The organism is Streptomyces tirandamycinicus (genome assembly GCF_003097515.1).
Taxonomy (GTDB): Bacteria; Actinomycetota; Actinomycetes; order Streptomycetales; family Streptomycetaceae; genus Streptomyces; species Streptomyces tirandamycinicus.
This window is the reverse complement of the sequence record NZ_CP029188.1, coordinates 2,231,510-2,289,180: the sequence shown is the minus strand read 5'-3', so window position 1 is coordinate 2,289,180 and position 57,671 is coordinate 2,231,510. Positions and strand designations below refer to the sequence as shown.

The 57,671-nt window shown below is 73.5% G+C and carries 41 protein-coding genes (2 of these 41 running past the window's edge); 28 read left to right on the top strand and 13 right to left on the bottom strand.

All coding sequences use genetic code 11. The features are described 5' to 3' along the window. Positions 1–209: the start of a DUF7847 domain-containing protein gene (locus DDW44_RS10100; protein WP_206307341.1), read on the bottom strand. It extends 1,024 nt beyond the left edge of the window; 209 of the gene's 1,233 nt are visible here — the first part of the coding sequence; its start codon is at positions 207–209; its stop codon lies beyond the left edge, outside the window. A gap of 182 nt (positions 210–391) precedes the next feature. Between DDW44_RS10100 and mtnA the strand changes: the two genes are divergently transcribed. From mtnA to DDW44_RS10065, 7 genes are all read left to right on the top strand, one after another. After that, positions 392–1,582, top strand: coding sequence for an S-methyl-5-thioribose-1-phosphate isomerase (gene mtnA / locus DDW44_RS10095; RefSeq protein ID WP_108906211.1), 1,191 nt, complete (start codon positions 392–394; stop codon positions 1,580–1,582). A 4-nt stretch (positions 1,583–1,586) separates the two neighbouring features. Continuing rightward, on the top strand, positions 1,587–2,276 hold the full coding sequence (gene mtrA / locus DDW44_RS10090; protein ID WP_199782129.1) for a two-component system response regulator MtrA: 690 nt from the start codon (positions 1,587–1,589) through the stop codon (positions 2,274–2,276). Between the two features lies 1 nt (position 2,277). After that, a complete protein-coding gene (gene mtrB / locus DDW44_RS10085; protein WP_206307342.1) occupies positions 2,278–4,320 on the top strand; it encodes an MtrAB system histidine kinase MtrB in 2,043 nt (680 codons plus the stop codon). Beyond that, positions 4,310–6,148, top strand: a complete 1,839-nt coding sequence (locus DDW44_RS10080; protein ID WP_108906209.1) for an LpqB family beta-propeller domain-containing protein — start codon at positions 4,310–4,312, stop codon at positions 6,146–6,148. The genes mtrB and DDW44_RS10080 overlap by 11 nt, the downstream gene beginning before the upstream one ends. A gap of 234 nt (positions 6,149–6,382) precedes the next feature. Next, positions 6,383–7,171: a ComF family protein gene (locus DDW44_RS10075; protein ID WP_212766362.1), complete on the top strand. Its 789-nt coding sequence runs from the start codon at positions 6,383–6,385 to the stop codon at positions 7,169–7,171. Between the two features lie 263 nt (positions 7,172–7,434). Next, the gene (gene hpf, locus DDW44_RS10070) at positions 7,435–8,124 is read left to right on the top strand and encodes a ribosome hibernation-promoting factor, HPF/YfiA family (protein WP_108906208.1); all 690 of its coding nucleotides are present in this window, start codon (positions 7,435–7,437) and stop codon (positions 8,122–8,124) included. A 184-nt stretch (positions 8,125–8,308) separates the two neighbouring features. Next, entirely contained in the window at positions 8,309–9,055 is a 747-nt protein-coding gene (locus tag DDW44_RS10065) for a response regulator (protein ID WP_017947916.1), read from the top strand. Positions 9,056–9,065: 10 nt separating this feature from the next. On the opposite strand, the gene DDW44_RS10060 is transcribed toward DDW44_RS10065, so the two are convergent. Both DDW44_RS10060 and DDW44_RS10055 read right to left on the bottom strand, forming a co-directional pair. Further along, on the bottom strand, positions 9,066–10,229 hold the full coding sequence (locus DDW44_RS10060; RefSeq protein WP_017947917.1) for a winged helix-turn-helix domain-containing protein: 1,164 nt from the start codon (positions 10,227–10,229) through the stop codon (positions 9,066–9,068). Between the two features lie 56 nt (positions 10,230–10,285). Next, entirely contained in the window at positions 10,286–10,978 is a 693-nt protein-coding gene (locus tag DDW44_RS10055; RefSeq protein ID WP_108906207.1) for a GNAT family N-acetyltransferase, read from the bottom strand. A gap of 237 nt (positions 10,979–11,215) precedes the next feature. On the opposite strand from DDW44_RS10055, the gene secA reads away from it, so the two are divergent. Continuing rightward, positions 11,216–14,032: a preprotein translocase subunit SecA gene (secA, locus tag DDW44_RS10050; protein ID WP_108906206.1), complete on the top strand. Its 2,817-nt coding sequence runs from the start codon at positions 11,216–11,218 to the stop codon at positions 14,030–14,032. A gap of 125 nt (positions 14,033–14,157) precedes the next feature. Here the strand turns inward: secA and DDW44_RS10045 are convergent, their stop codons facing one another. Next, positions 14,158–14,616, bottom strand: a complete 459-nt coding sequence (locus DDW44_RS10045; RefSeq protein WP_027734163.1) for an Rv3235 family protein — start codon at positions 14,614–14,616, stop codon at positions 14,158–14,160. 269 nt (positions 14,617–14,885) lie between these two features. On the opposite strand from DDW44_RS10045, the gene DDW44_RS10040 reads away from it, so the two are divergent. Next, complete coding sequence (locus tag DDW44_RS10040; RefSeq protein ID WP_108906205.1) at positions 14,886–15,392, top strand: DUF6912 family protein; 507 nt, start codon at positions 14,886–14,888, stop codon at positions 15,390–15,392. A 203-nt stretch (positions 15,393–15,595) separates the two neighbouring features. Further along, positions 15,596–16,258 carry an HAD family hydrolase gene (locus DDW44_RS10035; RefSeq protein ID WP_017947922.1) on the top strand — a complete coding sequence of 221 codons (663 nt, stop codon included), beginning with the start codon at positions 15,596–15,598 and terminating at the stop codon, positions 16,256–16,258. 320 nt (positions 16,259–16,578) lie between these two features. On the opposite strand, the gene DDW44_RS10030 is transcribed toward DDW44_RS10035, so the two are convergent. Then, complete coding sequence (locus tag DDW44_RS10030) at positions 16,579–17,145, bottom strand: DJ-1/PfpI family protein (RefSeq protein ID WP_108906204.1); 567 nt, start codon at positions 17,143–17,145, stop codon at positions 16,579–16,581. A 480-nt stretch (positions 17,146–17,625) separates the two neighbouring features. Between DDW44_RS10030 and DDW44_RS10025 the strand changes: the two genes are divergently transcribed. Next, positions 17,626–22,569: an NAD-glutamate dehydrogenase gene (locus DDW44_RS10025; RefSeq protein ID WP_108906203.1), complete on the top strand. Its 4,944-nt coding sequence runs from the start codon at positions 17,626–17,628 to the stop codon at positions 22,567–22,569. A gap of 110 nt (positions 22,570–22,679) precedes the next feature. Here the strand turns inward: DDW44_RS10025 and DDW44_RS10020 are convergent, their stop codons facing one another. Next, positions 22,680–23,882: a glycosyltransferase 87 family protein gene (locus DDW44_RS10020; protein ID WP_108906202.1), complete on the bottom strand. Its 1,203-nt coding sequence runs from the start codon at positions 23,880–23,882 to the stop codon at positions 22,680–22,682. Between the two features lie 277 nt (positions 23,883–24,159). On the opposite strand from DDW44_RS10020, the gene DDW44_RS10015 reads away from it, so the two are divergent. Continuing rightward, positions 24,160–24,543 (top strand): YciI family protein, encoded by a 384-nt coding sequence (locus DDW44_RS10015; RefSeq protein WP_108906201.1) that lies wholly within the window; start codon positions 24,160–24,162, stop codon positions 24,541–24,543. Positions 24,544–24,545: 2 nt separating this feature from the next. Further along, on the top strand, positions 24,546–25,769 hold the full coding sequence (locus tag DDW44_RS10010) for an RNA polymerase sigma factor (RefSeq protein ID WP_108906200.1): 1,224 nt from the start codon (positions 24,546–24,548) through the stop codon (positions 25,767–25,769). Between the two features lie 100 nt (positions 25,770–25,869). Here DDW44_RS10010 and DDW44_RS10005 read toward each other — a convergent pair whose 3' ends face one another. Continuing rightward, positions 25,870–26,619 carry an ABC transporter ATP-binding protein gene (locus DDW44_RS10005; RefSeq protein WP_108908787.1) on the bottom strand — a complete coding sequence of 250 codons (750 nt, stop codon included), beginning with the start codon at positions 26,617–26,619 and terminating at the stop codon, positions 25,870–25,872. Positions 26,620–26,725: 106 nt separating this feature from the next. After that, entirely contained in the window at positions 26,726–27,640 is a 915-nt protein-coding gene (locus DDW44_RS10000; RefSeq protein ID WP_108908788.1) for an ABC transporter permease, read from the bottom strand. Between the two features lie 273 nt (positions 27,641–27,913). Here DDW44_RS10000 and DDW44_RS09995 point away from each other — a divergent pair, with 273 nt between their 5' ends. Both DDW44_RS09995 and DDW44_RS09990 read left to right on the top strand, forming a co-directional pair. Further along, complete coding sequence (locus DDW44_RS09995) at positions 27,914–28,519, top strand: TetR/AcrR family transcriptional regulator (RefSeq protein WP_244223995.1); 606 nt, start codon at positions 27,914–27,916, stop codon at positions 28,517–28,519. Between the two features lie 279 nt (positions 28,520–28,798). Continuing rightward, positions 28,799–30,421 carry a glycosyltransferase family 2 protein gene (locus DDW44_RS09990; RefSeq protein ID WP_244223994.1) on the top strand — a complete coding sequence of 541 codons (1,623 nt, stop codon included), beginning with the start codon at positions 28,799–28,801 and terminating at the stop codon, positions 30,419–30,421. A 162-nt stretch (positions 30,422–30,583) separates the two neighbouring features. Here DDW44_RS09990 and DDW44_RS09985 read toward each other — a convergent pair whose 3' ends face one another. From DDW44_RS09985 to DDW44_RS09965, 5 genes are all read right to left on the bottom strand, one after another. Continuing rightward, positions 30,584–31,561, bottom strand: a complete 978-nt coding sequence (locus tag DDW44_RS09985; protein WP_212766360.1) for a class I SAM-dependent methyltransferase — start codon at positions 31,559–31,561, stop codon at positions 30,584–30,586. 221 nt (positions 31,562–31,782) lie between these two features. After that, entirely contained in the window at positions 31,783–32,715 is a 933-nt protein-coding gene (locus tag DDW44_RS09980) for a carbohydrate ABC transporter permease (protein WP_108906198.1), read from the bottom strand. Next, a complete protein-coding gene (locus DDW44_RS09975; RefSeq protein WP_108906197.1) occupies positions 32,712–34,076 on the bottom strand; it encodes a carbohydrate ABC transporter permease in 1,365 nt (454 codons plus the stop codon). The genes DDW44_RS09980 and DDW44_RS09975 overlap by 4 nt, the downstream gene beginning before the upstream one ends. A gap of 7 nt (positions 34,077–34,083) precedes the next feature. Then, the gene (locus DDW44_RS09970) at positions 34,084–35,421 is read right to left on the bottom strand and encodes an ABC transporter substrate-binding protein (RefSeq protein ID WP_108906196.1); all 1,338 of its coding nucleotides are present in this window, start codon (positions 35,419–35,421) and stop codon (positions 34,084–34,086) included. A 364-nt stretch (positions 35,422–35,785) separates the two neighbouring features. Next, positions 35,786–39,634 (bottom strand): FHA domain-containing protein, encoded by a 3,849-nt coding sequence (locus DDW44_RS09965; RefSeq protein WP_108906195.1) that lies wholly within the window; start codon positions 39,632–39,634, stop codon positions 35,786–35,788. A 424-nt stretch (positions 39,635–40,058) separates the two neighbouring features. On the opposite strand from DDW44_RS09965, the gene DDW44_RS09960 reads away from it, so the two are divergent. The 13 genes from DDW44_RS09960 to DDW44_RS09900 all read left to right on the top strand — a co-directional run. Continuing rightward, a complete protein-coding gene (locus tag DDW44_RS09960) occupies positions 40,059–41,798 on the top strand; it encodes a serine/threonine-protein kinase (protein WP_108906194.1) in 1,740 nt (579 codons plus the stop codon). 160 nt (positions 41,799–41,958) lie between these two features. Further along, positions 41,959–43,194, top strand: a complete 1,236-nt coding sequence (locus tag DDW44_RS09955; RefSeq protein WP_108906193.1) for a serine/threonine-protein kinase — start codon at positions 41,959–41,961, stop codon at positions 43,192–43,194. 286 nt (positions 43,195–43,480) lie between these two features. Further along, a complete protein-coding gene (gene prfB, locus DDW44_RS09950) occupies positions 43,481–44,587 on the top strand; it encodes a peptide chain release factor 2 (protein ID WP_026165299.1) in 1,107 nt (368 codons plus the stop codon). 1,237 nt (positions 44,588–45,824) lie between these two features. Further along, the gene (locus DDW44_RS09945; RefSeq protein ID WP_244223993.1) at positions 45,825–47,321 is read left to right on the top strand and encodes a helix-turn-helix transcriptional regulator; all 1,497 of its coding nucleotides are present in this window, start codon (positions 45,825–45,827) and stop codon (positions 47,319–47,321) included. A gap of 395 nt (positions 47,322–47,716) precedes the next feature. Next, on the top strand, positions 47,717–49,081 hold the full coding sequence (locus DDW44_RS09940; protein ID WP_108906192.1) for a YcaO-like family protein: 1,365 nt from the start codon (positions 47,717–47,719) through the stop codon (positions 49,079–49,081). A 12-nt stretch (positions 49,082–49,093) separates the two neighbouring features. Beyond that, complete coding sequence (locus DDW44_RS09935; protein ID WP_108906191.1) at positions 49,094–49,753, top strand: TOMM precursor leader peptide-binding protein; 660 nt, start codon at positions 49,094–49,096, stop codon at positions 49,751–49,753. Continuing rightward, on the top strand, positions 49,750–51,510 hold the full coding sequence (locus DDW44_RS09930) for a nitroreductase family protein (protein ID WP_108906190.1): 1,761 nt from the start codon (positions 49,750–49,752) through the stop codon (positions 51,508–51,510). Before DDW44_RS09935 ends, DDW44_RS09930 begins: the two co-directional genes overlap by 4 nt. Further along, entirely contained in the window at positions 51,501–52,295 is a 795-nt protein-coding gene (locus DDW44_RS09925; RefSeq protein ID WP_108906189.1) for a nitroreductase family protein, read from the top strand. Before DDW44_RS09930 ends, DDW44_RS09925 begins: the two co-directional genes overlap by 10 nt. After that, positions 52,295–53,434: a PqqD family protein gene (locus tag DDW44_RS09920; RefSeq protein WP_018891560.1), complete on the top strand. Its 1,140-nt coding sequence runs from the start codon at positions 52,295–52,297 to the stop codon at positions 53,432–53,434. Before DDW44_RS09925 ends, DDW44_RS09920 begins: the two co-directional genes overlap by 1 nt. After that, positions 53,434–56,094: a hypothetical protein gene (locus tag DDW44_RS09915; RefSeq protein ID WP_146207002.1), complete on the top strand. Its 2,661-nt coding sequence runs from the start codon at positions 53,434–53,436 to the stop codon at positions 56,092–56,094. The genes DDW44_RS09920 and DDW44_RS09915 overlap by 1 nt, the downstream gene beginning before the upstream one ends. A gap of 1 nt (position 56,095) precedes the next feature. After that, positions 56,096–57,175 carry a lantibiotic dehydratase C-terminal domain-containing protein gene (locus DDW44_RS09910; protein ID WP_108906187.1) on the top strand — a complete coding sequence of 360 codons (1,080 nt, stop codon included), beginning with the start codon at positions 56,096–56,098 and terminating at the stop codon, positions 57,173–57,175. An 86-nt stretch (positions 57,176–57,261) separates the two neighbouring features. Then, entirely contained in the window at positions 57,262–57,426 is a 165-nt protein-coding gene (locus DDW44_RS09905; protein WP_018891563.1) for a thiocillin family RiPP, read from the top strand. A 100-nt stretch (positions 57,427–57,526) separates the two neighbouring features. After that, positions 57,527–57,671: the 5' portion of a thiocillin family RiPP gene (locus DDW44_RS09900; RefSeq protein ID WP_017947951.1), read on the top strand. Its footprint extends 14 nt past the window's final position; only the first 145 of its 159 coding nucleotides appear in the window; its start codon is at positions 57,527–57,529; its stop codon lies off the right edge, out of view.

The window sequence follows — 57,671 nt, the reverse complement described above, 5'->3', positions numbered from 1 at the left end:
CCGGGGCCACCACCCCAGCCCGGTCCGCCGCCCTGCGGGGGCACGGGGCTGCCGCCCGGGCCGGTCGGCGGCGCCCACCGGCCGGCGGGCGGCTGCTCCTTGGACCACTTCGAGGGGGTCTCGGGAGTGCCTGCGGGACCGGGAGTTCCGGCATCCCGGTCGTCGGACGGGGAGGATCCGGGCGAAGCCCAGCCCGGAGTGTCGTTCACGGTCGTCCACCTCGTGGATGTGTCGCGTGGCCGGCTCGGCGAGCCGGCTGGATCAGGGTGCCTGTCCGCACGTCGGGGCGGGCGGCTGGCTGCCATCGTGCCACGCGCTGGCCGGCGGTGGGCCGGGCGGTGGATCTCGTTCTCACCTTCATTGTGCGGGCGCCGACGGGCAGACTGGGCGGATGGCTGATCAGTACGCACGAACTCCAGACGGCGAACAGCCCTCCCGGCCCGGCCCGCTCCGCTGGGACGAGCCTCCGGAAGGTCCGGTGGTGGTCCTGCTGGACCAGCGCAGACTGCCCGCCGAAGAGGCCGAGCTGGTGTGCACCGACGTTCCGGCACTGGTCGAAGCGATCCGGTCGCTCGCCGTGCGCGGTGCGCCGGTGCTCGGGATCGCCGGGGCCTACGGGGTCGCGCTGGCCGCGGCGCGGGGATACGACGTCGCCGAGGCGGCGTCGCTGCTGGAGGGAGCGCGGCCCACCGCCGTGAATCTCGGTTACGGGGTGCGGCGGGCCGCGGAGGCGTACAAGTCGGCGGTCGTCAAGGGCGCGGACGTGCGGCAGGCGGCCGCCGCCGTGCTGGCCGAGGCACGCCGGCTGCACCGCGAGGACGCCGAGGCGAGCGAGCGGATGGCACGGCACGGGCTCGCGCTGCTCGACGAGCTGCTGCCCGGCGGCAGTCACCGGATCCTCACCCACTGCAACACCGGGCGGCTGATCTCGGGCGGGGAGGGTACGGCGTTCGCCGTGGCGCTCGCCGCCCACCGGGTGGGCCGGCTCCGCCATCTGTGGGTGGACGAGACCCGGCCGCTGCTGCAGGGCGCGCGGCTGACCGCGTACGAGGCGGCCCGCAACGGGATGGCGCACACCCTGCTCACCGACAACGCGGCCGGATCGCTGTTCGCGGCGGGAGAGGTCGACGCCGTGCTGATCGGTGCCGACCGGATCGCGGCCGACGGCTCTGTGGCGAACAAGGTGGGCAGCTATCCGCTCGCCGTGCTCGCCCGCTACCACCATGTGCCGTTCATCGTGGTGGCGCCGACCACGACCGTGGATCCTGCGACGCGCGACGGCGCGTCGATAGAGGTGGAGCAGCGGTCCGGACGGGAGGTGACGGAGCTGTCGGCGCCGCTCGCTCCGGCGACGGTGACCGGTGTCACGGCGATGCCCGTGCCGCGCGCGCCCGAGGCCGCCTCCGGCGTCCCGGCGGCGCTGGTCGCACCCGTGGGAACGCGGGCCTACAACCCCGCGTTCGATGTGACGCCGCCGGAACTCGTGACCGCCGTCGTCACGGAAGAGGGGGTCGTCTCCCCGGTCACCGGGGCCGGGATCGCCGAGCTGTGTGCCAGGTCACGCCAGGTAACGATTAGCTAATGGGATGATGTCGATTATGAAGGGACGCGTCCTTGTCGTCGACGACGACACCGCACTGGCCGAGATGCTCGGCATCGTGCTTCGTGGTGAAGGGTTCGAGCCGTCGTTCGTAGCGGACGGCGACAAGGCGCTCGCCGCCTTCCGGGAGAGCAAGCCGGACCTGGTGCTGCTTGATCTCATGCTGCCCGGCCGGGACGGCATCGAGGTGTGCCGGCTCATCCGTGCGGAGTCGGGTGTGCCGATCGTGATGCTCACGGCCAAGAGCGACACCGTCGACGTGGTGGTCGGGCTGGAGTCCGGAGCCGACGACTACATCGTGAAGCCGTTCAAGCCCAAGGAGCTGGTCGCCCGCATCCGGGCGCGGCTGCGGAGGTCCGAGGAGCCCGCGCCGGAGCAGCTCGCGATCGGGGACCTGGTGATCGACGTGGCCGGGCACTCCGTGAAGCGCGACGGCCAGTCGATCGCGCTCACTCCGCTCGAGTTCGATCTGCTGGTGGCGCTCGCCCGCAAGCCGTGGCAGGTGTTCACCCGCGAGGTGCTGCTCGAGCAGGTGTGGGGCTACCGGCACGCGGCGGACACCCGGCTGGTGAACGTGCATGTCCAGCGGCTGCGCTCCAAGGTCGAGAAGGACCCGGAGCGGCCGGAGATCGTCGTGACCGTCCGCGGTGTCGGTTACAAGGCGGGACCGAGCTGACATGACCGTGGGCAGCGCTGCTCCGAAACCCGGGGGGCCGGGAGTCCGTACGGGGCGGGCTGCCGGGCCCGGGCACGGGTCCGCACGTCTCGGCCGCCTGCTCCCCGGCGGGCGGCTGCTGCCGGACGGGGCGCCGGGCGGGCCGGTGCTCCGGCTCGTCGTGCGCTGGATCAGGCGTCCGCTGCTGCCGGCCGTTCGGCTGTGGCGGCGCAACATCCAGCTGCGCGTGGTCGCCGGCACCCTGCTGATGTCCCTGGGCGTGGTGCTGCTGCTCGGTCTCGTGGTCATCGGCCAGGTCCGCAACGGTCTGCTGGACGCCAAGGAGCAGGCCGCTCTGAGCCAGGCCGCGGGTGGTTTCGCGGCCGCGCAGGAGAAGGCGAGCGGGGTTTCCGCCCTCGACGGCCAGGACGGTGACGCCACGGACGGCAGGCCCAGCCGCGGCTCCGTGAACTGGCGGTCCGAGCTGGTGAAGCAGCTCGCCAGTGGTGGTCAGGGTGCGTACCACGTGGTGGCGCTGAGCCCGGACTCCGACGACGCGGGGATGAGCCGGGCCCCGCGGGCCTCCGGGGACGTGGACGTGACCAGCGTTCCCCAGGCGCTGCGCAGCTCGGTCGCGCAGGGGACGGGCACGTTCCAGACATACGTCAAGATCAAGTACTCGGTTCCCAAGGAGCCCGAGGCCGGTCTGGTCGTCGGCAAGCGGCTCAACGACGTCGCGGGCTACTCGTACGAGCTGTACTACTTCTTCCCCCTGACGCAGGAGGAGGAGTCGCTGAGCCTGGTCAAGGGCACGCTGGCGACGGCGGGCCTGTTCGTGGTCGTCCTGCTCGGGGCCATCGCGTGGCTGGTGGTGCGGCAGGTGGTGACGCCCGTCCGGATGGCCGCGGGCATCGCCGAGCGCCTGTCCGCCGGGCGGCTCCAGGAGCGCATGAAGGTCACCGGCGAGGACGACATCGCCCGGCTCGGCGAGGCGTTCAACAAGATGGCGCAGAACCTGCAGCACAAGATCCAGCAGCTGGAGGAGCTGTCGCGGATGCAGCGCCGCTTCGTCTCCGACGTGTCGCACGAGCTGCGGACGCCGCTGACGACGGTGCGGATGGCCGCGGACCTCATCCACGAGGCACGGAGTGACTTCGACCCGGCGACGGCACGCTCCGCGGAGCTGCTGGCCGACCAGCTGGACCGGTTCGAGTCGCTGCTGGCCGACCTGCTGGAGATCAGCAGGTTCGACGCGGGCGCCGCGGCTCTCGAGGCGGAGGCGATAGACCTGCGCGAGGTGGTGCACCGGGTGATCGGCGGCGCCGAGCCGCTGGCGGAGCGCAAGGGCAGCCGGATCAGGGTCGTCGGTGACGAGCAGCCGGTGGTGGCCGAGGCCGACGCCCGGCGGATCGAGCGGGTGCTGCGCAACCTCGTCGTGAACGCGGTGGAGCACGGAGAGGGCCGCGACGTGGTGGTGCGGATGGCGTCCGCGGGCGGCGCGGTCGCCGTGGCCGTGCGCGACTACGGGGTCGGGCTGAAGCCCGGCGAGGCGACCCGGGTGTTCAACCGCTTCTGGCGGGCCGATCCGGCACGGGCGCGCACCACGGGCGGCACGGGGCTCGGCCTGTCCATCGCGGTGGAGGACGCGCGGCTCCACGGCGGCTGGCTGCAGGCGTGGGGAGAGCCGGGCGGCGGCTCGCAGTTCCGGCTGACCCTGCCGCGTACGGCGGACGAGCCGCTGCGGGGATCGCCGATACCGCTGGAGCCGGAGGACTCCCGGCGTGCGCGCGAGCGCGCCGCCGCCGACGCGGCGAACGACCGCGCGCTGCGGCTGTCGACGGTGCCGTCGCAGGCCGGCGGGCAGCGGCCCGGTCTGGCGATACCGGGCCGGTCCGCGGTGCCGCCGCACACCCCGCCGTCGGCGGCGGTGGACCCGGCGGCGCTGCCCGGCAGCGGCGCCCGTGTGGTGGCCCGCCCGGCGTCGCAGCGGCAGGGGGAGGGCGGGACGGCCGAATCCGTCCCGGGACTGGTTTCGGAGCGGGAGGACACCACTCGTGGGCGCTGAGGGGCGTCGGTACGGCCAGGGACGCGCCACACGGGCCGTGGCGCTGCTCGTCTGCGCCGCATTCGTGCTGGCCGGGTGCGCGTCGATGCCGGACAGCGGCGATGTGGAGCAGGTGAGGGCCACCAAGGGGGCGGACTCGCAGGTGCGGGTGTACGCCGTCCCGCCCCGTGACGGGGCCCGGCCGCAGGAGATCGTCGATGGCTTCCTGGAGGCCATGACCAGCGACGATCCGAGCTATGCGACGGCCCGGAAGTACCTCACCAAGCAGTGGACCAAGAAGTGGCGGCCCGAGTCGCTCACGACCGTGCTGACCGAGGCTCCCGAGTCGGCCGCCCCGCCAGGCGGCGAGGAGGGCGACGAGCTGAGCTACGCGCTGTCCGGCGAGCTGATCGCGACGGTCGACCGGCACGAGTACAAGTCGGTCGTGCCCGCGCAGTACGGCGGCGCCCTGCGGCTGGTCCGGCAGAACACGCCGGACGGCAAGGGCAAGGAGTGGCGCATCGACGCGGCACCCCAGGGACTCGTGCTCGGCGAGAGCGACTTCCTGCGCAACCACCTGTCCGTCAACAAGTACTACTGGGTGGCGGGGCAGAACACGGTGGTCGCGGATCCGGTGTACATCCGGCAGCGGCAGGATCCGATGACCCGGATGGATCCGGTCGCCCAGGCGCTCTCGGCGCTGTTCGAGGGCCCCGCGGACTGGCTGACGCCGGTGGTGGACGCACCGTTCCCCGCGGGCGCCGGGCTGCGGAAGGGGACCACCTCCCTGACCCCCGACGACCAGGGTGAGCTGCGGGTGCCGCTCAACGACAAGGCGTCGAACGTCGGCGGGACGCCGTGCAAGCGGATGGCGACGCAGATGCTGCTCACGCTGCGCGAGCTGGCGGCGCCCCGGGTCGAGCAGGTGAAGCTCCAGCGGGCCGACGGCTCCCCGCTGTGCGTGCTCACCGCCGACCAGGCGGACGCGTACGCCCTGGAGAGGGTGTCGCCCGGCTCCAACGTGTACTTCGTCGACAGCGACCACCGGATGGCCGTGGTGGGGACGAAGCCGAAGACCGTCGACGAGACCGAGGTGCGCGGACCGTTCGGCGACGGCCAGGTGAAGATCGGCACGGTCGCCGTCGCGCGGGGTATGCACCGGGCCGCCGCGGTCTCGCAGGACGGCAGGTCCCTGTACGCGGCGTCGATCGTCTCGGACGAGCCCCTGGCCGCGCCGCTGGCGCAGAGCGGAGCTCCCCGGGCCGCCGACCGGTTCTCGGCGCCGAGCTGGGACCGGAACGACCTCTGGGTCGCGGACCGCAACCCCGCCGACCCCCGGCTGCTGCGCTTCGCGGGCGGCAAGGGCCCGGCGCAGGCGGTCGACGTCGAGGGTCTCGACGGTGCGCGGATCGAGTCGCTGCGGGTCTCCGCCGACGGCGTGCGGATGGCGCTGCTGCTGTCCAAGGACGGCAAGAGCACTCTGGAGATCGGGCGGGTGGAGCGCCACACGGACGCCGAAGGCAGGACGACCGTGTCCGTGGTGGAGCTTCGGGCGGCGGCGCCGCGCCTGGAGACGGTGACCGCGCTGTCCTGGGCAGGACCGAGCCGTCTCGTGGTGGTCGGCAAGGAGACCGGCGGTGTGCAGCAGGTGCGCTATGTCCAGACGGACGGCTCCCTCACACCGGCGGGCGGCCTTCCCGGCCTGAACAAGGTGTCGGCGGTGGCGGCCACGGAGGACGAGGAGCAGCTCCTGGTGGCGGTGTCGGACGACGGGCTGGTGCGGCTGATGCCGAACGCGAACTGGCAGACGATGGTCGAGAAGGGGACGTGGCCGGTGTATCCGGGCTGACGGACCGGACTCGTCCGGTACCGGCTGCCGGGTGCCGGAAGGTGGGCATGTGCCGGAAGGCGGGCACGGTGCCGGAAGATTCCGGGCGGGCCGCGGGCCCGGGCCTCCGGCCTGCCTTCGGCGGGGCCCGCTGCGCCGTCCTTCCGCGCCCGGATTTCCACAGGTGCTTCCGGTTGTCCACAGCCTCGGCCCGCGTCCGCCCGCGTTCGCCCGAGTCCGTGCACAGTGGCCTCCATGAGGTGGTGGTGGGGCGAGATCTCGGGGCTGGTGCTCCCCGCGGTGTGCGCGGGCTGCGGACGGGCCCGTACGCCGCTGTGCGAGGAGTGCGCGGAAGGGCTGGCGGGGCCGCCGTCGCGCGCGCGGCCGTGCCCCGAGCCCGCGGATCTGCCCGTGGTGTACGCCGCGGCGCGGTACGAGGGGGCGGTGCGGTCCGTGCTGCTCGCCCACAAGGAGCGTGGCGCGCTGGCACTGGCCCGTCCGCTGGGTGCCGCGCTCGCGAGGGCCGTGGGCGCCGCGTCGCTGCATGGAGGAGGGGGTCGGGAGCCGCTGCTGCTCGTCCCGGTGCCGTCGGCGCGGCGGTCGGTACGGGCGCGCGGACACGACCCGGTACGGCGGATCGCCGTCGCGGCGGCCCTGGCACTGCGGCGCTCGGGGACGTACGCCAGAGCCGTCCCGGTGCTGCGCCACAGCCGGCGGGTGGCCGACCAGTCGGGCCTCACGGCCCGGGAGCGGCTCGACAACATGGCCGGGGCACTGGAGGTGGCCCCGGGGGGCGTGCGGTCGCTCGACGCCCACGCGGCCGTGCTGGTGGACGACGTGATGACCACGGGAGCGTCGCTGGCGGAAGCGGCGAGGGCACTGCGTGCCGCCTGCCCCGGAGATGTCCGCGGATTCACCCGGACGAGTGCCGCCGTGATCGCCGCGCCGCCTCTGCCGTGGGAGACCGGCCGGAACCGGCAGGGCCGTTCCGACGTTGCAGGTGGTGGGAGAGGGAAGGGAACGAATGGACGTACGCGCTGGTAGCGGGTGCCGACCGGGGTCCCGGCGAGCTATGTTCGGTGGTGAGGGCCGGTGAACGCTCTCCTGCATCGAATACATGGCCGAGTTGCGGTCAGGTGTTCCTGAAGTAGCCCAGATCTTTGACATCGGTGGGGTGGCGATCTTGCCCATGGGGGAGGAGGAGGTGAAAGTCGCCAAGTCCGAGGCTCCGGTGCACACCGGGGCCTGGTGCAAAAGGGAGATGCTCCGCACCTGAACGGCGGAGTGATCCGGGAACGGAGTTCTGCGTGGACATCGTCGTCAAGGGCCGCAAGACCGAGGTGCCCGAGCGGTTCCGCAAGCACGTGGCCGAGAAGCTGAAGCTGGACAAGATCCAGAAGCTCGACGGCAAGGTGATCAGCCTCGACGTCGAGGTGTCCAAGGAGCACAACCCGCGGCAGGCCGACCGTTCCGACCGCGTGGAGATCACACTTCTTTCACGCGGCCCGGTGATCCGGGCGGAAGCAGCGGCAGGCGACCCGTACGCAGCGCTCGACCTGGCCACGGCGAAGCTGGAGGCTCGGCTGCGCAAGCAGCACGACAAGCGCCACACGCGCAGGGGCAACGGACGGCTGTCGGCAGCGGAGGTCGCCGATGTCGTGCCGGGCGTCGCCCAGTTGAACGGAAGCGGCGAGCCCGTCACCGATGAATCGCCGGAAACCATCCCGACGACCCGGATGGGCCCGCTCGAGGTGCGGGGCGAAGGGCCCCTGGTGGTCCGGGAGAAGACCCACGTCGCCGCTCCGATGACGCTCGACCAGGCGCTCTACGAAATGGAGCTGGTCGGGCACGACTTCTATCTCTTCGTCGACTCCGAGACCAAGGAGCCCAGTGTCGTCTACCGGCGGCACGCCTACGACTACGGCGTCATCCACCTGAGGACCGACCCCCTCGCCGGAGGCGAGTCGAGCGGCGCCGGTGGTGCGCTCGGCGGCTGACCCCGTCATTCCGCGGTGCCCCTGGGAGCGCCTGTGCGCCCCCAGGGGCGTCCCTGTGCCGTCTCAGGATCGCCCCGCCGTCGCTCCGGCATGGAATCATGGCGACCCGAGCCAACCGGTGCGCTGTGGACCGCGGTTGGCGCAACGCAGACCAACACAGGCCACGGCCTCAGGGGGAGGAACGATGGCGGACAGCTTCGGCCCGGTGCACCAGCCGGGAGACGCCGGAGTCACGGGCGGCGAGGACGGCACGCGGGAAGGGTGCCGCAAGGAGCCGATCCGGGTGCTCGTCGTGGACGACCACGCCCTCTTCCGCCGCGGGCTGGAGATCGTCCTCGCCCAGGAGGAGGACATCCAGGTCGTCGGTGAGGCCGGGGACGGCGCGGAGGCCGTCGACAAGGCGGCCGATCTGCTGCCGGACATCGTCCTGATGGACGTTCGCATGCCGAAGCGCGGCGGCATCGAGGCCTGCACCTCCATCAAGGAGGTCGCCCCCAGTGCGAAGATCATCATGCTGACGATCAGCGACGAGGAGGCGGACCTCTACGAGGCGATCAAGGCCGGAGCCACCGGATACCTCCTCAAGGAGATCTCCACCGACGAGGTGGCGACCGCGATCCGCGCGGTGGCCGACGGGCAGTCGCAGATCAGCCCCTCGATGGCGTCGAAGCTGCTCACCGAGTTCAAGTCGATGATCCAGCGCACCGACGAGCGCCGTCTGGTGCCCGCGCCCCGGCTGACCGACCGGGAGCTGGAGGTCCTCAAACTGGTGGCGACCGGCATGAACAACCGTGACATCGCCAAGGAGTTGTTCATCTCCGAGAACACGGTCAAGAACCACGTCCGCAACATCCTGGAGAAGCTCCAGCTGCACTCCAGGATGGAAGCGGTGGTCTATGCCATGCGCGAGAAGATCCTCGAGATCCGCTGACCGGGCCGGCTCAGCCGAGGGCGGCGATCAGCGGCGCCGCCAGCTCCGGACGGTCGACCCGCTCCACGCGGACCGCGTCGCAGCCGACCCACTGAGCCGCTTCCCGCAGCGCCTGAGCCATCGGCCCGACCGCCTTCGGCGTCTCCAGGGAGACCTGTCGGGCGACCAGGGTCGTCCCCTCGCGCGCGGGGTCGACCCGCCCCAGCAGCCGCCCGCCGGACAGCAGCGGCATCGCGAAGTAGCCGTGCACACGCTTCGGCTTCGGTACGTACGCCTCCAGCCGATGGCTGAAGCCGAAGATCCGCTCGGTCCGGGCCCGCTCCCAGACCAGTGAGTCGAAGGGCGACAGCAGCGTCGTCCGGTGCCGGCCGCGCGGCTCCGTCCCGAGCGCCGCGGGATCGGCCCACGCCGGCTTCTCCCAGCCCTGGACGCGGACCGGCACCAGTCCGGAGTCCTCGACCACCGAGTCGAACTGCTCGCCCCTCAGCCGGTGGTAGTCCGCGATGTCCGCCCGGGTGCCCACACCCAGCGCCTGTCCGGCCAGCCGCACCAACCGGCGCAGGCACTCCCGGTCGTCCAGATCGTCATGGAAGACGGCGTGGGGGATGGCGCGCTCGGCGAGGTCGTATACCCGCTTCCAGCCGCGCCGCTCCGTGCACACCACCTCGCCGTACATCAGCGCCCGCTCGACGGCGACCTTGGCCTCCGACCAGTCCCACCAGATGCCGCCGTTCTTCGCCCCGCCCAGCTCGGTGGCGGTCAGCGGACCCTCGGCGCGCAGCCGGCCGAGCACCCTCTCGTACGCCCCGTCCGGCAGGTCGTGGTACCACTGCGGCCGCGTGCGGTAGGCACGGCGGCGGAAGGCGAAGTGGGGCCACTCCTCGACGGGGAGTATGCAGGCCGCGTGGGACCAGTATTCAAAAGCGTGCCCCTCGGTCCAGTACGCGCTCTCGACCGCCGCGCGGCCGACGGCCCCCAGCCGGGCGTAGGGGATCAGCTCGTGCGAGCGGGCCAGTACGGAGATCGTGTCCAGCTGCACGGCGCCGAGGTGGCGCAGGACTCCCCGCACACCGGCCCTGCGGTCGGGGGCGCCGAGGAACCCCTGGGCCCGCAGGGCGATACGGCGGGCCTCGTCGGCGGACAGTTCGGCAACGGCGGGCGGCGCGGTGTTCATGCTCCGCACCCTAGAGTGCGGCACCGACATCGATACCGATGGCCGGGTCGCGCCGGTCACGCTCGGGACGCCGGCCGGTGCCCCGCCGGGGCGCCGGCCGGAGCGGCCGGGGAGCCGGGGCCCGCAGCCGGGGCCCGCGGCGGGGTGGCGTTCGTCACGCCTCCGCCTGCAGGGACGTCGCACCTCGCCGGCAGATAGGGGACCGGACACGGCAGCCCCAGGTCGGAGGGAAGCAGCGAGGCGACCCAGCAGTCCCGCAGGGTGCCCCGGCCGTGGAAGCCCGAGCGCTGGACGCCCTCGAAGGTGAATCCGGCCTTCTCGGCCACGGCGAGCGAGCCCGTGTTGCCCACTTCGGCGCGCCACTCCAGCCGGGTGCAGTCCAGCCGTGTGAACGCCCAGCGGGCCATGGCGAGCGTCACCTCGGTCGCGTAGCCGCGGCCGCGCTGCTCCCTGGCCGTCCAGAAGCCGATCTCCCAGGAGCCCGAGCGCGGGTGGTGCAGGCTGGCGGAGGCGATCAGGGCGCCTCCGCCGCGCGGACGCGCGCAGAGGGTGTACTCCGTGTCGTCGCGCCAGCCGGCGGGCACGGTGACCTCGACGAACTCCTCGGCGTGCCGCAGTTCGTACGGCGCGGGGACCGGGATCCAGCGCTGGATGTCGGGGTCCTGGCACGCGGCGCGGACCTCCTCGGCGTCGCCCGGGGCGAACGGGCTCAGCCGCAGCCGGTCCGTGGTGAGGGTGATGGGCTCCATGGCCGAATTCTGGTCACTCTGCGTCGGCGGTGCGAACACTTTTCGAGATCGGCGGCACTTTCCGGGTCGTCGGCGCGTTCTCCAGACACGCGGCAGTCGTCCCCCGCGTACTGCGGCTCTCCCGGCGTGGCGCCGTCCTCGCTTACGATGGCCGATGCGGTGGGGTCCACCTGCCGTGCCCGTGCCCGTGTCCACACGACCCAGTGCCAGGCCCGACCGGCAAGGAGACCAACCTCAGTGTCCGTCTTCAACAAGCTCATGCGTGCAGGCGAAGGCAAGATCCTGCGCAAACTGCACCGCATCGCGGACCAGGTCAACTCCATCGAGGAAGACTTCGTCAACCTCTCCGACGCCGAGTTGCGGGCCCTCACCGACGAGTACAGGGAGCGCTTCGCCGACGGCGAGAGCCTCGACGACCTGCTTCCCGAGGCGTTCGCCACCGTCCGTGAGGCCGCCAAGCGCGTTCTCGGCCAGCGCCACTACGACGTCCAGCTCATGGGCGGTGCCGCGCTGCACCTGGGCTACGTCGCGGAGATGAAGACCGGTGAGGGCAAGACCCTCGTCGGTACCCTCCCGGCGTATCTGAACGCGCTGTCCGGCAAGGGCGTGCACCTGATCACGGTCAACGACTACCTGGCCGAGCGCGACTCCGAGATGATGGGCCGCGTCCACCGGTTCCTCGGTCTGAGCGTCGGCTGCATCCTCGCCAACATGACGCCCGCGCAGCGCCGCGAGCAGTACGCGTGCGACATCACGTACGGCACGAACAACGAGTTCGGCTTCGACTACCTCCGCGACAACATGGCGTGGTCCAAGGAGGAGCTCGTCCAGCGCGGCCACAACTTCGCGATCGTCGACGAGGTCGACTCCATCCTCGTCGACGAGGCCCGTACGCCGCTGATCATCTCCGGTCCCGCCGACCAGGCCACCAAGTGGTACGGCGACTTCGCCAAGCTGGTGAAGCGCCTGAACCGGGGCGAGCCGGGCAACCCGCTGAAGGGCATCGAGGAGACCGGCGACTACGAGGTCGACGAGAAGAAGCGGACCGTCGGCATCCATGAGTCCGGTGTCTCGAAGGTCGAGGACTGGCTGGGCATCGACAACCTCTACGAGTCGGTGAACACCCCGCTGGTCGGCTACCTGAACAACGCCATCAAGGCCAAGGAGCTGTTCAAGAAGGACAAGGACTACGTCGTCATCGACGGCGAAGTCATGATCGTCGACGAGCACACCGGCCGTATCCTGGCCGGCCGCCGCTACAACGAGGGCATGCACCAGGCGATCGAGGCGAAGGAAGGGGTGGACATCAAGGACGAGAACCAGACGCTCGCCACGATCACCCTGCAGAACTTCTTCCTCCTCTACAACAAGCTCTCCGGCATGACCGGTACGGCCATGACCGAGGCCGCGGAGTTCCAGCAGATCTACAAGCTGGGCGTCGTGCCGATCCCGACGAACCGGCCCATGGTCCGCAAGGACCAGTCGGACCTGATCTACCGCACCGAGGTCGCCAAGTTCGCCGCCGTGGTGGACGACATCGAGGAGAAGCACCGCAAGGGGCAGCCGATCCTCGTCGGCACCACCTCGGTCGAGAAGTCCGAGTACCTCTCGCAGCAACTGCTCAAGCGCGGCATCCAGCACGAGGTCCTCAACGCCAAGCACCATGAGCGCGAGGCGGCGATCGTGGCCCAGGCCGGCCGCAAGGGCTCGGTGACGGTCGCCACGAACATGGCCGGCCGCGGTACGGACATCAAGCTCGGCGGCAACCCGGACGACCTGGCCGAGGCGGAGCTGCGCAGGCAGGGCCTGGACCCCGGCGAGCACGTCGAGGAGTGGGCCGCGGCGCTTCCGGCCGCCCTGGAGAAGGCCGAGCTGGAGGTCAGGGAGGAGTTCGAGGAGGTCAAGTCCCTCGGCGGGCTGTACGTCCTCGGCACCGAGCGGCACGAGTCGCGGCGCATCGACAACCAGCTGCGCGGTCGTTCCGGCCGTCAGGGGGACCCGGGCGAGTCCCGCTTCTACCTGTCCCTCGGCGACGACCTGATGCGGCTGTTCAAGGCGCAGATGGTCGAGCGGGTCATGGCGATGGCCAACGTCCCGGACGACGTCCCGATCGAGAACAAGATGGTCACGCGCGCCATCGCGTCCGCCCAGTCCCAGGTCGAGCAGCAGAACTTCGAGACGCGGAAGAACGTCCTGAAGTACGACGACGTGCTCAACCGGCAGCGCAAGGTCATCTACGCCGAGCGCCGCCGCGTCCTCGAGGGCGAGGACCTGCACGAGCAGATCCGCCACTTCATGGACGACACGATCGACGCGTACATCCAGGCGGAGACCGTCGAGGGCTTCGCCGAGGAGTGGGACCTCGACCGGCTGTGGGGTGCCTTCAAGCAGCTCTACCCGGTGAAGGTGACCATCGAGGAGCTGGAGGACGCCGCGGGCGACCGGGCCGGCGTCACCGCCGAGTTCATCGCCGAGACGATCAAGGACGACATCCACGAGCAGTACGACGAGCGCGAGAAGCAGCTCGGCTCGGACATCATGCGCGAGCTTGAGCGGCGCGTGGTGCTGTCCGTCCTGGACCGCAAGTGGCGCGAGCACCTCTACGAGATGGACTACCTCCAGGAGGGCATCGGCCTGCGCGCGATGGCGCAGAAGGACCCGCTCGTGGAGTACCAGCGCGAGGGCTTCGACATGTTCACCGCGATGATGGACGGCATCAAGGAGGAGTCCGTCGGCTACCTGTTCAATCTGGAGGTCCAGGTCGAGCAGCAGGTCGAGGAGATCCCCGTCCAGGACTCCGCGGAGAAGACCTCGCTGACCAAGGAGGACGCGGTGCCCGCCGGCGCCGGCCGCCCCGAGATCCGCGCGAAGGGCCTGGACGCCCCGCAGCGTCCGGACCGGCTGCACTTCTCGGCGCCGACGGTCGACGGTGAGGGCGGCATCGTCGAAGGCGACTTCGCCCACGGCGAGGCGGCCCGCTCCGAGTCCGACGGCATGACGCGGGCGGAGCGCCGCAAGGCCCAGAAGGGCGCGGGACGCCGCCGCAAGAAGTGACACCGCGGGAGTGAGGCCCGAGGGGCCGTCGTGGGGCCGGATGCCGGAGGGCGTCCGGCCCCACGGCCGTTCGCCGGCCGGTCCCCGGTGGTCGGCGTCGTGGGGCGGGCGGGGAAGGCCGCCGGTCACGTCCCGGCCATCAGGCGTTCTCCGCCGAGTTCCACGGCCGCGCAGCGCCAGCGGAGATCGGGTCCCTGTTCGAGGCGGAAGGCCATGGCGCGTACCCGGTCGCCCGCGGTGATCCGGGCGAAGGCCTCGATGACGCCCGGCTGCGGTACGTACTCGTCGCAGTGGCGGAGGACGGGGCGCAGCCCGTTCGTGCTGAGCGGGGCGCCGGGGGCGAGGCGGACGAGCTGCTCGTAGGCGTGGCCGATGGTGTGGCCGAGCATCCAGTGGACGGGTCGATGGCCGCTGAGGACCGAGAGCAGGCGTTCAGCGAACCAGTAGCGGGGCAGCCGGGAGCGGCTGCCGGCCGAGGCGCCCGTGGCGCGCTCCGCCCCGTGCCGACGCGGTGCGCGGCCCGGAGCGCGGCTGTCGTGACGGTCCCCGGGCCTCGTCCCCGTCCTTGCCGAGGTGTGCTGCATCGCGGTCGCCCCTTCGTACTCGCAAGTAACTTCGTGGTGGGGATCTTGTACGGGCCGGGGGGCGGCGGCCGCAACCACCTCCGCGCTGCGCGGCGGGGTCGCCCGGGTTCACCTATCAGGGTGAGCGGCGGGCTCAGGGGCCCGGAACGGCGCGGCTCGGAAGCACTCCCGGTCATCCGGGGACGACGCCGTGCAGGGGTCGCGGGGCAGCCCGAAAGAGTACTTCGCACGTATCCTTGGGTGCTCACCCGACGACGAAAGCGGCGACCATGCGCGTCTACGTTCCCCTGACCATCCCCGGTCTCGCAGAGGCGCACAAGACAGGCGAGATCGGCCCCGGCCCGCTGACCGCCTACGCGGTGACCCCCGCGCTGCGCGAGTGGTACGTCTCCGACGATCTCGAGGAACTCGAGTACGCCGCGCTGAACCGCGCCGCGGCGGCGTCGCTGCGGTCGCTGGCCGGTGACCCCGATGTGCCGCGGCGCCGGGTCGTGGTGGCCGTCGACGTCCCGGACGGCGCCGCGACCGCGGACCCCGCGGCGGGGCTGGGGGCGGCGTCCCTCGGCGAGGTGCGGATCGCGACCGCGGTTCCGCTGGAGAAGGCGGCGTCGGTGCACGTCGACTCCGGGGAGGCGGAGGGGGACGTGGCCGCCGCGGCGGACGCGCTGGGGGCGGCGGACCACGGGGACGACGACGCGCAGTTCATCGTGGACGGGGCGGAGGACCACGAACTGCTCTGGTACGGGGTGCAGGAGATCCCCGGCCTCGTCGGCTGAGACCCGACCGGCATCCGCACGCCGCGGTCGGCACCCGGCACCCGGCACGTCGCGGTCGGCACCCGGCATCCGGCACCCGGGCTTCACCCGCCGGCGCCGCGGAGTCCCGCCGTCCGGCGGGCCCGGCACCCCGGCCGCTCCGGCACCCTCCGCGCCGCCCGCGCACGGCGGCGTGTCGGACCCGGACGGTACCGTTGCCTGTCATGGGGAAGCACAGCGCGCACGTGGTCTGGGACTGGAACGGCACACTCCTCGACGACATCCACACGGTCATCGAGGCGACGAACGCGTCGTTCGCGGAGATCGGGCTCGGGCCGATCACGCTGGAGCGCTACCGCGAGCTGTACTGCGTGCCCGTGCCGCGGTTCTACGAGCGCCTCATGGGCCGGCTGCCCACGGACGAGGAGTGGGCGGCCATGGACGAGGTCTTCCACCGGCACTACTGGCGGCTGGCCGAGGCCTGCCTGCTCACGGCCGGGGCGGCGGAACTGCTCGCCGCACGCCGGGCTGCGGGACGTACGCAGTCGCTGCTGTCCCTCGCCCCGCACGAGAACCTGGTCCCCGTCGTGCGGCGCCATGGGATCGAGGAGCACTTCGTGCGGGTGGACGGACGAGTCGGAGCCTCCCACACGGGCAAGGCGGAGCACATGGTGCGGCATCTGGCCGCGATGGAGAACGTGCCGCCGGAGCGGATCGTGGTCGTCGGCGACGCGGCGGACGACGCGCTCGCGGCCGCGCACGTAGGAGCGAAGGCGGTGCTGTACACCGGGGGCTCGCACAGCAGGGCGAGCCTGCGGGCCGCGGGGGTGCCGGTCGTCGACAGCCTCGCGGAGGCGGTCGAGGTGGCCGAGGAACTGGTGGGGTAGCCGCAGGGTGTCCGGGCGCGTTTCCCGCGCCGCCGGTCCTCTCCCCACGGCGCCGCGCCGTGGACCCTCCCCGCATCCCGCATCCCGCATCCCGCGATCCCGGCATCGCCCCGCGGCGTCGGCACCGCCCGCCCGCGCCGGGGCGAGCGGCGTACCGTCCGCCTGCCGCGGCCCCGACCCGGCAAGGGCAGTACGCCCGGCCCGTCGGTGCCGTCGGCTCGGAGCTGTCTCCGGTTCAGAGTGCTTCGGCACCCGGAGCGCTTCGCCCCGGAGCCGCCCCGGCTCACTGCCCCGGCGGTGCCTTCAGCCCAGTGGCGCCTTCAGCCCAGTGGTGCCTTCGCCCGCAGCACCCGGAGGAACTCGCGCATCCAGGCCGGGTGGTCGGGCCAGGCCCGGGAGGAGACCAGGGTGCCGTCCACGACCGCCTCGGTGTCCTGGAAGGACGCGCCCGCCGCCTGCATGTCGAGTTCCAGCGCCGGGTACGACGTCACCCTGCGGCCGGTGAGGCTGCCCGTGGCCGCCGTCAGCAGCGGACCGTGGCAGATCTGCGCCACGGGCTTGTCCGCGTCGAAGAAGGACTTGAGGATCTTGCGGAGCTCCGGGTCGTTGCGGAGGTACTCGGGGGCCCGCCCGCCCGGAATGACGATCGCGGCGTAGTCCCCGGGGTCGACCTCCGAGAACGCCAGGTCGGCCGGCCAGGTGTAGCCGGGCTTCTCGGTGTACGTGTCGAAACCCGGTTCGAAGTCGTGGACGACGAACTGGAGCTTCTTGCGCGCGGGGGCCGCGACATGGACCTCGTAGCCCTCCTCGCGCAGCCGCTGGTACGGGTAGAGGACCTCCAGGGACTCCGCCGCGTCGCCGGTGACGATCAGGATCTTCACGTTCATGGCTTCTGCTCCCCTGTATGGATTTGTCGGCCTTGGCCCTTCCAGGGCCAACCTGCCGCGCGCGCGGCTGTTTGCCAAGAGGGCGCGTGTCGCTGTCCAGAGTGTCAAACTTCCGGCCCCGCTTTTGTACACATACGGCTCATGACGGCTCAGGGGTGGGGAGCGATAGCCTTGGACGCGTGATCAGCGCGATACGCCGAGGGGGCAGCGAAGCCCTCTGGAGGCGCCGCTCAGCGGCAGCTGGGGGACCGCGCCCGGGACGCCACAGCGGCCGGGTGCGAGCTGATCTTCCCTGCGCACCCGGGTTCGGCCGGGGCCCGCACGGTCACCTCTCGGGCCGGACGCCCACACGGGCCGGCCAGGGTCCGGACATCTCTCATCCCGGCGCAGCGCCGACCCCGAGCGGAGACCCCGTGTCGCGGCGCTGTGCCATTTTTTCCACCTACGTCACGCAACGGCGCGCGACAGGAGCCAGAGGACATGCAGACCAAGCTGGACGAAGCCAAGGCCGAGCTGCTCGAAAGGGCGGCCCGGGTAGCTGAGCACAGCCCGGGCGGGGGGCGACTTCCGACTGGGGCCGACAGCGGGGAGCGCCCTGACCGGGACCACCTCCTCGCGTTCCTCCAGCGCTACTACCTGCACACCGCACCCGAGGACCTCACCGACCGCGACCCCGTCGACGTCTTCGGAGCAGCCGTCTCGCACTACCGCCTCGCGGAGAACCGCCCGCAGGGCACGGCCAACGTCCGGGTGCACACCCCGACCGTCGAGGAGAACGGCTGGACGTCCAGCCACTCGGTGGTCGAGGTCGTCACCGACGACATGCCCTTCCTCGTCGACTCGGTCACCAACGAGCTGTCCCGTCAGGGCCGCGGCATCCATGTGGTGATCCACCCGCAGATCGTGGTCCGCCGCGATGTCACCGGACGGATGATCGAGGTCCTCGGCGGCGAGCCGAACGGTGCCGCACTGCCGCACGACGCCCTCGTCGAGTCCTGGATCCACGTCGAGATCGACCGGGAGACCGACCGGGCCGACCTGAAGCAGATCACCGCCGATCTGCTGCGGGTCCTGTCCGACGTCCGCGAGGCCGTCGAGGACTGGGAGAAGATGCGCGAGGCGGCGCTGCGCATCTCCGAGGAGCTCCCGCAGGAGCCCATCCCGGGCGATCTGCGCGAGGAGGAGGTCGACGAGGCGCGGGAGCTGCTGCGCTGGCTCTCCGACGACCACTTCACGTTCCTCGGGTACCGCGAGTACGACCTGGTCGACGGCGACGCGCTGTCCGCGGTGCCCGGTACCGGCCTCGGCATCCTCCGCTCCGACCCGCACCACGCCGGCGCCGACGCCCACGGGCACCCCGTGAGCCCCTCGTTCAACCGGCTGCCCGCCGACGCCCGGGCCAAGGCCCGCGAGCACAAGCTGCTGATCCTCACCAAGGCCAACAGCCGCGCCACCGTGCACCGCCCCAGCTACCTCGACTACGTCGGCGTGAAGAAGTTCGACGCCGAGGGCAACGTGATCGGCGAGCGCCGCTTCCTCGGCCTGTTCTCGTCGGCCGCGTACACCGAGTCCGTGCGCCGCGTCCCGGTCATCCGCCGCAAGGTGGCCGAGGTCCTCGACGGTGCCGGGTTCTCCCCGCACAGCCACGACGGCCGCGATCTGCTGCAGATCCTGGAGACGTACCCGCGCGACGAGCTGTTCCAGACGCCCGTCGACGAGCTGCGCTCCATCGTCACCTCCGTCCTGTACCTGCAGGAACGCCGCCGGCTGCGGCTGTACCTGCGCCAGGAGGAGTACGGCCGGTACTACTCCGCCCTCGTCTACCTGCCGCGCGACCGCTTCAACACCACCGTCCGCGAGCGGCTGACCGGGATCCTGATGGAGGAGCTCGGCGGCACCAGCGCCGACTTCACCCTGATGAGCACCGAGTCGGTGCTCACCCGGCTCCACTTCGTGGTCCGGGTTCCGTCCGGCACGGAGCTGACGCACCTCACCGACGCCGACAAGGAGCGTCTGGAGGCCCGGCTGGCCGAGGCGGCCCGCTCCTGGGCCGACGGCTTCACCGAGGCGCTGAACGCGGAGCTGGGCGAGGAGCGCGCGGCCGAGCTGGCGCGCAAGTACGGCGCCGCCTTCCCCGAGGGCTACAAGGCCGACCACTCGCCGCGCGCCGCCGTCGCCGACCTGGTCCACCTGGACCAGCTCACCCGCTCCGGCAACGACTTCTCGCTGTCCCTGTACGAGCCGGTGGGCGCCGCGCCCGGCGAGCGCCGCTTCAAGATCTACCGGTTCGGCGAGCAGGTGTCGCTGTCGTCCGTGCTGCCGGTCCTCAACCGCCTGGGCGTCGAGGTCATCGACGAGCGCCCGTACGAGCTGAGGTGCGCGGACCGCACCAGCGGCTGGGTCTACGACTTCGGTCTGCGGATGCCGACCGCGCCGGGCAACGGCGGGGAGTTCCTGGGCGACGACGCCCGTGAGCGGTTCCAGGACGCCTTCTCCGCCGTGTGGACCGGGGCGGCCGAGAACGACACGTTCAACTCGCTGGTGCTGCGGGCCGGGCTCACCTGGCGCGAGGCGATGGTGCTGCGCGCGTACGCCAAGTACCTGCGCCAGGCCGGGTCCACCTTCAGCCAGGACTACATGGAGGACACCCTCCTCAACAACGTCCACACCACCCGGCTGCTGATCAACCTGTTCGAGGCCCGGATGGCCCCGGACCGCCAGCGGGCCGGCACCGAGTTGACGGACGCGCTGCTGGAGGAGCTGGACGCCGCGCTGGACCAGGTCGCCTCGCTCGACGAGGACCGGATCCTGCGCTCCTTCCTCACCCTCATCAAGGCCACGCTGCGCACCAACTTCTTCCAGGAGGCGGCGGGCGGCTCCTGGCACGGCTATGTGTCGATGAAGTTCGACCCGCAGGCCATCCCGGACCTGCCGGCGCCGCGCCCGGCGTACGAGATCTGGGTGTACTCGCCCCGGGTCGAGGGCGTGCACCTGCGCTACGGCAAGGTCGCGCGAGGGGGCCTGCGCTGGTCCGACCGGCGCGAGGACTTCCGCACCGAGATCCTGGGCCTGGTCAAGGCGCAGATGGTGAAGAACACCGTCATCGTGCCGGTGGGCGCCAAGGGCGGGTTCGTCGCCAAGCAGCTCCCGGACCCGTCCGTGGACCGCGAGGCGTGGCTCGCGGAGGGCATCGCCTCGTACCGGACGTTCATCTCCGCGCTGCTCGACATCACCGACAACATGGTCGGCGGGGAGGTCGTGCCGCCGCACGACGTGGTGCGCCACGACGGCGACGACACCTACCTGGTCGTCGCGGCCGACAAGGGCACGGCGACGTTCTCCGACATCGCCAACGAGGTCGCGATCGCCTACAACTTCTGGCTCGGCGACGCCTTCGCCTCCGGCGGCTCGGCCGGCTACGACCACAAGGGCATGGGCATCACGGCCCGAGGCGCCTGGGAATCCGTGAAGCGGCACTTCCGGGAGCTCGGCCACGACACCCAGACGCAGGACTTCACCGTGGTCGGCGTCGGCGACATGTCGGGTGACGTGTTCGGCAACGGCATGCTCCTGTCCGAGCACATCCGGCTGGTCGCGGCGTTCGACCACCGCCACATCTTCATCGACCCCGACCCGGACGCGGCCGTCTCCTACGCCGAGCGCCGCCGGCTCTTCGAGCTGCCCCGCTCCTCGTGGGCCGACTACGACACCGGGCTGCTGTCCCCGGGCGGCGGCATCCACCCCAGGACCGCCAAGTCGATCCCGGTCAACGCCAAGGTCCGCGAGGCCCTCGGCATCGAGCCCGGGGTGACGAAGCTGACCCCCGCCGAGCTGATGAAGGCGATCCTCCAGGCCCCGGTGGACCTGCTGTGGAACGGCGGCATCGGCACCTATGTGAAGGCGTCGAGCGAGTCCAACGCCGACGTCGGCGACAAGGCGAACGACGCCATCCGCGTCGACGGCGAGGAACTGCGGGTCAAGGTCGTCGGCGAGGGCGGCAACCTGGGCCTGACCCAGCTCGGCCGCATCGAGTTCGCACGTGGCGGCGGCCGGGTCAACACCGACGCCATCGACAACAGCGCCGGCGTGGACACCTCCGACCACGAGGTGAACATCAAGATCCTGCTGAACGGCCTGGTCGCCGAGGGCGACATGACCGTCAAGCAGCGCAACAGGCTGCTCGCGGAGATGACCGACGAGGTCGGCGGGCTGGTGCTGCGCAACAACTACGCGCAGAACGTGGCCCTGGCCAACGCCGTGGCGCAGTCGCCGAGCCTGCTCCACGCCCACCAGCGCTTCATGCGGCGGCTGGGCCGGGAGGGCGCGCTGGACCGCGCGCTGGAGTTCCTCCCCAACGACCGGCAGATCCGCGAGCTGCTCAGCAACCGGCACGGCCTGTCGCAGCCCGAACTCGCCGTCCTGCTCGCCTACACCAAGATCACGGTGGCGGAGGAGCTGATCGGCACCTCGCTGCCGGACGACCCGTATCTGCGGGGACTGCTGCACGCGTACTTCCCGAAGCCGCTGCGGGAGAAGTTCCCCGAGGCCGTCGACGGCCATGCGCTGCGCCGCGAGATCGTCACCACCGTGCTGGTCAACGACACCGTCAACACGGGTGGTTCGACCTTCCTGCACCGCCTTCGCGAGGAGACGGGGGCGTCGATCGAGGAGATCGTCCGGGCGCAGACCGCGGCCCGTGCGATCTTCGGCCTCGGCGCGGTGTGGGACGCCGTGGAGGCGCTGGACAACAAGGTCGCCGCCGACGTCCAGATCCGGATGCGGCTGCACTCGCGCCGTCTCGTCGAGCGCGGCACCCGCTGGCTGCTGGGCAACCGGCCGCAGCCGCTGGAGCTGACGGAGACGATCGACTTCTTCGCGTCCCGCGTCGAGCGGGTGTGGGCCGAGCTGCCGAAGATGCTCGGCGGCGCCGACCTGGAGTGGTACGAGGGGCTGCTGGAGGAGTTCACGGTCGCCGGCGTCCCGCACGAGCTGGCCACGCGCGTCGCCGGATTCTCGTCCGCCTTCCCGACGCTCGACATCGTGGCCATCGCCGACCGTACGGGCAAGGACCCGCTCGCCGTCGCCGAGGTCTACTACGACCTGGCCGACCGGCTGCGGATCACCGAGCTGATGGACCGGATCATCGAGCTGCCGCGGGCCGACCGCTGGCAGTCCATGGCCCGTGCCTCCATCCGCGAGGACCTGTACGCCGCGCACGCCGCGCTCACCGCCGACGTCCTCGCCGTGGGCAACGGGGCCGCGACCCCGGAGCAGCGCTTCAAGGCGTGGGAGGACAAGAACGCGTCGATCCTGGGCCGTGCCCGGATGACGCTGGAGGAGATCCAGGGCTCGGACACCTTCGACCTGGCGAACCTCTCGGTCGCCATGCGCACGATGCGGCAGTTGCTGCGCACGCCCAGCTGACCGGCTTCCGCAGCGGGCGAGCCGACCGGCTTCCGGAGCGGGTGAGCCGAACCGGTCTCCGGAGCGGGTGAGGAGGGCGTCCACCGTCGAGGTGGGCGCCCTCCTCCGCGTCATACCGTGGCCGACCACAGCCTGCGGGCGGACAGTACGGCGGCGGCGAGCAGCAGGCCGTTGCGGACGAGGACGACTCCGCTGCCGAGCGGGGTGACGTCGATGACGTCCTGGTACAGCACCGGATACGCGAGGGTGCTCAGCGCGGTCGCGGGCAGCAGCAGGAGCGCGACGGGCCGCTGGCTCGTGTGCCGGGAGGTGAGGCAGACCGCGGCCAGACCGAGCAGCCAGATCAGGTACTGCGGGCTGATGACCCGGCTGGTGACGGTGAAGAGGAGGACCGCGCACAGCGCCGCGTCGAAGGGTGTGGCGCCCGACCAGCGCCTCGCCCGCAGCCGCCAGAGCAGCAGCAGGAGGAAGGCGGCGGCGGTCAGCAGCAGGGAGGCTCGGGCGACGAGCGGGACATGGGGGCCGGTGAACTCGAACGCGCCGTAACGGTACTCGACCCGGCCCGCGCCGCCCAGCAGCCGTACCAGCGCCAGCGCGCTGCCGCCGAGCGACTCGATCTGCACGCCGCGGCCGCCCTGCTGCCACAGGAAGCCGAACGGGCGGGCGAGGCCGAGCGCGAGGGCGGCGACCGAGGCGGTAGCCGCTGCCGCCGCCGAGGCCCAGACCAGCCGGGTGGTCCTGCCGCGCGGTGTGCCGAGCACGGTCAGGAGGGGCCACAGTTTGACCGCCGCGCCCAGTCCGGCGAGCGCCCCGCCGAGCCGGGGCCTGCCGTTCAGGGCGAGCAGGCCCAGTACGGCGAGGGCGGTGACCTGCACGTCGTAGCGGGCGAGCGGGATGTGCAGCAGCAGCGGCAGTCCGCCCGTCCACAGCCAGACGCCGCCGCCCGCGGCGCCGCCCGCCCGGGCCAGCGCCACGGTGACCACGGCGTCGGCGAGCAGGGCCAGCAGGGCGAAGGCCTGGAAGTAGGTCAGCCACGGGAACAGGGCGGGGGCCAGGATCACCGCCCCCGCGCCGGGCGGGTACTGCCAGGTCGGGTCGTCCGGCGGGAAGCTGCCGCCGAGGAGAAGGCCGTACCAGCGTGCGTAGAGGACGTACACCTCGGTGGAGACGCCGCCGATGCCGACGTCGTCCGTCACGAGCAGGACGGTCATCCCGAGCCGGGTCGCGGCCCAGGCTCCGCAGAGGGCGAGGAGGGGCACTGCGGCGGCCCTGGAGCCCGCCGGGACGAGGGAGGGAGCCTGCTGGGTCGTCATCGACCGGCACCCTAGTCTGTGATGTCTCGGTTTCCCGGTTTGTGCGGCACTATGCCCGGTGCGGCGTCTCCGGGTTCCGGTGCGGTGTCGCGGGTTCCGGTGGGGCGTCTGCGGGCTCCGGACCTCTCGGCGGCCCGTGCTGCCCGGTGACACCGGAGGCCGTGGCGCCGGTCCGCGAGGCGGCGGCACCTTTTCCGCGGAGTGTGTCGATTCGCGGCGGCGCCGTTCGTAGCAACTGTGAGGTGGGAGATTCCCACCCCTGAGCGGGAGTGTCACCATGACGCGCTACATGTTGTCCGTCCACAGCACCGCCGGCGAGGGCCGGGCGCCGATGAGCGAGGAGGAGATGCGGCAGTCCCACCAGCGGCTCGGCGCCCTGGAACGGGAGATGGAGTCGGCCGGCGCCTGGGTCTTCTCCGGTCGCCTCCACGACCCCGACACGGCCACCGTGGTGCGGGTCAGCGGTGGTGAGGTACTGACCACCGACGGGCCCTTCGCGGAGTCGAAGGAGCATCTGGGCGGCTTCTACGTCGTCGAGGCCGAGGACCTCGACGCGGCGCTCGCCTGGGCGGCGAAGGTCACGGCCGCCATCCGGGTACCGATCGAGGTCCGCCCGTTCGCGGGGTTCGCGGACAAGCCCCAGCCCGCACCGGGGTCCTGATCTTGCCGGATGTCGACCGGGCCGGGACCGGGCGGATCTTCCGCGAGGAGTCCGGCCGGGTGCTGGCCACCCTGATCCGCGTCTTCGGCGACATCGACCTCGCCGAAGACGCGGTGCAGGACGCGTTCGCCGCCGCACTGCGCACCTGGCCCCGCGACGGCCTGCCGCCGAACCCGGGCGGATGGATCACCACGACCGCCCGCAACGCCGCCGTCGACCGCCTGCGCCGCGCCGCACGGGAGCGGGAACTGCTCGGCGAGGTGGCCGCGCTCTCGCCCGCCCCCGGCGATGTGGGCCCGCCGGAGGAGGGGGAACCCGTGCCGGACGACCGCCTGCGCCTCATCTTCACCTGCTGCCATCCGGCCCTGTCCGCCGAGGCGCAGGTCGCGCTCACCCTCCGGCTGCTCTGCGACATGTCCACCGCCGAGGTCGCCGACGCCTTCCTGGTGGCCGAGGCGACCATGGCGCAACGCCTGGTACGGGCCAAACGCAAGATCAAGGCGGCACGCATCCCCTACCGCGTACCGGAGGAGCACCAGCTGCCCGACCGGCTGCCCCCGGTGCTCGCCGTCGTCTACCTCGTCTACAACGCCGGACTGGCCGAGCCGCCCGGCGCCGCCGGGCGGGGCCTGTGTGCGGAGGCGGTCCGGCTGGCGCGGATGCTCGCGGACCTCATGCCGGACGAACCGGAGGTGACCGGACTGCTGGCCCTGCTGCTCCTGACCGAGTCCCGGCGCCCGTCGCGGACGGGACCCGACGGCTCCCTCGTCCTCCTCGCCGACCAGGACCGCAGCCGATGGGACCGGCGCATGATCGAGGAGGGGCAGGACCTCGTCCGCCGCTGCCTGCGCGGCGGCCGTCCCGGCCCCTACCAGCTCCAGGCCGCCGTCAGCGCCGTACACGCGGACGCCCCGACGGCAGCGCAGACCGACTGGCCGCAGATCGCCGCGCTGTACGACCACCTGCTCGCCGTCGCCCCCACGCCCGTGGTGGCCCTCAACCGAGCGGTCGCCGTCGGCGAGGTGCAGGGCCCCGCCGCCGCCCTCGCCCTGGTGGACGAGCTGGACCTGGACGCCTACTGCCCCTACCACGCCACCCGGGCGGATCTGCTGCGCCGGCTGGGCCGCGACGAGGAGGCGGCGGCCGCCTATGAGCGAGCGGCCGCCCTGGCGCCGACCGACGCCGAGCGGGACTTCCTCAGGCGCCGTGGCCGGACGGCACGTTGAGCGCGCCTGGGCCGCGCTGATGGCGGCGGGTGCCTGCGGGGCCGGGCGCAGCGGGGCCCCGGACCCGCGTCTCGGGCCTGCCGAGTGCCGAGGTGTCGCGCTACTTCGTCCGGGTGGAGGCCTCGTACGCCGCGACGACCTCCTTCGCCGGGCCGTCCATCCGCAGTGTCCCGGACTCCAGCCACAGCGCCCGGTCACAGCTGGTGGTGATCGCGGAGTTGCTGTGGCTGACCAGGAAGACCGTGCCCGCCTCCTCGCGCAGCTCGGCGATCCGCTGCCGGCTGCGCTGCTGGAACCCGGCGTCGCCGGTCGCCAGCGCCTCGTCGATCAGCAGGACGTCGTGGCTCTTGGCGGCGGCGATGGAGAAGCGCAGCCGGGCACCCATGCCGGAGGAGTACGTCCGCATGGGCAGCGAGATGAAGTCGCCCTTGTCGTTGATTCCGGAGAAGTCCACGATCTCCTCGTAGCGGTCGTGGATCTCGTCGCGGGTCATGCCCATCGCGAGGCCGCCGAGGATGACGTTGCGCTCGCCGGTCAGATCGCCCATCAGCGCCGCGTTGACCCCGAGCAGCGAGGGCTGGCCACGGGTGTAGATCGTGCCCCCGGCCGTCGGCAGCAGGCCGGCGATCGCCTTCAGCAGAGTGGACTTGCCCGAGCCGTTGGAGCCGATCAGCCCGATGGCCTCGCCCTGGTACGCGGCGAAACTGACGCCCCTGACCGCGTGGACCTCGCGGCCGCCGTCCCGGCCCGGACGGCGGGAGAGGATGCGGCTCAGCGCGGCGGTGGCGGCGCCACGGCCGGTCCTCGCGCCGTTGACCCGGTAGGTGATGTGGACGTCGTCCACCACCACGGTCGGGGTTCCTTCGGGCGGGGTTCCTTCGGCCGGGGTGTTCCCGGCGGTGGTCTTCCCGGCCGGGGTCGTGTCCGCCGGCCCCGCCGTCCGGTCGATCGCTGTCTCAGCCACGGCCGTACCGCTCCTCCGCCTTCCAGAAGTACACGAAGCCGCCCACTCCGAGGAGTACGGCCCAGCCGAGGGCGAGTGCCCAGACGTGCGGCGGCAACTGGGCCTTGGTGTAGCTGTCGATGAGCGCGTAGCGCACGAGGTCGATGTAGACGGCCACGGGGTTGCACCGCAGGGCCAGGACCACGGGCTCGGGCAGGTCCAGGTGCTTGAGCACCATCGGGATGCTCCACATCACGCCGGACACGTACATCCAGGTGCGCAGCAGGAAGGGCATCAGCTGCGCGATGTCGGGGGTGCGGGCGGCGAGCCGGGCGGCGGCCATCGCGATGCCGGTGCTGAAGACGGCCTGGAGCGCGAGGGCGGGCACGGCCAGCAGCCAGGAGGGCTTCGGGAACTCGCCGAAGCACATCAGGATGACGGCCAGGGCGCCCATGGAGAACATCAGTTGCTGGAGTTGCTGCAGGGCGAGCCCGATGGGGAGCACGGCGCGGGGGAAGTGCAGGGCCTGGACGAGGCCGATGTTGCCCGAGACGGCACGGGTGCCTGCGGTGATGGAGTTGGCCGTGAAGGTCCACACGAACACCCCCGTGACCAGGAACGGCACGAAGTCCGGGATGCGCCTCGCGGTGCCCAGGAGCACGCCGAAGACGAAGTAGTACACGGCCGCGTTGAGCAGCGGGGTCATCAGCTGCCAGACCTGGCCGAGCTTCGCCTGGCTGTACTGGGCGGTGAGGCGCGCGGTGGCGAAGGCGCCGATGAAGTGCCGCCGGGACCAGAGCTGGGCGATGTACGTGCCGAGCGGCGGCCGCGCACCGCTCACGGTCAGGCCGTGCCGGGCGGCGAGTTCGCCGAGGCTGGGGGAGTCCGTCGCCGGTGGTTTCGGCGGTCTGGTCGTGGGACTGCTCACGCTGGTCACTCGCTCGCCTTCGCCGAGGTCGGGGGGTGCGTCCGATACGGAAGCGCCAGGGGTGCGGGGTGCGGCCGAGACGCATGGGCCGGGCCGATGTGCCGACCTCGAACCGACGCGCAGGTGTCGGGCCGACGCGCGCACCGCGGGCCGGCGCACACATGTGGGGCCGATACGTATGCGTTGGGACGGGCCCGTATCGTCGCTACGCCGAGACTAGGGCGGTCCACGTCGCAACGCAACCGTCTCGTCGTCACGGGTATGCTCCTGGCCATGACCACGGACCCCCGCACCCGACGCGCCCCCGCGGGAGCCGCAGTGCTCCGGGAGGACGTGACCGAGGCGATCCGCTCCGCCGTCTTCGAGGAACTCGCCGCGGTCGGCTTCGCCCGTATGTCGATCGAGGGCATCGCCCGGCGGGCGGGAGTCGGCAAGACCGCCGTCTACCGGCGCTGGAAGTCCAAGCTCTCCCTCGTCCTCGACCTGGTCTCGGCCGTCGCCGCCCAGGGCCTTCCCGCACCGGCCACCGGCTCGCTGTACGGGGACGTCCGCGCACTCCTCGAAGTGGCCTCGCACGCGCTGCGCCACCCCGTGGCCTCGCAGGTCATCCCCGATCTGCTGGTCGAGGCCGCCCGCAACCCGGAGATCGCGGACACGATCAGGGCCGCGCTGCTCGACGGCCGGCAGGGAGTCGCGGCGCTCGTCGTCCGGGACGCCGTGGCGCGGGGAGAGCTTCCGGAGACGGCCGACCCGGACCGCGCCGTGGACCTGATCCTCGGCCCGCTGTACTGGCGGCTGGTGGTCGTGCGCGGCGACCTGCCCGAGGGGTATCTGGACGATCTCGCCGCATCGGTGGTCGCGGCGCTCACCCGCGGCTGACACGCGGGGCCGGTGCCCTGGCCGGTGCTCGCCCGCGGCTGACACGCGGGGCCGGCGCGCACCTGCGGCTGACACGCGGGGCCGGTGCCCGGCCATGACCGGCCCGCCGGCGTCGGTCCGCGCCCGCCGGCGTCGGTCCGCGCCCGCCGCGCGCCCGAGTCGCGCCCGAGTCGCGCTCCGCCGGGTGGGTGATCGGCTGCTCGGCGCGTAGCTCCCCCGGTGACCGGGTCGTTGCTGTGGCGGGCGGGCGCGGAGGTGCCCGCGGGTGTGGAGGTCGCCATGAGCTCGTCGAGCACGGCCGGGATCCCGGCCGTCCCCGGGGATCCGGACGGTACGAAGGCACTCGCCGGTGCGGAGGCACTTGCCGGTACGAAGGCACCCGCCGGTGCGGAGGCGCCCGACGTCACCGTCGTGGTCGCGGTCCGCGAGGACGGCCGGCCGCGTCTCGGCCGCTGCCTGGCCTCCCTCGCGGGCCAGACCATCGGCGCGGCCCGGATCGAGGTGCTGGTCACGGGCGGGCCGCCGCAGTCGCCGCCGGACGGTGCAGGCCCGGCGCCGTCGCACGCGCCGCACGCCCCGCCGCACGACCAGCCGTGGGCCTCGTCCGGTGCCGCCCGGTCGCCGTCGCCTGCCGACCTGGGTGCGGTCGGGCGCACCGACACCGCCAACCAGGCACTCGAACGTGTCCGCGGCCGCTATCTGTTCTTCCTCGACGCGGCCGACCTCCTCGGCCGGGAAGCCCTCGCCCGGCTGGTCCACGCGGCCGACAGCAAGGGCCACGACGTCGTCTACGCCAAGACCGCGGCCTCGGGGGCCGCCGTCTTCGCCCGTACCCGCCATCGCGTCCCCCTCGGCGAGCCCGGGCTGGCCTGGGAGCTGTCCGCCGCCAAGCTGTTCCGCCGCGAGCCGCTGCTGCGTCACGGTCTGCGATTCGCCGAGGACGTGCCGGTCGGCCTCGCCGAGCAGGCCTTCACCCTCGAAGCGCTCTTCCGGGCGCGCCGCGTCGCCGTGCTGGCCGACTACGACTACCGCTTCGCCGGGGGCGCGGCGACGGGCCCGGTCCGCCGTTCCGGTCCCGAGGCGCGGAACTCCCCGGCGGCCCTGGCGGCTGCCGCGGCGGAGCCCGGCGGCCTGGAGGGCCTGCTGAGGGGGACGGCCGCGGCGATGGCCGTCACCGCCCGGTTCACCGGGCCCGGCCCGCTCGGCGACGGCTTCCGTCTGCGGCACTTCGCCCACGAGTGCGACGTGCTGACCGGCCCCGCCTTCCTCAAGGCGCCGGAACCGGAACGCCGCCGGGTGTTCGCCGGTGTCCGGCGGCTGGTCGCGGACCATCTCGGGGACGCCGTACTCGCCGGGCTGCGGCCAGGGCTCAGGCTCCGGTTCTCCTATGTGCGCGCCGGTGACCAGGCCGGGCTGGTCTCGGTGCTCCGGTACGAGGCCGGGCACGGGGCCCCGCCGCTGCGCACCGATCTCGTCTCCGCGGACTGGCGGCGCACCGGAGCCGCCCGCCGCACCCTGGTCGTCACCGCCCGTACCCCGCTGCCGCACCTCGGGGCCCTCGGCACCGGGCCGGTGCGGCTCACCGGCTGCCCGGAGGCGGGCCGCGTGCTGCTGCGGCCCGCATCCGGAGGGGCCGGTACGGAGATCGAGGTGCGGATCCCCGCCGAGGCGTTCCCGGCGGGCCGCACCCGGATCGGGCTGAGCACGGCGCTCCTCGGCACCGAGCACACCGCCGCCGTGGCGCCCGGAACCGCGCCCCGGCAGGCCCATGCCCTGCGGGGGCTGCGACCGTACCGGCTGGACGTGAGCCCCGACGGCGGCGACGGTCTGGTCGTGGCCGTCCTGCCGGTCGGACTACCGGTCGGACTGCCGGTCGGGCTCCGCCGCACGGAGCGTGCCTGAGGGCCGCGGCGGGCTCGGCCCGCTCGCGGCGTACGGGACGCCTTTCGTTGTCCGGGCGCGGCGTACGGCATCGCCGTCCGGGCGCGGCGTACGGGACGCACCCTCGCCGCCTCTGCCGGGGCGACCGCCGCCTCGCCCGGGAGCGACTTCGGGCGCGCGGCCCTATGCGGACCGGCGGAACGCCCGTACCAGTGCGCGGGTCAGCAGCGGCGGCAGCAGATCGCGGACGACCCCGCGCAGCCGCGGCGGGCCGCCTCGGCGGGCCGGGGGAGCGGCAGCCGGGCTGGTCGCGGGTACGGGCGACGGCCGGTCCGCCTGCCCGTCGGCGGCCGGTCGCGCCCGGTGGCGGGAACGCGGATGCGCCGGCGCCTGGGCCCTGCGGCCGTCGATGCGGACCAGTGGCGCGCCGGCGACCTCCTCCACCCCGTGCCAGAGGTCCGTACGGGTCCCCAACCAGCCGAGCAGTTCTCCGCGGAGCTGCCCGGCGTCCCCCCAGGTGCCGTACAGCTTGGTCCCGGTGATGCAGAGCGGCCTCAGCCCGGCGGTCGCCACCGCCCCCCATACGGCGGCCGCGACTCCGGGGCAGTGCTCGGCGCGGAAGTCGTCGAAGACGACGACGCCCTCGGGTGTGAGGAGCCGCTCGGCGGCCCGGATGTCGCCGTGCACGTGCTCGTACAGGTGCGACGCGTCGATGTGGACGAAGCGGCAGCTGGCCGGGCGCACCCTTGAGGTGATCACCGAGGTGGGTGCCTGGACGAGGCTCGGCAGCTCGTCGTGGAAGGACAGGTAGTTGGCCTCGAACGCCCGGCGGGTGAGTGTGGCGTACGAGCGGTCCATCTCGGCGCTGTTGGAGGAGTCCGGCGCGGGCGAGTCCCAGAGGTCGCAGACCGTGAACTCCTCGCCGGGGCGCAGGTAGGAGCCCAGGAAGATCGCGCTCTTGCCCAGGTAGGCACCGAGTTCCAGCAGATCGCCCGCGTGCTCCCGGTCCTGCTGGTGGGTCAGGAACCAGTCGAACAGAAGCTGGTCGACGGGCCGGAACCACCCCTTCACATCATCGAGCCGGGTGGGCCGGGGCAGATCGTCCCCCACCGGTGTCGCGGACCGGTCGGGGAACTGCACCTGTGCGCTCGTCTGTGACATGGATGTCTTCTCTCCCGGAACGACGAAGGCTGCCACCCCGGTCCTAGTGGCCGAAGGTGTCGGGGCGTTTGCGCGCAGGTGTGGAGCGGATGTGGTGCGGGCGGCCCGTGCGGGAGGGCCCTTGCGGGAGGGCCCGTACATCCGGTCGACGCCCCGACCGGATGTACGGGCCCTGCTCGCGGGCGAGCCCGGTACGCGTCTTCTGCCCGGCTTGGGTGCGGTCACTTCACCGCGCCCGCCATCACCCCCGCGACGAACTGGCGCTGGAAGGCGAAGAACACCGCGAGCGGAACGAGCATGGACACGAACGCCCCCGGTGCCAGGACGTCGATGTTGTTGCCGAACTGCCGCACCTGCTGCTGGAGGGCCACCGTGATCGGCGGCGACTTGGAGTCCGCGAAGATCAGCGCGACCAGCATGTCGTTCCACACCCAGAGGAACTGGAAGATGCCGAGAGAGGCGATCGCCGGCCCGCCGAGCGGCAGGACGACCCGGGTGAACAGCCGGATCTCACCGGCGCCGTCCAGCCGCGCCGCCTCCAGCAGCTCCCTCGGGATCTCCGCGAAGAAGTTCCTCAGCAGGAAGATCGCGAACGGCAGCCCGAAGGCGACGTGGAAGAGCACCACACCCGTCGTCGTCTCGAAGATGCCGATCGTGCCGAACAGCTTCGACACGGGGACGAGCGCCACCTGCACGGGGACGACGAGCAGCCCGACCACGGCCAGGAACCACCAGTCGCGGCCGGGGAACTCCATCCAGGCGAACGCGTATCCGGCGAGCGACCCGATCACCACGACCAGCACCGTCGCGGGCACGGTGATCGTGACGGTGGACAGCAGCGAGCCGGTGATGGTCTCGTTCTGCAGCAGCCGCGCGTAGTTCTCGGTGGTGAGCTGCGCCGGTGCCGTGAACACCCGCCACCAGCCGCTGGTGTTGATGTCGGTGGGCGAACGCAGTGAGGAGAGCAGCAGCCCCACGGTCGGCATCAGCCAGAACAGCCCCACCAGGACGAGGACGATCCGCAGCACCCCGCCCCCCGTGCGGGCGGCGATCCGGGAGGCGAGTGACGGTCTCGCCCGGACGGTGCCGGCTCCGCTCGCGGGGCCGCCGGGCCCGCCGGGCCTGTCGGTGCGGCCGGTGCCGTCGGTGCTCATCGGCGCGTCTCCCTTCGGATCCGGCGGATGTTGAAGGCCATCACCGGGATCACCAGCAGCAGGAGCAGTACGGCGATGGCGCTGCCGACGCCCAGGTGCGCGTCCGTTCCGAACGATGAGCGGTACAACTGGAGCGCCAGTACGTTGGCGTCGTCCTGGGCCGAGCCGGGCGCGATGATGAACACCAGGTCGAAGATCTTCAGCACGTTGATCATCAGGGTGACGAGAACGACCGCCAGGACCGGTGCGAGCAGCGGGACGGTCACCCTCCGGAAGACCTGCCACTCGTTGGCGCCGTCCACCCGTGCCGCCTCCAGGAGTTCACGCGGCACCGCCGCCAGCCCCGCGGCGATCAGCACCATGGCGAAGCCCGCCCACATCCAGAGGTAGCTGCCGATGATGGCCGGGGTGACGAGGGACGGGCCCAGCCAGTCCACGCCGTGGTACGGCTCCCGGAAGTTGCTCGCGGGGAGCCGGACGAACGCCCCGTCCGCCTCCTTCGGCAGCGCGAACGTGCCGTCGGCCGCCGCGGTGGTGGTGGCGACGACCCGGCCGTCCCGGACCGCCTCGATCACCATGCCCTTCAGACCCGGTTCTCCGGTGTCGACGGCGTTCACCGTCCCGCCGCCGCCCCGGGTGAAGTCGAGCCAGGCGGTCCCGGTGATCCGGCCGTCGTCCGCGGCCGGTGCCGGCCGCGCCGGCAGGGCACCGGACGGCATCCCGCCGGCGGGGACCCCGACCAGCGGCAGTTCGACCGGACTGCCGGCGCGTACCGGCCGCTCGGTGACGAACGCCCCGCCGCCGGCCGGCTTCAGCTCATGGCCCGGTCTCGGCCGGGCCTTGGGGAAGGTCGCCGACTCGGCGAAGGTGTCGTGCACGCCGACCCAGACCGCGTTGGCGACTCCGCGCTCCGGGTCCTGCTCGTACACCAGCCGGAAGATGATGCCCGCGGCCAGCATCGAGATCGCCATCGGCATGAAGACGACCAGCTTGAACGCCGTGCCCCAGCGGACCCGCTCGGTCAGCACCGCGAACATCAGGCCGAGGGCGGTCGCCACGGTCGGTGCCACGACGACCCAGATCGCGTTGTTCCGGACGGCGGTGAGGATGGTGTCGTCGGTGAAGATCTCCACATAGTTGCCGAGACCGGCGAAGGACTCGCCGGAGCGGTCGAGGAAGGACCGGTACACCGAGTACCCGATCGGGTAGACCACGAGCGCGCCGAGCAGCACCAGCGCGGGCAGCAGGAAGCCGGCCGCGGCGAGACCCCGGGTGCCGGTCACGCTTCTGCGCACAACGCCCCCGGTGGCGGAGGGTGCCGTGCCCTCCGCCTTTCCGGCGGACGTCTCGGGGGACGTCATCGCGGCGTCAGTTCTGGTACGCCTTGGCCGCGTCGGCCTCCAGCCGCGCCTGGGTGCCGGCGACGTCCTTCGGGTTCTTGAGGAAGTCCTGGAGGGCCTTCCACTCGCCCTTGCCGGGCGTCCCGCCGAACGACTGAGGCATCTGGTCCGACATGTCGAAGCGGAAGTCGTCGCCCGCCGCGATGAGCGCCTCGGCGATGCCCCGCTGCACGTCGTCGGGGTACGCGGCGGTGTCCAGCGCCTTGTTCGGCGAGATGAAGCCGCCGGACCCGGCCCAGATCCGCGCCGCGTCGGGGGAGGCCAGGAACGTCAGCAGCGCCTGCGCGCCCTCGGTGTCCTTCAGGGCCACCGCCGCGTCGCCGCCCGTCACCACCGGAGGCCGGCCGCCGCCGACCGCCGGGAACGGGAAGACCCTGGCGTCGGTGCCGATCTTCGCGTCGGTCTGCGCGATGTTGACGGTCACGAAGTCGCCCTCGAACACCATCGCGCCCTTGGGCTGGTCGCCGCCGGTGAAGGTCTGGGTGACCGACGTCGGGAACTCCGTCTGCAGCGCGCCGTCCGCCCCGCCCGCGATCAGCTGCGGCCTGCCGAACAGCTCGCCGAGCGTGGTCAGGGCCCGTGTGACGGACGGGTCGGTCCACTTGATCTCGTGCTTGGCGAGTCGGTCGTACTGCTCCGGGCCGGCCTGCGAGAGGTAGACGTTCTCGAACCAGTCGGTGAGCGTCCAGCCGTCCGCACCGCCGACCGACACCGGGGTGACACCGGACGCGTAGATCGTCTCGGCCGTTGTCAGGAAGTCCTTCCAGGTCTTCGGCACGGAGGCGCCGGCGTTCTCGAAGACCGCGTTGTTGTACCAGACCAGCGACTTGTTGGCGGCCTTGAAGTACACGCCGTACGGAGTGCCGTCCACCGAACCGAGGTCCTGCCAGCCCTTGGTGTAGTTCTCGGCCAGCTCGGCCCTGACCTCGGGTCCGAGGGGCTTGGCCCACTTCTGGTCCACCGCCTGCTTGACGGCGCCGACCTGGGGGAGCATCGCGACGTCCGGCGGGCTGCCGCCGGCGATCTTCGTGCCGAGGAAGTTCACGATCGGGTCCTGCGCGGGCACGAAGGTGACCGACGCCCCGGTGCGCTTCTCGAACTCCTTGAGGACCTTGGTGAAGTTCTCCTGTTCCGGCCCCGTCCAGACCGCCGCCACCTGGACCTTCTGTCCGTCCAGTCTCGGCAGTTCGACCGTCGCCGGGGCATCGGATCCCCTGGTCGCGTCCGCCGCGCCCCCGTCGCCGTCCTTGCCGTCACCGCCGCAGCCGGCCAGGGCGAGTGCGCCCAGCGCGGCCAGGGCCACCACGGCGGAGCCGCGCGTCGTCCGAGACCTCCGAGTGCGCTGAGTCCTCTGGGCCGTCCCAGCCGCTGGAGCCGCTGGAGCCGGTGGAGCTTCCTGAGCCGTCTGAGTCCTCTGTGCCGTCCGAACCGTCCGCGTCGTCCGAGCTCTGCGAGTTGTGCGCATCACTGCCCCGTCTCTCGCGCGCCTGCGAAGGGGCGCAGCTATGACGCAGGCCACGCCCGATCCGTCCGTGCGCTCAGGTCTACGCCCGGGGGACGGATGGGGCAATACCGCCTCCGCTGCCAACCGGGTGATCGTGATGGGCTCGTGACGTGCTGTCACTCTCCACCCGCGGCTCCCGTACGGCGGGCTGCCGCGACCACCGGCGTCAGGGGCGGGCGGGGGCCAGCGGGGGGACCGGTGCGGCGTCGACGGAGCGGGCGGCACGGTCCAGGGCGCTGGCGAGCAGAGCCAGATCCGTGGGCCCGTTGCCCAGTTCGCGCACGGGCCGGCGGGCGGGCGGGTCGCCCATCCGCTCCCACTCGAGTTCCACGACCGTGGGACGCAGGGTCGCCGTCCTCGGGATACGGCCGGTCACCCGGCCGCCCTGGAACGGCGTCACGCTCCCGTCCGGACGGCCGAGCCTGCCGCGCCCGGGCGCCGGATCCCCCGGGCCGGGCGCCACGGGCGGCGCGTCCAGCACCACTCTCAGCCGGGTGCCGCCGGCCAGTTCGGTGTCCGCGGTGCGGTCCGGGCGGGCCGACGTCGCCACCAGGTGGACGCCGAGTCGCCGCCCGTCCCTGGCCACCGCCTCCAGCGCCCTGACGACGGAGCCCGCCGCGGGGCGGCCCGGACTGCCGAGCGCCGGGGCGACCAGGGCGTCGTAGTCGTCGACGAGCACCACGAGCCGGGGCAGCGGCCCGGGCCTCCCCGCCGCCTCCGTCGCGCCGCTCGTGTCCGTCCTCGTACGCCCGCCCGCCGGGCGGAGCCGGAGCGTGCCGCTGGGCGGCGACTCCAGATCGCCGCGCCCCTCCGCCCGGACCTCGCTCCTCGTCTCAGCCCTCGTGTCCGCCCTGTCCTCCGCCCGGGCTTCGGCGGCGCTGGGCGGGCGCTGGCCGATCAGCCGCTCGGAGACCTCCCGGCGCGTGTGCCACTCCTCGAACGCCTCCCCGCCCAGCAGCTCCGCCCGCCGCTTGAGCTCCGCGCCGAGCGCCTGGGCGAACGCACGCATCCGCAGCGGATCGGAGGCGACCAGAAGCTCGGTGACGTGGGGGAGTTCGGTCAGTGCCGTCAGGCCCTCACCGCGCTCGCCGCCCGCGCCGTCCACGACCAGCAGTCCCAGCCGGTCCGGCCGGCCGCCGGCCGCCAGCGAGGCCGCGATCGCGCGGAGCAGTTCCGTACGGCCGCTGCCCGCGGGGCCCTCGATGAGCAGATGCGGGTCCTCCGAGGTGAGGTCGACGGCGACCGGTCCCGCGGGCCCGGCGCCCAGCACGGCCGTGCCGGGAGCGGCGGACGCCCAGCGGGCCATCAGCGACGCCGGGGTGGCGCGGGCGAGGCCCAGTTCGTCCAGCAGCCGCGCCGACCGCGGCAGCGGGGCCGCCACCCCCCGGCCGTGAGCCGGGGCGTCCCCGTCGGCCCGCAGCGGCGCCAGGGCACGGCCGAACCGCTCGGCCCACGCCGCCGACACCCCGTCCACCGCCGCGACCGTGCCGTGGCCCGCCGGGTGTCCCGCGGCCGTACGCAGCAGCCGCAGCGCCGTGGCCACATCGCCGCTGAGCAGTCCGACGGCGCCGCACTCCCGGAATGCCGGTGACGCCGCACAGGCCTCCTCGTACGTCGCCGCCACCGGGGAGAGCGGGGAGGCGGGCGGGGTCTCGGCAAGGCAGACGAGATGGATACCGGCGGCCGCCCCGCCTCCCGCGAGGCGCGCCGTGGTCTCCCGCAGTGCGGCGGATCCGGGGTCGCCGTCGAGGACCACGAGCGTGCGCGGCCCCGTGTGGCGCGCCGCGGCCTGCTCGACCGCGCGGCGCTCCGCGCTCGGCCAGCCGGGGCCTAGCGGCCCGTCGTCCAGCCGCCGGGTCAGCTCCGCGGTCCTGGCCGCGGCCTGGTCGCGGTCGTAGGCGAGGAGCAGCCGGCAGTCCTGGCCGTGCGCCGGCCGCAGATGCGGCAGCCAGCCGAGCCAGCCCCACGCCTCCTTGCGCTCCTCCAGCGGTCTGACCCGGTCGGTGCTGATCAGCACGATCTCCAGGTCCGCCGGCGAGTGGAGCGCGGCGGCCTGGGCGACGACGGAGCGGGCCAGTCCCATGAGCCGGTCGCGTGGCCCGGCCAGCCCGAGGGATCCCGACTCCCGAAGGCCCACGGTGACGGGAACGGCGGGGGTGTCCGCGCGGTCGGCCGTGCCGAGGCGGACGACGAGGGATTCGGGGTGGCGGGCGTCACGCTCCCACAGCCGCGGTCCCGGGCCGAGGGCGGTGAGCAGCACGGCGGCGGGGTCGGGCCAGGTCTCGGCGGTGCGCTCCGGGGCGGCGGGCAGGCTCGCGCCGTCCGCCTCCCGCGGGCCGGACTCGTCGCGGCCCCCGGTGAGACGCCGGGCCCAGGCGCCTATCCCGCGCCTGCGCCGCCCGCCGCGCCCGGCGTCCGGTCCCGCCGGGCCGCCCCCGGCGACCCCGAGGCCGTCCGCCACTCCCGTGGCGTGCGTGGTCGCGCCGGATGCGGGTGCACGGCCGGGCTCGTCGCCGTACGGAGCCCTGGCGCCCGGCGCGGCGGCGGAGTCGGCTGCGTCGTGCCCGTGGTGCCCCTGGTGCTCGACGTGTCTGCCGTGCCCCTGGTGTCCGTCGTGCCTGTGGGGCTCGCCGTACTCGTGGTGCTCGTAGTGCTCGCCGTGTCCGCGGTGCCTGTCTTGTCCCTGGTGCCCGTCGTGCCCCTGGTGTCCGTCGTGCCGCACCGGGTCCGCACCGTGGTCCCCGCCGTACGGGACGCCCGCGAGGCGACCGCTCGCGGTGGAAGCGCCCTGGCCTGTGCGCCCGGGGCCGCTTCCCCGGGAGGTGGAGGAGCCGCCCGGAGGGTGGTGGCCGGGCTGGGCGGCCCGGTCCGCGCCCGCCGGACGCCCCGCGGTGTCCGCCCGGTCCGCGCCCGGGCCCGCCGGACGCCCTCCGGCCGTGCCGGCCGACGCGGGGCCGTGGTCGCCCCGCACCCCGGCCGCGGGCCCCGGGCCCCACGTGTCCGCACGCCCGTGGGCCGGGCCGCCGTCGCCTCGGAGCGAGGTCGCTGGGGAGGCCGGTGGGAAGGCCGCCCCGAAGGCCGCCTGGCGCTCGATCGCCTCCCGCTCGGCCGCCGCACGCTCGCGGGCCCAGGACGGGACCCTGCCCGGGCGGTCGCCCGCGGGCACGGGACCCGGTACGGGGCGGCGCACCCGCAGATGCCCCTCGCCGTCCGGAGCGATCAGCGGACGGCCGTCGTGAGCGGAGGAAGCCGGTGACGGGACACCGGGAGCCGACGGGCCGGTACCGGAACCCCGGGCCGGTGGAACGGCGGAGGCCTGGGCCGGTAGGGAAGCGGAACCCCGGGCCGGCGGAACGGCGGAGCCCGGATCCGAGGGGAAGGCGGAGCCCGGATCCGGCGGGAAGACGGAACCCGGCGAGGCCGCCAGCCGGAGCGTGGACTCGCCGATGCGCAGCAGCGCGCCCGGTCCCAGCCGGACCGGCCGCCGGCCGACCTCCGCGCCGTCCAGCGTCGTGCCGTTCGTGGAGCCGAGGTCCGCGACCGTGACCCCGCCGTCCTCGGCGACCGTGATCTCGCAGTGCAGCCGTGAGACGTCCGGGTCGTCCAGCGGTACGTCAGCCTCCGCCGCGCGCCCGATCCGGATACGGCCCTCGTGCAGCAGATGGACCCCGCCCGCGTCCGGGCCCGCGACCACATGGAGCTGCGTCCGCTCCGCCGCCCCCTCGTGGTCCGCCGCCTCGTCCTCGCCCGGCGTCTGCAGCGACAGCACCGCCCCGTCGACGAGCGGCGGCTCGCCCAGTGCGCACCGCTGGGCGTCGAGCCGCTCCCGGCCCGCGTAGAGCACGACCGTCCCGGACGCCGGGGTCTCCGGCCCCGAGGCGGCCGCGGCCAGCGCCGAGGCGACCGCCGCCAGCGCCGTACCCGCGGGGGCGGTGACGAGCACGTCGCACGCGCGCGTGGCGCCCTGCGAGGACTGGCCGCTGCGCGGCGCGAGGACGGTCAGCCGGATCTGCATCGCCGTCAGCGGTCCCTTCTGCGCGGGGTGCCCGGCAGGGGAGCCGCCCTGTGATTCCCCCCACCCGGCAGGTCGGCACGGCCGGGGGGCTCTCCCGGCCCCACGGCTCCGTGCTGGAGGCATCCTCGCATCCGTCACGGACATCGCGCCCGGGGCCCGGCTTCAAGTGATCTTGATTGGTCGCCTCTGGGCCCAAAAGTGCCTGGTTGGGATCGTCTCTGCCGCTCGGTGCACGGCCGTTCGGCAACCGGCGGGGCGTTCCGGGCGTCTTAGTCGGCGATCCTCCGATCACTTCGGTGACCCGATCGGCGGCACTACAGTGGGTCGGACACCCGGACGGAGCCGACCATGGACCGGGGAGACGGAACCACCAGGAACGACGTTGCACCGACGTTCCGACGACGATCAGCAGGGAGCGCATGACGTGCGGCCGGTAGGGAGCAAATACCTGCTCGAGGAGCCGCTCGGCCGCGGCGCCACGGGCACCGTCTGGCGGGCCCGCATGGGCGTCTCCCCCGGCGCGGCGGCGCTCGGGGGGAGCGAGATCCCGGGCGCCGACGCGGCCGTGCCCGGCCGGCCCGGCGAGACCGTCGCGATCAAGGTCCTCAAGGAGGAGCTCGCGAACGACGCGGACGTCGTGATGCGCTTCCTGCGCGAGCGGTCCGTCCTCCTCCGGCTGACCCACCCGAACATCGTGCGCACCCGCGACCTGGTCGTGGAGGGCGATGTCCTGGCCCTGGTGATGGATCTCGTCGACGGCCCCGACCTGCACCGCTACATCCGCGACAACGGGCCGTTCAGCCCGGTCGCGGCCGCCCTGCTGACCGCCCAGATCGCGGACGCGCTCGCCGCCAGCCACGACGACGGCGTGGTCCACCGCGACCTCAAGCCGGCCAATGTGCTGCTCGCCGAGCGGGACGGCGAGATGCACCCGATGCTCACCGACTTCGGGATCGCGCGCCTCGCCGACTCCCCGGGGCTGACCCGTACGCACGAGTTCGTCGGAACCCCCGCGTATGTCGCGCCCGAGTCCGCTGAGGGCCGCCCGCAGACGTCCGCCGTGGATGTCTACGGCGCCGGGATCATGATGTACGAGCTGGTCACGGGCCGCCCGCCGTTCGGCGGGGGCACGGCGCTGGAAGTGCTCCACCGCCACCTCAGCGAGGAGCCCCGGCGTCCCTCCACCGTTCCCGGCCCGCTGTGGACGGTCATCGAGCGCTGTCTGCGCAAGGAGCCGGGCGAGCGGCCGAGCGCCGCGAACCTGGCCCGGGCCCTGCGGGTCGTCGCCGCCGGTGTCGGCGTGCACGCCACGCCCGCGCAGATCGAGGCCGCGGAAGGCGTCGGGGCCCTGCTCGCGCCCGACCCGTCGCCGGCCACCGTCCCCGGCATGCCGGGTGCGGCCGACCCCACCCAGGTGCTGCCGCACAACGCCGCCTCGTTCCACCAGGGCGGCGACGGCTCGTACGACCCGAGCGCCGCGACCAGCGTCCTGCCGCACTCGTCCCCTGCGGGCCCTGCGGGCGCCGCGGGGGACCGCACCGCGGTCATGCCGCCCGTGCCCCCGCGCCCCGACGGCCCTCCGCAGAACGACGGGCCGCACCCTTGGCAGTCCCAGCTGCAGGCGGCCCGGGACCGCAACGAGCAGACCCAGGTCCAGTACCTGGACCCGAGCGAGGACCCCCTGCGCCGCCGTCCGCAGCGCCGCCCGGCCCCGCAGCAGCCGCAGCAGCCGTACCAGCAGCAGGGCCGCCGTCCCCAGCCCCAGCCCCCGCAGCAGCAGTACGCCCCGCCCTCGCAGCAGCACGCACCGCAGCAGAATTACGCACCGCAGCCGCAGCGCCGGAGTGCGCCGCGGCAGCAGCCACCGCCCCGCCAGGCCCCCCAGCGGCCGCCGCGCGAGCCGCGCCCGCCCCGGCAGCGCAGCGCCAACCCCATGCGCATCCCGGGTCTCGGCTGTCTCAAGGGCTGCCTGTTCACGCTGCTTCTGCTCTTCGTGGCGGGCTGGCTGATCTGGGAGCTGACCCCGCTGCAGAGCTGGATCGCCCAGGGCAAGAGCTACTGGGAGGCCATCGGTGACGCCGTGTCGGGCGTGACCGACTGGATCTCGGAGCTGAGCGGGGGCACGTCCGGTACCGGCGCGACGGGCCCCGGCGCCGGTCAGTAGCCCGCCCTGCGCGTGATCCCTCCGTCGCGCCCTTTTGTCGCCATGTCGACTTCGGCGGAGGAAAAAGCCCCGCAGAGGTGACGGTTGGCCCCTCCGGGGCACGAGGCCCCCCGACACCCGCGTAGTTTGATGGGCAACGCCAGCCGCTGAGGGAGCAGTCTTGGCACGGAATATCGGCAGCCGGTACACGGCCCATCAGATCCTGGGCCGGGGCAGTGCGGGCACGGTGTGGCTCGGCGAAGGGCCCGAGGGCCCCGTCGCCATCAAGCTGCTGCGCGAGGACCTCGCCTCCGACCAGGAGCTGGTCGGGAGGTTCGTCCGGGAGCGCACGGCCCTGCTCGGACTCGACCACCCCCGCGTCGTCGGCGTGCGCGACCTCGTCGTGGACGGCAGCGACCTGGCCCTCGTCATGGACCTCGTCCGCGGTACCGACCTGCGGACCAGGCTCGACCGGGAGCGCAGGCTCGCGCCCGCGGCCGCCGTCGCGATCGTCGCGGACGTCGCCGAGGGACTCGCGGCGGCCCACGCCGCCGGCGTCGTCCACCGCGACGTCAAGCCGGAGAACATCCTGCTGGACATGGAGGGCCCGCTCGGTCCCGGCGGCGCCCACCCGGCCCTGCTCACCGACTTCGGCGTGGCCAAGCTGATCGACACGCCGCGCCGCACCAAGGCGACCAAGATCATCGGTACGCCGGACTACCTGGCCCCGGAGATCGTCGAGGGCCTGCCTCCGCGCGCCGCCGTGGACATCTACGCCCTCGCGACCGTGCTGTACGAGCTGCTCGCCGGCTTCACCCCGTTCGGCGGCGGGCACCCGGGCGCCGTACTGCGCCGCCATGTCACGGAGACCGTCGTCCCGCTGCCCGGGGTCCCGGACGAGCTGTGGCAGCTGGTCGTCCAGTGCCTGGCCAAGGCACCCGCCTCCCGTCTGCGCGCCTCCGAGCTGGCCGCCCGGCTGCACGACCTGCTGCCGCTGCTGGCGGGGATGCCGCCGCTCGACGTGGACGAGCCGGACGCCGGGCCCACCGAGCCCTACGAGGAGGTCGAGTACGCGGCGCGGCCGGCCGAACCGCGCCGCCGCGGGGCCGTCCCGCTGGTCCGCAGCTCGGCCACGGACTCCAACCGGGACACCCACACCTCGATGCGCGTCCCCGGCCCCGACGAACTGGCGGGCGGCGCCCGCGGCACCGCCCGCGCCCCGCGCGCACCCGGCCAGCGCCGCCGCCCCGGCTCCGCCCGGCACAGGGCCGGCGCCGTCCGCAGACGCCGGATCACGCTCGGCGTCGCGGGCCTGGTGCTGGCCGCGGCGGGCGTCGGCGGCTGGCTGGCGACGAGCGGCGACGAGCCCTCCGCACCGCCCGCGGACTCCGAGCAGTCGGCCCCGGCGCAGCCCTGACGCGACCTACGGCCCTCGGGTCTCGAACCCGTTCGAGGCCCCGGGCCGGTGACCCGGGGTCCGGGTCCCGGGGCCGGCGGCCCGTGGCTCCGGGGACGGTCACCCGAGGCCCGAGGCCCGAGGCCCGAGGCCCGAGGCCCGAGGCGCGAGGCGCGAGGCCGGAAGCCGGCGGCCCGTGACCCGAGGCCGGGTGAGAGCCGCCCTCCTGTCGCCGACGCCGGGCGCCCGGCGCCCGTTGTCCACAGGCGCGACGGGCGTTCCGCGCGATGCCGTTACCCTTGGACGCGTGGCAGTCGTCGATGTATCCGAAGAGCTGAAGTCCCTCTCCTCGACCATGGGGTCGATCGAGGCCGTCCTGGACCTCGACAGGATGAGGGCAGACATCGCCGTGCTCGAGGAGCAGGCGGCGGCGCCGTCCCTCTGGGACGACCCCGAGGCGGCGCAGAAGATCACCAGCAGGCTCTCGCACCTGCAGGCCGAGGTCCGCAAGACGGAGGCGCTCCGCGGACGGATCGACGACCTCGAGGTGCTCTTCGAGCTCGCCGAGGCCGAGGACGACCCGGACACCCGCGCGGAGGCCGAGGCCGAGCTTGAAGCCGTCCGGAAGGCGCTGGACGAGATGGAGGTCCGCACCCTCCTCTCCGGTGAGTACGACGAGCGTGAGGCGCTGGTCAACATCCGGGCCGAGGCCGGCGGAGTCGACGCCGCCGACTTCGCCGAGCAGCTTCAGCGCATGTACCTGCGCTGGGCCGAGCGCCACGGCTACGGCACGGAGGTCTACGAGACCTCGTACGCGGAGGAGGCCGGCATCAAGTCGACCACCTTCGTCGTGAAGGCGCCGTACGCCTACGGCACGCTGTCGGTGGAGCAGGGCACGCACCGCCTGGTCCGCATCTCCCCGTTCGACAACCAGGGCCGCCGCCAGACGTCCTTCGCCGGTGTCGAGGTCCTCCCCGTCGTCGAGCAGTCCGACCACGTCGACATCGACGAGTCCGAGCTGCGCGTCGACGTCTACCGCGCCTCCGGTCCGGGCGGCCAGGGCGTCAACACGACGGACTCGGCGGTCCGCATCACCCACATCCCGACCGGCATCGTGGTCTCCTGCCAGAACGAGCGCTCCCAGATCCAGAACAAGGCGAGCGCGATGAACGTCCTCCAGGCCAAGCTCCTCGAGCGCCGCCGCCAGGAGGAGCAGGCCAAGATGGACGCTCTCAAGGGTGACGGCGGCAACTCCTGGGGCAACCAGATGAGGTCGTACGTCCTGCACCCGTACCAGATGGTCAAGGACCTGCGTACGGAGTTCGAGGTCGGCAACCCGCAGTCGGTGCTCGACGGAGAGATCGACGGCTTCCTGGAGGCGGGCATCCGCTGGCGGAAGCAGCGGGAGAAGTAGCGGCAGCAGCCGCACGCGACGGCCGCGCCCCCATCGGGGGACGCGGCCGTCCGCCGTTCCCTGTTCGCTGTCCCAGTTCCCCTTCCCCGTTCCCCCTTCCCCGTTCGCGTGCGCCGGTCGCGTTCGGGCGGGCGCGCCGGACGGTGGCCCCGTCCCTCTGACGGCGCGGCCACGCAGAAGCCCTCGCCGGCGCCGGCGCCTTCTCCAGCGCCGACCCCGGTGAACATCGACATCGACATCGACATCGACATCGCCGAGGGCCCACCCCGCAAGCAGCTTACGTAAACTCAATTCCTCCTCAAGAAAGCCGAGTTCACCCTGCGCTGCCAAGGGCTCACGGATAGATTCTCGAATCCGGGCGCAAGCCGTTGGCGCGCCCTGGGCCGGCTGCGCCGGGGCTGCACGTCCGCACCTCCCCACACAGAGGTGCTTGCGACGACCGGCGCCCCCGCGCAGTCCCGCCGGCAGCGGACGGGCAGGTGCGGCATCCGCTCGCTATCCGCCCGGTGTGCCCGCCGTCACTTATGCGTTCGGCACCCCTTTCGCCGTACAGTGAAGCGGCATTCCGGGTGCGCATGAAGCCGGAATCGTTCTCAACCTTCCCTAGTGGGGCCGTATGGCCGGGCCTGCCGGGCTGTCATATAGGGCACCGCATAGGGGATTTGCTGATGCGATCGCCTGAAGGGTTGCTGCCCCTCGGCCCGAGCTGTGCGATGGCCGGCCGGGCCTCCTCGCCTCCGTCGGGGAACCAGATGGTATGGGGTGGGCCTCGAAGTGTCCGTGGAATTGTTAGATTCACAGGGAATGCATAGTAGGGCCCGCCCATTCGGGGTGAATCGGGCCCGCATGGCGCCTCGTGCGCCACGCCGTGCTTCCGGCCGGACACTTTCCGTAGTGAATCCGGTCCTGAGGTGAATCGGATCCGGGGATGTCGGCGGGCGGAAATGCGGCACAACCCGCACTTCCATGCAACGGGAAATGGGTGAATCCTAAACCGGTGGCGCGGTTCCTTAAGCGAAGTCTCTCCGGTTGACAAAGAGAAGTTCAGGAAAGGCCGCCAGAGCGGGAAGGTTTGCTTATTGTTTGTGCGGCAGCAGCGTCATCGGCGGTCCCTCACCGGTGGGCGGCCGGAAGCAGTTGGCGGCGGACGTTCCGCCAGGCACTGCCACGATTCGCAGGAGAGGCAAGGATGGTCGGGCACAGCGGCAGCGGGCCCTCCGCAGAAGGCGCCCATTCCGTGCTCCACACACGACTCATACCGCCCGTGCTCGGCCCCCTTCTGGACCGTCCCCGGCTGTTCCGGACGCTCGACACGGGAGTGACCAGACGACTCACCCTCGTGGTCGGTCCGCCGGGGGCCGGCAAGAGCGCGCTGCTGGCCTCCTGGGCCCGATCGCTGCCGCTGGGCGAGCCCGCGTGGCTCACACTCGACGCCGATGACAACCATGTACCCCGGCTCCTCACCCACCTCGCCGCGGCCCTGGCCCGCGCCACCGCGGCCCGGGGCGGCGAGGGGCTCCGCTTCAGCGACGGGGTGAGCGTCCCCGCCCTGCTGGACGAGGTCTCCGGGCATCCGCATCCGCTCGTCCTGGTCGTCGACGCCTTCCACGAACTGCGGCCCGGGCCCGCGCGCAGCGCCCTGCTGCAGTTCGCCCGCTACGCACCGGGCGGCCTGAGCGTGGTGCTCGCCGGCCGGAGAGAACCCGACCTGCCGCTCCACAAGCTCCGCGCGGGCGGCGAGCTCACCGAGATCAGAGGCGCCGACCTCGCGTTCACCCATGCGGAGACGGCCGCACTGTTCCGGGCGCACGGAGCGAAGGCCGGTGACGACCAGGTCGCCGCCGTGGTCCGCTGCTCGGGGGGCTGGGCGCTGGCGGTCCGCTACGCCTCGGTCAATCCGGTCCGGGGCAATGATCCCCGCTCCTGCCTCGAGGGGTGGTCCCAGGCCATCCGCCACTGCTCCGACTTCCTGCTGTCGGAACTGCTCGACCCGATGCCCGCGGACGACCAGGACGTGCTGCTGCGCACCAGTCTGCTCGGCGAGTTCAGCGCGTCCCTGCTGCGCGCCCTGACCGGCCGGGCCGACCTCAACCGGGTGCTGCGGAGGCTGTCCACCGAGCACGACCTGCTGGTGCGCGACGACGAGTGGACCTACCGGCTGCCCAATCCGCTGATGCGCGGGGTGCTCTCGAGGGAGCTCGCCGAGCGGTACGGCTGGCCCGAGGTGAGCCGGCTGCTGGGCAAGGCGGCCCGCTGGTACGAGGACATGGGCGCGGCCTCCACCGCCCGGAGGTACGCGGCAGCCGCGCAGGCCCACGCGGCGGGGCCCGCGCCGGGGGGCGACATCCTCCTCCCGCCGGGACTGGGGCGCGCCGGCGGGGGAGCGTCCCTCCCGGGGCCCGCGGGTGACGCTGCCCGGTCACCCGCCCGGTCACCCGGCGCGTCACCCACCCCCTCACCCGTCACGTCACCCGCTTCGCCGTTCCCCGCAGGGCCGGACGCACCGGGCGCCGGGCCGCAGGCGGTCGCCGACCCGCTCACCCGCAGTGAGCTCGACGTCCTGCGGCTGCTGCCGCTCGGCCTGACGCTGGACGAGATCGCCGACCGCCGCCATGTCTCCCTCAACACCGTCAAGACGCAGGTACAGGCCGTCTACCGCAAGCTGCAGGTCGGCCGCAGACGGGACGCGGTCCGGGTCGCCGCGGAGCGCGGCCTGATCAGTCCCCGGGGCTGATCCCGCACGGGGGCCGGCCGGCCCCGGGCCCGCGCCCCCCGACCGCCGAAGCGGCGCCCGGCGCGGTGTGCCCGGGGGCGGGGGTGACCGGCCGCGGGGTGTCCGGGGTGGGGGTGGCCGGCCGCGGTGTTGCCTGGCGCCGGGGTGTCCGGGGCGGGGGTGCCCGGCCGAAGTGTTGCCCGGCCGCTGTGTTGCCCGGGCGGGAGTGCCCGACCGCGGCGGAGCCCGGCGCCGGGTGCCCGTCACCGCGCTCCCGCACGGCGGGTGATGCCCCGTCACCCTCGCGCCGTCCAGCCCCCGGAACGCGTTTCACCCCCGACGCGTGATGCCTCCTCCACCGGCCCACCGGTTGGCTTCAGCCGATCGCTGCGCATGCAGAGGACAGGAGGCAGCCAGTGCTGGATGCACGTGCGAGGGATGACCGGACCGCCGCCGCGGACCGGGGGGACGGCGGGACGGAGGACGACCTCGCCGGGCTCCGGCGGCTGGAGGCCGTCGTCGGGCCTGCCGGGCGGCCGGTGCGCGGGTCCCAGCTCCTTCCCAACCTGCCGGGCGAGCCCCCGTACTCGGTCTTCGTCTCGTCCATCGGCGACCCCACCGCGCTCTGGTCCGACATCCCCGCCCAGCCCCGGGGACTGGACGGCGCCGGAGGCGGCACCGACCCCGAGCGGGCCCGGCTGATCAGCGTCGCCGAGGCCCTGGAGCGCTACACCAACTCCTTCTACCAGCCGCAACTGGTGCGCTGGGCGACCGCGGACGAGCTCGGCGACGAGGCGGTCGACCTCGACGCGCTCCCTCGCTGCTCGGACACGGAGCTGTCCGAAGAAGCGAACTGGCTGATCCGCCCCGACACCTCGCTGCCGCAGCGCTGGGTTCGCGGCTGGTCGCTCACCCGGAGCCGCCCGGTCTGGATCCCCGCGTCCTATGTCTGGCTGTTCACCGCGCACGAGGCGATCGGGGAGCGGATCGCCAATCCCATCTCGACCGGCTGCGCGATCCACTCGGATCTGCACCAGGCCCTGGTGAACGGGATCTGCGAGGCGATCGAACGCGACGCGATCGCACTGGTGTGGCTGCAGCGCCTCGAACTGCCGGAGATCGACGTCACCGGCGAGCCGTCCCTGCGGGAGCAGCACCGGCGGGTCAGGGACGGCTTCGTGGAGTACCGCTTCTACGACGCCACCACGGACGTGGGCGTGCCCACCGTCTACGCGGTCGTGCTCAGCGACCACAACGACACCCTGGGCCAGCTCGTGATGTGCGCGACCGGGACCGACCCCGCCGAGGTCATCCGCAAGATCTACCGGGAGGCGGCCTCCTCGCGCATCGCCCTGCAGGCACCGCACACCGTCCCCGAGGACCCGCGGGACTTCACCAGCGTCCTGCACGGCGCCCTCCACATGGGCCGCCCCGAGCGGCGCGACGCCTTCGGCTTCCTGCTGAGCGGGCCGCGCGCCACCCGGGTGCCCGCGGACCTGCCGCGCGCACCGGCCGGCCCTCCCGCACGGCACCTGTCCTGGCTGGTGGAGCGGCTGGCCGCGGTGGACGCCGAGGTGATCGCCGTGGAGCTGACCACGGAGGAGGCCCGGCGCGCCGGACTCCGCTCGGTACGGGTCGTCGTACCGCAGCTGATGCCGCTGTCCTTCGTGCACCGCAACCGGTACCTGGCGCACCCCCGGCTCTACCGGGCACCGGCCGCGATGGGGCTCACCAGCCACCCGGAACACGAACTCAACCCCCACCCGCAGCCCTTCGCCTAGGAGAGAACCGCCGTGCCGTTCACCACCGCACCCGCGCACATCCTGTGGACCGGGACGTTCGGCAGGAGGGTCGCCGACCACCTGACCGCGCTCACCGACTGGCCCTCCGCCACCGCCGACGCCCTCGGCAGCCGGTCCGCCGAGTGGCCCCACACCGCGCTCCGCGTGCTCGCCCTCTGGCGGGACGAACCCACCCTCCTGGAAGGGGTCGCCCGGCTGCACGGCGTGTGCCGCACGACCTGGCTCCCGGTCGTCCAGGAGTTCCCCCTCATCAGGATCGGTCCCCTGGTGGTGCCGGGCGAGGGCCCCTGCCACTCCTGCTACACCCGGCGCCGGGCCCAGCACGAACGGGGGCGCGAGGTCACCCGGGCCCTGCAGGAGTCGAGGGCGGCCGACCCCGGCCACGGGATCGCCGGGTTCACCGACGCGCAGGCCATGATCGCGGCCGGTCTCGCCGTGGACCTGCTCACCCGCTACCGCACCGGGGACGGCGCCGTACCCGGGCAGGTGACCTTCTACAACATGCTGAGCCGGTCGCTGTTCTCCGACACCGTCATCGGCGTCCACGGCTGCCCGGAGTGCGGGCCGCCGGTGGACCCGGACGACGGCTGGCGGCGGCTGGCCGACGAGCTGCCGCTCACCACGGGCCCCGCGGCGGGAGGCGAGCGGTGAGCACCCTCGCCGGCGACCCGGGACAGCGCGGCACGCCCGCGGCGGTCGTCGCCGCGGCCGTGAGCAGCGATCCCCAGTTCCGCCTTCCCGCCCGCCCGCAGCTCTGCCGGGGGCTCCATGTCGTCGACACACCCGACGGCGTGGTCATCGACGGGGGCGCCGAACGCCAGCATCTGCGCGGCGCGTCGGCCGCGGCCCTCCGGCGGCTCCTGCTGCCCCTCCTGGACGGCAGCCGGGACGCCGCCGCGCTGGCCCAGGCGACCGGATGGAGCGAATCGGCCGTCCACCAGGCCGTCGCCACCCTCTACTTCGCGGGGGTGCTGGAGGACGCGGCGCAGGCCGTACCCCCGCCGGAGGGCGACGGGCCGTCGGGGCCGGCCGCGGTCTGGATGTCGCGGACGCTGGACTGCGCCCGCGTCCACCCCCACTCCAGCCATGCGGCGCTCGCCGCGGCCCGGGCCCGGGTGCGGCTGAGCGTACGGGCGTCCTGGCGGCAGCCGCTGCGGACGGCACTGGCCGACCTCGGGATCACCGATGTGCTCCCGCTCGCGCCCGGCGAGGAGGCACCTGAGGAAGCACTGGTCGTCGCCGACCTCGCGGCGCCCCGTGCGACGGTCGACCGGATCGTCGAGCAGAGCGCCCGGCTGGGCATCCGGCTGCTGCTGGCTGACGAGCGGGACGGACGGGTCGCCGTGGGGCCGCTGGTCGACCCGTCGGCGACCGCCTGCGCGCACTGCGCCCGTGCCGCCGTCGCGCTCCGGCCGCTGCCACCCGAAGGTTTCCTGGCCGTGGCCCCCACCTCGGGCGCGGCGACCGCAGCCGGACTGATCGCCGAGGAGCTGAGGGCCCTGCTGCTGCGGGGCGAGCCGGTCCAGTCCCTCGGCGGGCAGCTCGTCGTGGACCTCGCGGACAGCTCGACCACCACGTACAAACTGACTCCCGACGCCGGCTGCCGCACCTGCTACCCGACCGCCGAAGGCCGCACCGATCCCCTGCCGGACGACGGGCCGCTGCACTACGAGCACGCCGTGGCCTTCCCACCCCGGCATCTGGTCAACCCCAAGGCGCACCAGCACCACTTCCGCCCGGAGAACGTCGGGCTCCAGTTCGAGCGGCTGAGGTACCCCAACAATCCGCGGCATCCGCTGCCCGAGGCATCCCTGGCGGACCTGGAGAAGCTCGCCGCGGTCGCGGAACCGCCGCCGTGGCCGGAGGCCCTGGCGGCCCTGATGCGCTTCACCGCCGGGCTGCGCGGCCCCGGCGACGAGGGCGAGGCCGGCGACCCCGGCCGGGTCAACCGCTGGGCCCCGACCGGCGGAAACCTGGGCTCGCCCCATGTCTACGCGCTGCTCCGGGGTGTCCCCGGCCTCCCCGACGGCGTCCACTACTACGACGCCGCCGACCACGCGCTCACCGCCATGCACCCCCACACCGACCACCTCGGCACTCTCATCGAGGCACTGGGCGGGGAAGCCGCGGACGGCGGGACACGGCCCGGCGTGCACCTGGTCCTCGCCTCGGACATCGGCCGCGTCGCCCGGAAGTACGGTCCGTTCGCCTACCGCGTGGGGAACCTCGACACCGGATGCGCACTGGCCCAACTGGCTCTCACGGCCCGGGCGATCGGGCTGGCGCACGGCCTGCTCGACCCCCACCCCCTGCAACGGCACCGGGAACTCCTGGTGGGCGCCGCCGGGCCCGCGCTCATCACCGCCGCCGTGCGGCTCCACGACGAAGGGAGCGGCTCGTGCCGCTGATCGACACGGCCCGGCTCACCGAGGAGCTGCTGGCCGCACCGCCCACCACGTCCGCCACCGTCACCGCATCCGCCACCGCACCCGCCACCGCGCCCGGTGCCGTCACCACGTCCGCCACCCGGGCCGCCTCACGGTCGGCCACCGCCACCGCCACCGCCGACGACTTCCGGCCCGGCGCGGCTCCGCCGCTGCCCGGCGACCCGGTCCACGCGCTGCGCCGCCGCACCGCCCAGCGGCACTGGGCCCCCGAACCCCTGGACGGGGACGTCCTCGTCCAGGCCCTCGGGTACGCCTTCGAGCAGGACGAGCGGCTGTGGCGACCGGCCTTCCCCACACTGCCGGCGCCGTCCGCGACCGTACTGGTGCAGCGACTCCTCGGCGTTCCGGACGGCTGCCACCGCTATGCGCCCGGGGCGCGGCGGCTGGAGCCCGAGCCGCACGTCGTCCTGCCGCCGCTCGCCGACCTGGTGCTGCAACTGGAGTTCGGCGATGCCCCGGCCCTGGTGGTGGTGCACGGCGACCTGGCGACGGCCGCCGAACGGCACGGGGCGGGGGGCCACCGGCTGCTGCTGGCGCGCGGCGCGGCACTGGCCCACGCCACCTGGCTCGCGGCCCTCTCCCTCGGAGCCGCCGGCTCCGTGTTCGCCGGTGTGCTCGGTGCGGCGGGACGCACCCATCTGGGCATCGACGGATCCGGCCGGGCACAACTGATCGGACTGGCCCTCGGGTCCCCCCACCGGGTCCGGTCGGCCCCGGCCCCGGCCGACCGGACCGGGGAGCGGTGATGGCCGGCCCGTCCACCGGCGTCGCCTCCGGCACCGCCGAGCCGTCCTGGCTCGACACCGAACGCCCGGCCATGCGCCCCGACGTCGAGATCACCGAGGGTCTGCACCACGAACCGCTCGCCTACGACCCCGTCAGCGGCCACTACACCCGGCTGTCGAGGAGCGGGGCCGCGATCCTCACGGCCCTCGACGGCTCCATGACCGGACGGGAGTTCGCCGCCCGCGCCTCGGGCGCGGGACGCGGTGACGGCTCCACCCGGCAGGTGGTGCTGGACTTCCTGGGTGAGCTGCGCGCCGCCGGACTGCTGACCGTGCCCCCGGACGGCGGCCGGGACGCCTCGGCCGTGCGCTTCGCCCGCCGCAGCCATATGCCACGCCGGCCGCTGGTGGGCTCCGGGGTCCGCGCCGTGCTGGATCCGCCCGCCGCGCTGCTCCGCCGCGCGCCGCTGCCCTTCGGCGTCCTGTGGACCGCCGCCGCCGTCCTCGCCGTCTGGGGGGCCGGATCGGCGCTCGCCGCTCCCCTCGCCTCCGGCGGTCCGGCCCTGTCCCTCCCGGTGTGGGGCTGGACGGTCGTCGTCTGCAGCATGCTGCTGCAGACCGCGCTGCACGAACTGGCCCACGGGCTGGCGTGCCGCTACTACGGCGTCCCCGTCCGGGAGATCGGCGTCGGCCTCCTCTTCTACCTGGTCCCCGTGGCCTATGTGGACCGCACCGACGCGCACCGGCTCCCCGGCCGAGGGTCGCGGGTGGTCATCGCCCTGGCCGGGGTGGCCCAGGACGTGCTGTGGCTGGGCGGCTGGTCGGCGCTGTCGCTGTACGCCGACGGGCAGTTCGGGCAGCTCTCCCTGCTGATGGTCTGGCTGCAGATCGGCCTGCTGCTGGCGAACCTGAACCCGCTGCTCCCCACCGACGGGTACCACGCGCTGGAGTCGGCCATGGGCACACTGAACCTGCGCTCGCGCGCCTTCACCGCGCTGCGGTGCCGGGTGCTGCGGCAGCCGCCGCCGAGCTGGCTCGCCGTCCGCAGCCGCTCCCGGCAACTGCGCTACCAGGTGTTCGGAGTCGTCTGCCTGGCCTACGCGCTGCTCGTCGCGGTCTTCTGCGTGCGCTCGCTGCTGGCGCTGTTCGGGGGCGTGTGATGACGACCTCGACCGAGAGGCAGTCCGCGACGGCGGCTCAGCCCGCCATGGAGCCTCAGTCCACGACGGCGGCTCAGCCCGCCATGGCGCCCCAGTCCGCGACCGCACCTCCGCCCGCCGCCGGACACCCCCTGGCCGAGGGCCCGGCCCTGAGCAGGGTCGCCGGACTTCCGGCAGCCGCCGTGGCACCGCTGGCCGCCGAGGAGGTCGCCGAGGTCCTGGACCGGATCGCCGCGGCCCGCCGGGAACTGGCCGCCCTGGCACCGGCGGTGACCGGGCTGCTGTACGACGCCGTACCGCTGATGGCGGCCACCGGCGCGCGCCGGTCGGTGCTGCGCTGGCGGAGGGCGGCGCACGCCGGGCGCCCGCACCCCGTGACACCGGAGCTGCTCGCGCAGGTCCGCGAGGCACTCGCGCCGAAGGGAAGGGAGACTGCGGCACTGGATCGCTGGGCGGAACGCGCCGGGGACCTCGCCGGGCTGCGGCAGTCGCTTCGGCTGCGCGCCGGGGCCGCGGAGGCGGCCGAGGAGCGGACGCTGCGGCACCTCATGGGCCTGCCCGCCGTGTCCGGTGCGCTGGCACTGGTCTCGCCCGTGTTCTCGCGTCGCGTACGGCAGCCGGACGGGCGGCCGCTGGACCGAGGGGAACGCCTCACCGCGTACGGGTACGCCGTACGGTCCGCGCTGAAGGCCAGTCCGCTGTCCTCGCTCACCCATGTCGCCGTCCCCGGAGCGGACCACGGCGCACGGGTACGGGTCGGCCTGCACCCCCTGGCAGGGCGGGTGCTGCTGCGGGCGGCGGCCGTCCGGGACGGGGTGCGCGGCCTGGTCCGCTGGCGGGTCAACGGCTCCCTGCGCACCGCGGGCCCCACCGCCCGGCTGAGCGAGCCACGGCAGTCGGTGACCGACGGCTGGGCCTGGTCGGACGACGAGGTCCTGGACGCGAGCGGAAGGGAGGACCTGTCCGCCGCCCTGCGGGATCCGCGGGGGCTGCCCGCCGTCCGGCTGGCCCGGTACCTGGAGGCCGGTCTGCTGGACGTCGACGACCCCTGCCCGCAGGACCGGCTTCTGGACTGGCTCGCCGCGGCACTGGCCGCGTCCCGGGACCCGTCGGACCACCGGGCGGCCGGGCGGCTGCTGACCGCCGCGCGCGAGCTGTCGGCCATCGCCGGCGGCTGCCCGGCGGCCCGGGCCGCCGGCCTGGTGCGGCTGCGCGAGGCACTGGAGGAGGCCCTCGACGCGCTCGGCGCCGCCGACGACTGGCCGCTGCGCGAGGTGACCCTGGTCTACGAGGACCGGGCCGGCACCCTCCCGGCCCGCCCGCGGGACGACGAGCGGGCCACGGTGCTGCGGCGCCATGCCCGGGCCGCGTGCGACAGCCTGCGGGTGTCTCCCGAGTACCAGGCGCTCACCGACGCGTTCGTGGCGCGGTTCGGCGAGGACGGTGTCTGCGACGACGTGTTCGGCTTCCTTCAGGAACTGGCCGCATTCGGCGTTCCCGGTGTTCCCGGCGGTCCCGGCGTCTCCGTGGGACCGAGCGGCCCCGGCGGTCCCGGCGTCTCCGTGGGACCGAGCGGCCCCGGCGGTCCCGGCGTCTCCGTGGGACCGAGCGGCCCCGGCGCTCTCGGAGCCCCCTCCGGAGCCCCCTCCGGAGCCCCCTCCGGAGTCGCGCCGGGTACCGCCCGCCCTCGCCCCGCCCGTCCGGGGCGGTCGAGTTGCCTGCCCTCGGTCGCGGTCGTCTTCCAGGACTGCGAGGAGCCCGCCGACGGCCCGCTCCTCGTCGTCAACCAGGTCTCCTCGGGCATGGGAGGGCTGATCGCCCGTTTCCACCGGCTGTACGACTCCGCCGGCGGCCCGCGCGGGGCGGGCTTCGCCGAACGGCTCCGGGCCTGGGCGCGCACGCTTCATCCGGACGCCGAGTGCCTGGAGTTCGTCCCGGCCCGCGAGGTCAATCCCCTCCAGGGGGACAGCTGCGGCGTCCTTCCCGCGTCGCTGCACTGGCCCACCGCGCCGCGCCGGTCCGGCCCGGGCGTACCGCTGGAGGCGCTGGACCTGGTCCACGACAGCCGGGAGAACGCCCTGGAACTGCGCCGCCGGAGCGGCACACCGGTGGCCCCCGTCTACCTCGGCACCGTCCCGTGCCATCTGGTGGGGGGAGCGGCCCGGTTCCTGCTGGTCCTGGCCGACCCCTGGTGGCTTCCCCCGGGTCTCGCCGACGGCACCCGCCCGGACGACCCGTCGGAGACGGGACCCGGCGTGTCGGCCCGGCACGTCGTGGCGGGTGCGGCGGTCCGGCGGGCGCGGTGGCGGATGGAGGCGTCCCAGGTACCGCGCCGGGAACCGGGCGAGGAAACGGCGGACTTCCTGGAACGGGTCGACGCCTGGCGGCGGGAACACGGCATGCCCGCCGAGGTGTACGTCAGAGGGGAGAACGGCGCCCCGCGGCGCGGGGACCGGGCCCGCAAGCCGCTGTGGCTGGCCTTCGCCTCCCCCACCGGCCTGGACCTGCTGGACCGCCTCACCGAACGGCCGGACACGGTGGTGGTGTTCACCGAGTGCCTGCCGCGCCGCCCCGCCGGGGAGGGCCCCGGCGCCCGTGCGGTGGAGCACTGCGTGCACTTCGCCCGCCCGGCACCGGGCACGGACCGGGGGCGGTGCTGAGATGGCCACCGAGGAATGGCTGTACGCCCGAGTCCACCACGCCGGGCACCGGGACGGCGAACTCCTGCTGACCGGCCTGGTCCCGGCCTGGGTCGAGGCGGCCGAGCGCGCGGGCGTCCGGCGGTGGTTCTTCCTCCGCTACGCCGACGCGAGCGGCCCGCATCTGCGGGTGCGCTTCCTGGGCACCCCGGCCGTGCTCGACGACTGCTGGGAGGCCGGCCGCGCCCTGTGGAAGGAGCACGTCCCCCCGCCCGCCCGGGGGGAGGTCGAGCGGCTGCACCCGCGGGCGGAGGAGGGCCTGCCCGGTCACGGCAGTCGCCGGCTCAGCCTGGGCGTCTACGGCAGGGAGCACCACTACTACGGCTCCCCTCCGGCCGTCGACATCGCCGAGGAGGTCTTCCAGGCAAGCAGTGAGCTGGGCCTGGACGCGGTACGGGCGACCGGAGCGGACCGCACGGCCAGGGCACACCTCGCGGTGCGGGTGATGCGGTCCTGCCTGGGCACGCTGGGCCGGAGTCAGCGCGAGCGGATCTGGCGGCTGCACTGGGGCCACTGGACGGGCCTCCTCGCCGGGGACCCGGCCTGGCTTCAGGAGACGGAGCGGATCGCCGAACGGTGGGCGGCGGGCGCGCGACCGCCCATCGGTGGCCGGGAGCCCGCAGCACGGCCCCTCACCACCTCCGCCCGTGCCCGGTCCTCCGCCCGTGCCGGGTCCTGCTCTGCCGCTGCCGATGCCCATGCCCACACCGATGTCGGTCCAGCCTCCACCGCCGGCGCCGTGCCCGTAGCCCTGCCCGCCGCCGACGCCGGGTCAGTCCCCGCGCTGCCCGCCGCCGCCGACGCGCTGGGCCGCGACCTCGCGGACGGCGTGCGACGCGCTCTGGCCGTCGACCCCGACGCGGTCGCCTCGCGCCTGCTGCTGATGCAGATGCACATGACGCTCAACCGGCTCGGCTTCCTCCCCCTCGAAGAGGCCGTTCTCGGACGGGTGGCGGCACGGGCGGAGCGCTCCGATCCCCCCTCGCCACTCCCGGTGCATCCGGCGCATCCCGCCGCGCCCCCCGGCACCACCGCCCCCTAGCGGGCCCCGAGACCCGGCGTCCGTCAAGGGCGCCGTAGCGGCCCCGTCCGGGACCGCAGCCTGAAGATCACGAAAGGAACAGCGTGATGAACGAACTCGATCTGCGCATCGAGCAGGAGAGCCCCGAGGTCGAGGTGCTCCCCGACACCCAGTCCGCGGGCTCCTGCGCCGGATCCGCCGGCACGGCCGGATCCCTCTCCTGCCCCGGGGGCTCCATCGGCACCGTCGGCACGGCCAGCAGCTCCGGCTGACGCAGATCGCCCGCGTCGGGCCCGCCGGGACCCGGCCACGGCTCCGGACCTCCGGAGCCGCACCACCACCGAACCACCCACCACACGACAGGAGTCCGCAATGAACGACCTCGACCTGCGTCTGGACCAGGAGATGCCCGAACTGGAGGTGCTCCCCGAGGAGTACTCGGCCGGGAACGTCTCCTGCGCCGCCACCGTCGGCTCCGGTTCCTGCCCGGCCATGACCTGGGGGTGCGCGAGCACCC

Bases quoted from the DNA above. Each gene is read 5' to 3' on its own strand.
- DDW44_RS10055 (WP_108906207.1), bottom strand. From the start codon at position 10,978: ATGGAGCCCATCACCCTCACCACGGACCGGCTGCGGCTGAGCCCGTTC.
- mtrB (WP_206307342.1), top strand. From the start codon at position 2,278: ATGACCGTGGGCAGCGCTGCTCCGAAACCCGGGGGGCCGGGAGTCCGT.
- DDW44_RS09910 (WP_108906187.1), top strand. From the start codon at position 56,096: ATGGCCACCGAGGAATGGCTGTACGCCCGAGTCCACCACGCCGGGCAC.
- DDW44_RS09905 (WP_018891563.1), top strand. From the start codon at position 57,262: ATGAACGAACTCGATCTGCGCATCGAGCAGGAGAGCCCCGAGGTCGAG.
- DDW44_RS09990 (WP_244223994.1), top strand. From the start codon at position 28,799: ATGAGCTCGTCGAGCACGGCCGGGATCCCGGCCGTCCCCGGGGATCCG.
- DDW44_RS09920 (WP_018891560.1), top strand. From the start codon at position 52,295: ATGGCCGGCCCGTCCACCGGCGTCGCCTCCGGCACCGCCGAGCCGTCC.
- DDW44_RS10030 (WP_108906204.1), bottom strand. From the start codon at position 17,145: ATGAACGTGAAGATCCTGATCGTCACCGGCGACGCGGCGGAGTCCCTG.
- DDW44_RS10065 (WP_017947916.1), top strand. From the start codon at position 8,309: ATGGCGGACAGCTTCGGCCCGGTGCACCAGCCGGGAGACGCCGGAGTC.
- mtrA (WP_199782129.1), top strand. From the start codon at position 1,587: ATGATGTCGATTATGAAGGGACGCGTCCTTGTCGTCGACGACGACACC.
- DDW44_RS09915 (WP_146207002.1), top strand. From the start codon at position 53,434: ATGACGACCTCGACCGAGAGGCAGTCCGCGACGGCGGCTCAGCCCGCC.
- DDW44_RS10060 (WP_017947917.1), bottom strand. From the start codon at position 10,229: ATGAACACCGCGCCGCCCGCCGTTGCCGAACTGTCCGCCGACGAGGCC.
- DDW44_RS10045 (WP_027734163.1), bottom strand. From the start codon at position 14,616: ATGCAGCACACCTCGGCAAGGACGGGGACGAGGCCCGGGGACCGTCAC.
- DDW44_RS09980 (WP_108906198.1), bottom strand. From the start codon at position 32,715: ATGAGCACCGACGGCACCGGCCGCACCGACAGGCCCGGCGGGCCCGGC.
- DDW44_RS09995 (WP_244223995.1), top strand. From the start codon at position 27,914: ATGACCACGGACCCCCGCACCCGACGCGCCCCCGCGGGAGCCGCAGTG.
- DDW44_RS10025 (WP_108906203.1), top strand. From the start codon at position 17,626: ATGCAGACCAAGCTGGACGAAGCCAAGGCCGAGCTGCTCGAAAGGGCG.
- DDW44_RS09965 (WP_108906195.1), bottom strand. From the start codon at position 39,634: ATGCAGATCCGGCTGACCGTCCTCGCGCCGCGCAGCGGCCAGTCCTCG.
- DDW44_RS10040 (WP_108906205.1), top strand. From the start codon at position 14,886: ATGCGCGTCTACGTTCCCCTGACCATCCCCGGTCTCGCAGAGGCGCAC.
- DDW44_RS09975 (WP_108906197.1), bottom strand. From the start codon at position 34,076: ATGACGTCCCCCGAGACGTCCGCCGGAAAGGCGGAGGGCACGGCACCC.
- DDW44_RS10035 (WP_017947922.1), top strand. From the start codon at position 15,596: ATGGGGAAGCACAGCGCGCACGTGGTCTGGGACTGGAACGGCACACTC.
- DDW44_RS10015 (WP_108906201.1), top strand. From the start codon at position 24,160: ATGACGCGCTACATGTTGTCCGTCCACAGCACCGCCGGCGAGGGCCGG.
- DDW44_RS10020 (WP_108906202.1), bottom strand. From the start codon at position 23,882: ATGACGACCCAGCAGGCTCCCTCCCTCGTCCCGGCGGGCTCCAGGGCC.
- mtnA (WP_108906211.1), top strand. From the start codon at position 392: ATGGCTGATCAGTACGCACGAACTCCAGACGGCGAACAGCCCTCCCGG.
- DDW44_RS09985 (WP_212766360.1), bottom strand. From the start codon at position 31,561: ATGTCACAGACGAGCGCACAGGTGCAGTTCCCCGACCGGTCCGCGACA.
- DDW44_RS10075 (WP_212766362.1), top strand. From the start codon at position 6,383: ATGAGGTGGTGGTGGGGCGAGATCTCGGGGCTGGTGCTCCCCGCGGTG.